This window comes from Thermoanaerobaculia bacterium, from assembly GCA_035593605.1.
In the GTDB taxonomy this organism is placed as follows: domain Bacteria; phylum Acidobacteriota; class Thermoanaerobaculia; order UBA2201; family DAOSWS01; genus DAOSWS01.
In genome coordinates this window covers 1-57,671 of sequence record DAOSWS010000021.1, presented here as the reverse complement: position 1 = coordinate 57,671, position 57,671 = coordinate 1, and the positions used below count along the sequence as shown (strand labels likewise).

The 57,671-nt window shown below is 54.6% G+C and carries 39 protein-coding genes and 1 pseudogene (1 of these 40 running past the window's edge); 24 read left to right on the top strand and 16 right to left on the bottom strand.

Annotated features, from left to right (window positions below; genetic code table 11):
• The 4 genes from PLD04_11055 to PLD04_11040 all read left to right on the top strand — a co-directional run.
• Positions 1–61, top strand: the 3' portion of a protein-coding gene (locus tag PLD04_11055; protein HXK68874.1) for an RDD family protein. 467 nt of this gene lie to the left of the window's left edge; the window shows 61 of its 528 coding nt (coding positions 468–528); the start codon falls outside the window, past its left edge; it ends in the stop codon at positions 59–61.
• A 41-nt stretch (positions 62–102) separates the two neighbouring features.
• Complete coding sequence (locus PLD04_11050) at positions 103–1,929, top strand: SUMF1/EgtB/PvdO family nonheme iron enzyme (GenBank protein HXK68873.1); 1,827 nt, start codon at positions 103–105, stop codon at positions 1,927–1,929.
• Between the two features lie 11 nt (positions 1,930–1,940).
• Complete coding sequence (locus tag PLD04_11045) at positions 1,941–2,537, top strand: DUF4282 domain-containing protein (protein ID HXK68872.1); 597 nt, start codon at positions 1,941–1,943, stop codon at positions 2,535–2,537.
• Positions 2,538–2,683: 146 nt separating this feature from the next.
• The gene (locus PLD04_11040; protein HXK68871.1) at positions 2,684–3,355 is read left to right on the top strand and encodes a YIP1 family protein; all 672 of its coding nucleotides are present in this window, start codon (positions 2,684–2,686) and stop codon (positions 3,353–3,355) included.
• A 328-nt stretch (positions 3,356–3,683) separates the two neighbouring features.
• Here the strand turns inward: PLD04_11040 and PLD04_11035 are convergent, their stop codons facing one another.
• Both PLD04_11035 and PLD04_11030 read right to left on the bottom strand, forming a co-directional pair.
• On the bottom strand, positions 3,684–4,844 hold the full coding sequence (locus PLD04_11035) for an RDD family protein (GenBank protein ID HXK68870.1): 1,161 nt from the start codon (positions 4,842–4,844) through the stop codon (positions 3,684–3,686).
• Between the two features lie 75 nt (positions 4,845–4,919).
• Positions 4,920–5,816 (bottom strand): RDD family protein, encoded by an 897-nt coding sequence (locus PLD04_11030; GenBank protein ID HXK68869.1) that lies wholly within the window; start codon positions 5,814–5,816, stop codon positions 4,920–4,922.
• A gap of 133 nt (positions 5,817–5,949) precedes the next feature.
• On the opposite strand from PLD04_11030, the gene PLD04_11025 reads away from it, so the two are divergent.
• The 11 genes from PLD04_11025 (at position 5,950) to PLD04_10975 (ending at position 21,902) form a co-directional block, all read left to right on the top strand.
• Positions 5,950–7,083, top strand: a complete 1,134-nt coding sequence (locus tag PLD04_11025; protein ID HXK68868.1) for a saccharopine dehydrogenase C-terminal domain-containing protein — start codon at positions 5,950–5,952, stop codon at positions 7,081–7,083.
• A 36-nt stretch (positions 7,084–7,119) separates the two neighbouring features.
• Complete coding sequence (locus tag PLD04_11020) at positions 7,120–9,249, top strand: MFS transporter (protein ID HXK68867.1); 2,130 nt, start codon at positions 7,120–7,122, stop codon at positions 9,247–9,249.
• 97 nt (positions 9,250–9,346) lie between these two features.
• Positions 9,347–9,877: a hypothetical protein gene (locus PLD04_11015; GenBank protein ID HXK68866.1), complete on the top strand. Its 531-nt coding sequence runs from the start codon at positions 9,347–9,349 to the stop codon at positions 9,875–9,877.
• Positions 9,878–9,959: 82 nt separating this feature from the next.
• A complete protein-coding gene (locus PLD04_11010) occupies positions 9,960–10,763 on the top strand; it encodes a sulfite exporter TauE/SafE family protein (protein HXK68865.1) in 804 nt (267 codons plus the stop codon).
• A 237-nt stretch (positions 10,764–11,000) separates the two neighbouring features.
• The gene (locus PLD04_11005) at positions 11,001–12,971 is read left to right on the top strand and encodes an aconitate hydratase (GenBank protein ID HXK68864.1); all 1,971 of its coding nucleotides are present in this window, start codon (positions 11,001–11,003) and stop codon (positions 12,969–12,971) included.
• A complete protein-coding gene (locus PLD04_11000) occupies positions 12,968–14,350 on the top strand; it encodes a class II fumarate hydratase (protein HXK68863.1) in 1,383 nt (460 codons plus the stop codon). The genes PLD04_11005 and PLD04_11000 overlap by 4 nt, the downstream gene beginning before the upstream one ends.
• 143 nt (positions 14,351–14,493) lie before the next feature.
• The gene (locus PLD04_10995; GenBank protein HXK68862.1) at positions 14,494–16,473 is read left to right on the top strand and encodes a TonB-dependent receptor; all 1,980 of its coding nucleotides are present in this window, start codon (positions 14,494–14,496) and stop codon (positions 16,471–16,473) included.
• On the top strand, positions 16,470–17,075 hold the full coding sequence (locus PLD04_10990) for a YfiR family protein (GenBank protein ID HXK68861.1): 606 nt from the start codon (positions 16,470–16,472) through the stop codon (positions 17,073–17,075). Before PLD04_10995 ends, PLD04_10990 begins: the two co-directional genes overlap by 4 nt.
• Entirely contained in the window at positions 17,072–18,946 is a 1,875-nt protein-coding gene (locus PLD04_10985) for an ATP-binding protein (GenBank protein ID HXK68860.1), read from the top strand. Before PLD04_10990 ends, PLD04_10985 begins: the two co-directional genes overlap by 4 nt.
• On the top strand, positions 18,947–19,306 hold the full coding sequence (locus tag PLD04_10980) for a response regulator (GenBank protein HXK68859.1): 360 nt from the start codon (positions 18,947–18,949) through the stop codon (positions 19,304–19,306).
• Positions 19,299–21,902 (top strand): EAL domain-containing protein, encoded by a 2,604-nt coding sequence (locus PLD04_10975; protein HXK68858.1) that lies wholly within the window; start codon positions 19,299–19,301, stop codon positions 21,900–21,902. The genes PLD04_10980 and PLD04_10975 overlap by 8 nt, the downstream gene beginning before the upstream one ends.
• A 46-nt stretch (positions 21,903–21,948) precedes the next feature.
• On the opposite strand, the gene PLD04_10970 is transcribed toward PLD04_10975, so the two are convergent.
• The 4 genes from PLD04_10970 to PLD04_10955 all read right to left on the bottom strand — a co-directional run bounded on the left by PLD04_10970 (position 21,949) and on the right by PLD04_10955 (position 32,124).
• Positions 21,949–23,580 carry a hypothetical protein gene (locus tag PLD04_10970; GenBank protein ID HXK68857.1) on the bottom strand — a complete coding sequence of 544 codons (1,632 nt, stop codon included), beginning with the start codon at positions 23,578–23,580 and terminating at the stop codon, positions 21,949–21,951.
• Positions 23,581–23,614: 34 nt separating this feature from the next.
• Complete coding sequence (locus PLD04_10965; GenBank protein HXK68856.1) at positions 23,615–24,403, bottom strand: ABC transporter ATP-binding protein; 789 nt, start codon at positions 24,401–24,403, stop codon at positions 23,615–23,617.
• 59 nt (positions 24,404–24,462) lie between these two features.
• Positions 24,463–27,996 carry a protein kinase gene (locus PLD04_10960; protein HXK68855.1) on the bottom strand — a complete coding sequence of 1,178 codons (3,534 nt, stop codon included), beginning with the start codon at positions 27,994–27,996 and terminating at the stop codon, positions 24,463–24,465.
• A 180-nt stretch (positions 27,997–28,176) separates the two neighbouring features.
• Entirely contained in the window at positions 28,177–32,124 is a 3,948-nt protein-coding gene (locus PLD04_10955; protein HXK68854.1) for a hypothetical protein, read from the bottom strand.
• 239 nt (positions 32,125–32,363) lie between these two features.
• On the opposite strand from PLD04_10955, the gene PLD04_10950 reads away from it, so the two are divergent.
• Positions 32,364–34,814 (top strand): DUF3160 domain-containing protein, encoded by a 2,451-nt coding sequence (locus PLD04_10950; protein HXK68853.1) that lies wholly within the window; start codon positions 32,364–32,366, stop codon positions 34,812–34,814.
• Positions 34,815–34,845: 31 nt separating this feature from the next.
• Here PLD04_10950 and PLD04_10945 read toward each other — a convergent pair whose 3' ends face one another.
• The 6 genes from PLD04_10945 to PLD04_10920 form a co-directional block, all read right to left on the bottom strand.
• Positions 34,846–35,532, bottom strand: coding sequence for a transposase (locus PLD04_10945; GenBank protein HXK68852.1), 687 nt, complete (start codon positions 35,530–35,532; stop codon positions 34,846–34,848).
• Positions 35,533–35,638: 106 nt separating this feature from the next.
• Positions 35,639–36,565 (bottom strand): DUF4097 family beta strand repeat-containing protein, encoded by a 927-nt coding sequence (locus PLD04_10940; GenBank protein ID HXK68851.1) that lies wholly within the window; start codon positions 36,563–36,565, stop codon positions 35,639–35,641.
• A 668-nt stretch (positions 36,566–37,233) separates the two neighbouring features.
• A complete protein-coding gene (locus PLD04_10935; protein HXK68850.1) occupies positions 37,234–38,610 on the bottom strand; it encodes a serine hydrolase domain-containing protein in 1,377 nt (458 codons plus the stop codon).
• A 177-nt stretch (positions 38,611–38,787) separates the two neighbouring features.
• A complete protein-coding gene (locus PLD04_10930) occupies positions 38,788–39,036 on the bottom strand; it encodes a hypothetical protein (GenBank protein ID HXK68849.1) in 249 nt (82 codons plus the stop codon).
• Between the two features lie 92 nt (positions 39,037–39,128).
• Positions 39,129–39,851, bottom strand: coding sequence for a PH domain-containing protein (locus PLD04_10925; GenBank protein HXK68848.1), 723 nt, complete (start codon positions 39,849–39,851; stop codon positions 39,129–39,131).
• Positions 39,844–40,380 (bottom strand): PH domain-containing protein, encoded by a 537-nt coding sequence (locus PLD04_10920; GenBank protein ID HXK68847.1) that lies wholly within the window; start codon positions 40,378–40,380, stop codon positions 39,844–39,846. The genes PLD04_10925 and PLD04_10920 overlap by 8 nt, the downstream gene beginning before the upstream one ends.
• Positions 40,381–40,501: 121 nt before the next feature.
• Between PLD04_10920 and PLD04_10915 the strand changes: the two genes are divergently transcribed.
• From PLD04_10915 to PLD04_10900, 4 genes are all read left to right on the top strand, one after another.
• Positions 40,502–40,984 carry a pyridoxamine 5'-phosphate oxidase family protein gene (locus tag PLD04_10915; GenBank protein HXK68846.1) on the top strand — a complete coding sequence of 161 codons (483 nt, stop codon included), beginning with the start codon at positions 40,502–40,504 and terminating at the stop codon, positions 40,982–40,984.
• Between the two features lie 92 nt (positions 40,985–41,076).
• On the top strand, positions 41,077–42,279 hold the full coding sequence (gene tyrS, locus PLD04_10910) for a tyrosine--tRNA ligase (protein HXK68845.1): 1,203 nt from the start codon (positions 41,077–41,079) through the stop codon (positions 42,277–42,279).
• 3 nt (positions 42,280–42,282) lie between these two features.
• Complete coding sequence (uvrA, locus tag PLD04_10905) at positions 42,283–45,102, top strand: excinuclease ABC subunit UvrA (GenBank protein ID HXK68844.1); 2,820 nt, start codon at positions 42,283–42,285, stop codon at positions 45,100–45,102.
• A 141-nt stretch (positions 45,103–45,243) separates the two neighbouring features.
• Positions 45,244–46,602, top strand: coding sequence for a tryptophanase (locus tag PLD04_10900; protein HXK68843.1), 1,359 nt, complete (start codon positions 45,244–45,246; stop codon positions 46,600–46,602).
• A gap of 9 nt (positions 46,603–46,611) precedes the next feature.
• Here PLD04_10900 and PLD04_10895 read toward each other — a convergent pair whose 3' ends face one another.
• Positions 46,612–47,256, bottom strand: coding sequence for a hemolysin III family protein (locus tag PLD04_10895; GenBank protein ID HXK68842.1), 645 nt, complete (start codon positions 47,254–47,256; stop codon positions 46,612–46,614).
• 86 nt (positions 47,257–47,342) lie between these two features.
• Between PLD04_10895 and PLD04_10890 the strand changes: the two genes are divergently transcribed.
• The gene (locus PLD04_10890; GenBank protein ID HXK68841.1) at positions 47,343–48,059 is read left to right on the top strand and encodes a flavodoxin family protein; all 717 of its coding nucleotides are present in this window, start codon (positions 47,343–47,345) and stop codon (positions 48,057–48,059) included.
• On the opposite strand, the gene PLD04_10885 is transcribed toward PLD04_10890, so the two are convergent.
• Together PLD04_10885 and PLD04_10880 are read right to left on the bottom strand one after the other, a co-directional pair.
• Positions 48,045–51,077, bottom strand: coding sequence for an adenylate/guanylate cyclase domain-containing protein (locus tag PLD04_10885; GenBank protein HXK68840.1), 3,033 nt, complete (start codon positions 51,075–51,077; stop codon positions 48,045–48,047). The genes PLD04_10890 and PLD04_10885 overlap by 15 nt on opposite strands.
• Positions 51,078–51,150: 73 nt before the next feature.
• Positions 51,151–51,993, bottom strand: coding sequence for a hypothetical protein (locus tag PLD04_10880; GenBank protein HXK68839.1), 843 nt, complete (start codon positions 51,991–51,993; stop codon positions 51,151–51,153).
• Between the two features lie 100 nt (positions 51,994–52,093).
• On the opposite strand from PLD04_10880, the gene PLD04_10875 reads away from it, so the two are divergent.
• Together PLD04_10875 and PLD04_10870 are read left to right on the top strand one after the other, a co-directional pair.
• Positions 52,094–53,959 (top strand): amino acid permease, encoded by a 1,866-nt coding sequence (locus tag PLD04_10875; protein HXK68838.1) that lies wholly within the window; start codon positions 52,094–52,096, stop codon positions 53,957–53,959.
• Positions 53,960–54,153: 194 nt separating this feature from the next.
• Positions 54,154–56,034, top strand: a complete 1,881-nt coding sequence (locus PLD04_10870; GenBank protein HXK68837.1) for a hypothetical protein — start codon at positions 54,154–54,156, stop codon at positions 56,032–56,034.
• Positions 56,035–56,233: 199 nt separating this feature from the next.
• Here the strand turns inward: PLD04_10870 and PLD04_10865 are convergent.
• Positions 56,234–56,359 (bottom strand): annotated as a pseudogene (locus tag PLD04_10865) (IS256 family transposase).
• 254 nt (positions 56,360–56,613) lie between these two features.
• Between PLD04_10865 and PLD04_10860 the strand changes: the two are divergent.
• Positions 56,614–57,555, top strand: coding sequence for a hypothetical protein (locus tag PLD04_10860; protein HXK68836.1), 942 nt, complete (start codon positions 56,614–56,616; stop codon positions 57,553–57,555).
• Positions 57,556–57,671 lie beyond the last annotated feature (116 nt).

Genomic DNA, 57,671 nt, shown 5'->3' with positions numbered 1-57,671 from the left:
CTCCGGGTGCCGGGTCGTCCATAACCGCCCCTACCTGGACTGGATGGAAGGAAGTTATTGACGGAACATGGCTTACTCTCTATGATAGGGACAAGAGGATCTATGAACCAGCTTACCGATATTCGCGGAACCGTACTGGCGGAATGGGATTCTGAAACCTATACCGTGGGCACCCGTCCCCCTTCCGGGGGACTCACGCTGAAGGACCCGGCCTGCGCGCCGCACCACTGCACGATTTACACCGAGGACCAGGGCTGCTGGATCCAGGCGGAGGAAGGCAGGGTTCTCCTCAACGATAACGACATCACACGGGAGTGGATGAACGATGGCGACACGATCCTCCTGGGACAGACGACCCTGGTGTTCCGACGGGTCCGGCCGCCACAGGAATCGGAGACCTTCAACACCCAGCTTCCCCACTTCCGGGTGCAGGAGACCGGACAACGAATCCCGATCCTTGCACCGCAGGTAACCATTGGGTCTCAATCGGCCGACTCAAAGATTCCGTCGATCGAAGGGCTTCAGGCCGAACACTTTCTGGCGGGCATTACGGGAGAGGGAATCTGGTTCCGCGATCTCACGGGCCAGGGCATCCTTTACAACGGGACCCAGGTCGCGGAGGGATGGCTTAACCAGGGAGACACCCTGGCCGCGGGGGGAAAGACCTTTCAGTTCGGACCGGCGGCAACCTCTATGCCGCCTGTCCCTCCCCAGACATCCGCTCCTCCACCTCCGCCGCCGACTGTCGCCATGGCACCGCCACCTCCACCGCCACCACCACCTCCACCGCCCACGGGCGGATCTTCCAATACGCTCTGGTATATTTTGGGCGGACTGGGGGCGGTCATCCTGATTGCCGTGGGACTCTGGTTCTTTCTGAAACCGGAGTCAACCTTCACCGAGCCCGAACCGCCCGCCCCCGTTGAAATGATTGAACCGTCGGAAGAACCCACTCCGGAAGGACAATCCTGGGAGGAAACGGGCACGGAGGAAGCCCCTCCGATGGAAGAGGCGGAGGAGCCGGCTCCCGAACCGGAGGAAGAAGCCACCGAGGCTCAACGACCGGAGGAACCTGAACCCGCACCCAGACCGGAGAAACCGGCGCCGAAACCGAAAACCAAGCCTGCGCAGTCTCCTCCAAAATCGGGAAAGGCCAAACCCGCACCGCCATCCGAACCCCCCGTACAGAAACCCGAGCCGCCTCCCGAAGAGACAAAACCGGCTGCGAAGCCAAAGAGCATGGGGGACTGGGCGTCGGAACAGGTCAAACAGAAGATTCTTGCCCGGATGATGAATGTGCCCGGGGGAACCTTTAAGTTCGGGAAGATCGTCAGCCTGAAAAAGCTGGACCGAGACCGTGAAGTGGCTCCCTTCCGGATCGACTCGCAGGAAACCACGGTCAGTGACTACTGGTTCTTTCTCCAGGCAACCGGCCACCCGGAACCGGCCGGATGGGACCCGGCGGCCGTGCAGGAGAATCCCGATCTTCCGGTGACGGGTGTTTCCTTTGAGGATGCGCTGGCCTTTGCCCAGTGGATCGGCCTCGACCTCCCAACGGAGCTCCAGTGGGAGTTCGCGGCCCAGCCGCTGAACAACCGGCAGTACCCCTGGGGCAACAAGAACACGGCCCTTGCCAACGTCCTGGAAGCCGGCGCAGGAAGGCCCCTTCCCGTGAAAACCTACCCGAAGGACCGATCGGCTTACGGTCTCTACGACGTGGTCGGCAACGTCTCGGAATGGACGATTCGAGACTTCGACCACCCCAAGGAATATACAAAAGACGGCAAACTGGAAGGCCAGATCATCCGGGGAGGAAATTTCAGCCGGGACCTTCGAAAGAGCGAATACCGGGTTCGGTACACAATTCCCATTACAGAACAACGTCCTGATGTCGGGTTCAGGCTTGTCGCTAATTCCAAACAGGAATAAAGGAGAAACCTATGTCGGATCAAGCATGGTTTGTGTCAGTCAACGGAGCGGCCATGGAAGGCCAGCACACCGCCGAGGAAGTGACTTCGATCATCAACGGAAACCCCGCTGCTTCCATCCTTGTATGGAAGGAGGGCATGGCGGCATGGGCTCCCCCCTCGGACGTTCCTGAATTTGCGGGAGCCGTTTCCGCTCCCCCGCCGCCCCCTCGACAGGCCCCCACCCCCCCGGGACCGGCCATCCGGCATCCCCGGCCTCAGCAGGGCGGCCACGCCCTGGCCGAACAGGCGGGCGTGTTCAAATCCCTCTTCGATTTCAAGTTTGACAACTTCATCACGCCGAAGATCATTTCGATCATCTACGGAATATGCATGGTCCTCATCGGCCTGGGATTTCTCTTCATGATCTACAACGCCTTCAAGGGCATCATCAACGGGATCCGCTGGGACACCATGAAAGTAACCTTCATGGGCTTCTTCATGCTGATCCTCTCCCCTATCCTGACCCTGATCTACCTCGCCTTCACGAGGATGTTCTTCGAAGTGGTGATCGTCCTCTTCAAGATCAAGGAGAACACCTCCATCATGGCCGACGCCTCGAAAAAATAACCCCCTCAAACGGGGTCAGGTCTTGAATTACAACATTTTTCAGATAGCTGAAAGCTAATCATGTATGCTGTCACCATAATCATCCGCATCTGCTTTGCGTTCTTTCGATCTTTTTGAATTTATCTTTGCGAGGAGGATATTCGGATATGCAAAGCCACTCGCCATTGCCGTGGGAAGAATATAAAGAATCCTGCTCAATCAAGATCCTTGCACAAACAATTGTTGAGATACTGAAAAACCCTTCTGGATCATTGGGTTCACTTAAAAATGACGGCAGGTGGAAAAAACCGACTTATTTTGCGATGGTTGTTGTATTCACAGGATTACTCTTTAGCAGTGCATGGTCCGTCCTTATAATCATGGGAATGAAATTTCCTGAACCCGAACCACCCGGGGTGAGCGTGAGCCCGGTCTCTCTCTTCAGTACATTCTTTGGAGTACTTCTTGTATTAATTCCACTACTTGTCACCATCAGTACGATCATGTATTCGTCTGTTCTGCATGGATTTTTACGCTTGTACGGTGAAGGAAAGGCTGGTTTCAATGTCACTTACAAAGTCATTTGCTATTCATCTGCTTCCTGTATCGCGGGCATCATCCCTCTGCTAGGTTGGATCATACCGGCAATATGGGGATTCGGGTTAGTGATGGTTGGCACATTAAAAGCTCATTCCCTGAAACCCTGGAAGGGTATCGTGGCAACATTCATTGCGTCGGTGATTTTCCTGGCCATACTCATGGTGATATTGTTTGGAATCTTGTACTTATACATCGCCATGAGACCAGATCTTGAACTGTTGCCTTCTCTCAGCAGTTGAAAGGAAAATCCGGATCAGTATTGCAGCATTATGAAGACAGCGGACGGATAATTACGTAAACTGTCACCGGAATTAAATATCGTGGAGTTCATCGCCTGTTACGATTCCGGCAAACAGGAACGAAATAAAGAACAGAATCCCAAGGCAAATTTCATTACTTTTCCGTTTGATTCCCACATAACTATTCTACTTCAGCTAACTCGTCAATTTCATTCCCCTGTTACTTCTTTATGGAGTTGCGACCAGCTTTTCCATTAATATGGAAGATAAAAACAATCCCGGGAAAGTGTTCTTCCCGGGATTGTTGGATTTCGATTGAGTTTCTCGTCTATCGGGTTTTGACGACGAGGGTTCCCGCGATCATGTCATGGAGACCACGTTTGCGGTCGGTGAAGGCGATCATAATAAAGCCGATGTACATAATCATACCGCTGAGGATGTACCCGAGGAGACGAAGGGCGGCTTTCCCCCACCCCATGGGCTCGACGCCGTCTTCCCGTATGATCTTCAGGCCAATGATCTTCTTTCCCGGTGTGGCACCCTTCACGGCCCAGAAGTAGAGAATGTAGAGAATGCTCAGAACCGAAACGAGCAGAAAGACGAGGGAGGTGATCGCCATCGCCAGGCCGGGATTGCGCATGGCCATGGGGCCGATGATGAAGCCGGCGGGGATGTAGATCACCATGATGATTACACCCAAAAGCAGGCTGTCCAGAACATAGGCCAGGAGTCGGATCCAGAAGCCGGCAAATCCGGTGATAGCGGAGGGAGCAGCCATTCGCTGTGGAGCAGGGCGGGAGACGGCTCCCGGTCGAGGGGGAGGTACGGCACCGGGTCTCGGAGGGGGGGGCGGCGCAGCAGCACGGGGCGGCGGAGGCGCCTGAGGACGAGGAGGTGGAGGTGCTGCAGGACGTGCGGGAGGCGGTGGAGGCGCAGCGGGGCGGGGCGGTGGAGGTGCGGCCGGTCGTGGAGGTGGCGGCGCCGCCTGGGCCGGAGGCGGAGTTGGAGGTGAAGGAGGCGCAGGGGACTGAAGCGGAGCGGGAGGCGGCGGAGCGGCAGCGGCTGGCGGAGGAGGAGCCTGAGGTGCCGGAGGCGGAGGAGCAGAAGCTGCACTCTCTTCCGCGGCCTTTGCGGCGGCCTGGGCCTTCAGCTCTTCCACGTAGGACGTCGTATCAATCATGACGGTGGCGTCAGGGTCGGGAGGATCGGAAAAGACCACCATCGTCTTCCCGAATCGAATCTCATCTCCATGCTCCAGGAGATGTTCTTTGACTTTCTTGTTGTTGACGAAGGTTCCATTGGCACTGTCGTTATCGACCAGTAAAAATCCCTTGGGCGTCTTTCGAATGTGGGCATGAAGCCGGGAAATTGATTCATCCCGAAGAACGATCGCATTGCCTTCGGCCCGGCCGACGGAAACCTCGTGCGCACCCAGTTCATAATTTTGAGGACCGCCTGTATCGGGAAGGGAGTACTGAAGGTTTGCCATAGAAACTCCTCTCTCAACGGATTCTTTCTAATCTTTCGCCATTGTAGCAGGGGTGGGTACTACGGTCAATGAGACTCAGCGCGTGCGGATGACCACCGTTCCGGCCACATAGTCATGGAGACCCTGCTTCCGCCGGGTGAAGGCCACCATGATAAAACCGGCATAGAGAATAACATTCGACAGCATGTAGCCCAGCAACCGAAGAAAGGCTTTGCCGTACCCCAGGGGGGTATCGGAGTCGTCCCGCACAATCTTCAGCCCCAGCATTTTCTTCCCCAGGGTCGCGCCGCTCTTTGCCCAGAAGACGACCAGATACCCCACGGAAAGAATCGAACAGAGCGTACCTGTGCCCACGATGATCAGAATCGTGGCTGTCAGGTCTTCCCGGGTTGTAAAAGTGAGGAAAGCAGCCGGGATCATGACCAGGCCGCACAGGATCGAGAGCACGATGGAGTCAATGACGTAGGCCACAAGCCGGATCCAGAACCCCGCATAGTGCCTGGATTCAATGGACCGTAACGGTGGTACGATCTTCCCGGGGTTCACCGAAGCTGTCTTCCGGAGGGAAGGTCGGGCCGGGGTCGTCGGGCGGGAAGCGACCGGGACGGTCTGCTTTGCCTTAATCTTGCTCACGTCATTCATAACCTTGGCGACATTGAAGCGCACTGTTGCACCGGGATCTTCCCTGTCACTGAAGAGGATCACCGTCTTCCCGATCATGATTTCGTCCCCATCCTTCAGAAGCGCTTCCTCTACCCGCTTCCCATTCACCCATGTCCCATTGGCGCTACCGTTGTCGATCACGGCAAACCCACGGGGGGTTAGACGAATTCTGGCATGCAGACGGGATACTCCTTCGTCCTTCAGAACAACTGCATTTCCCTCGACACGGCCGATGGAGATCTCTTCCCGGTCGAGATTGAGATCTTCGAGCCTGTTTTCACCCGGAATGGAAAATCGAATCGTGGCCACGTCACGCCTCCTTGTCGCGCTTCGCGCGTGACGCCTTCATGGTACCAGATCTACCATTTCCTCTCAATCGGCCGCTTCGGGGACCTTCATGTATAATAGAGTGGTTTAACTCCCTCTCTGAACGGAGGTTGACATGAAAATCACCATTCTTGGTGCCGGCACCGTCGGGGCCATTATCGCCAGAGACCTCGCCGGCCAGTCGGACCTGGAGGTAACTGCCTGCGATGCCAACCCCGCCCGTCTGACTCCACTGAAATCCCATCAGATCGAGACTCGAAAGATCGATCTGGCCCGTGCGGATGCCATTGAAGAGTCGGTCAAGGACGCGGACATCGTTGTAGGAGCCCTTCCGGGCTTTCTTGGGTTCAAGATGCTCAAAACCCTCATCGAACTGGGGAAACGAATCGTGGATGTCTCTTTCATGCCGGAGAATCCTCTTTCCCTGAACGACATGGCCCAGAAGCACGGCGTCAGTGTGGTCGTGGACATGGGCGTCGCCCCAGGAATGAGCAACTTTCTCGTGGGACACGCGGTCAGCGAGCTGGAAAGCGTGGAGGAGATCAAGATCTATGTGGGCGGATTACCTGTCGACAGAAAACTTCCTTTCCAGTACAAGGCGCCCTTTTCCCCCATCGATGTCATCGAAGAGTACACCCGTCCGGCCCGCTATGTCGACTACGGTCATATCCACACGGTTCCCGCCCTTTCCGACGTGGAACTCATCGATTTCCCCGGAATCGGCACCCTTGAAGCCTTTTTTACCGATGGTCTGCGTACTCTACTGTACACGGTCAAAGTACCCCACATGGTGGAAAAGACAATGCGGTACCCGGGCCATGCAGCCCTGATTTCAACCCTGAAATCGATCGGATTTTTCAACGACGGTCTTGTCGATGCGGGAGAGGTGAAGGCCCGTCCCATCGATCTCACCTCGACGCTCCTGCTGGACTGCTGGCGTATCGAGCCCGAGGATCGGGAATTCACCGCCATGCGGGTCATCATTCGAGGCAGCCAGGGCGGACAGAAACGTCAGTATTCCTACGAACTCGTGGATTTCAAGGATGAAGCCACGGGCAATACTTCCATGGCCCGTACTACAGGATTCCCCTGTGCTGTGGCTACACGTCTAATGGCGGATGATCTGATCACGACTTCGGGAATTATCGTGCCCGAAATTCTGGGTCAAAACCCGGACATCTTTACGAAGGTCATGGAAGCCTTGAAAGATCGGGGCATCAGGATCACGGAAACGATTACGGACCTCTAATTCTGCTGTACTAAAAAGGAGGATGCTGTGGAGAAAATGTCTGAAGGGAAGAAAAAATTTCCCTTTATTTTCTGGCTGGTCATCGTATTTGAATTTTTTGAACGAGGCTCCTACTACGGGGTGATGAGCATATTGTCGGTCTACCTGACTGACAAGCTGGGATTTGCCAAGGAAAGTGTGGGCATCATCAAGGGGACGATCCAGCCCCTGCTCTATTTTCTGCCCATCCTGGCGGGCGCCATTGCCGATCGCTTCGGTTACCGCAGGACGCTCATGGTTGCTTTTGCCCTGCTGGGAACCGGGTACTTCCTGACCTCCACGGCAACTACATACACGTGGGTTTTCATCTTCCTGGTCATCATGGGCCTGGGTGCCGGAACCTTCAAGCCGATCATTTCCTCTTCCATTGCACGTACCACTGACAAATCCAACAGTGCCCTCGGATTCGGCATCTACTACTGGTCCATCAACCTGGGAGCCTTTCTCTTCCCCCTGATTCTGGTCCCCTTTCTCAAGGCCAACTTCAGCTGGAGCACCGTTCTGATCGCTGCCGCCATCGGAACCGGTGCGATGCTTATTCCCACGCTCTTCATGTATCGGGAACCACCCAAACCGGAAGCGAAAAAAACCGCGAACCTGATTCAGACCCTCGCCGATGCCTTTGAGATTATCTACTCCCCCCTGATTCTGATCTACCGGGCCTGCGGTACGAAAAAGGGCCTCAGGATGATCGCTTCGATCCTCTTCCTCGCCTTCCTCGGGTACGGCATTTTCTCTTATGTTCGGCCCCGCGAAACCTCTCTTGCCGCTCCGGGAATGACCTTCCCGGAGGGGGATGTCATTTTGGACCTGCATATCGACCGCAACCAGTCGATTCCCGACGATTACGAAGTGTCCCTCACAGAAGGAGCAGGCTCGAGGACTGTCCTTACCACCGTGCTCTATCATCCCGACAGGCTGGACGCCTACCAGAACGATCTGCTCGCGGAGCTGAAGAAAGAGGGCCTGCCGGAATCCCTCACGACGGACGACCTTGCCGACATGGTCACGCGGGCTCAGAAATCACCCTTCCTCCAGTTGACGGAGGCCTCCGATTCCACACCCTTTGCCGTTACCCCAGATCCGGAAACCAACTCCATCATCATTTCCGTAAAAGATCCAGAGGCTTATTCCACCTATAAAGACTCTCTTCTGGACACCCTGCGGAGGGACAGCCGGCTTCTTACCCTTCCCGATGGGACCCTGGACACTCTTTTTACACGGGGGCAGAAACGCCCCTTCCTCCTTCTCTTTGTCGGGATCCTGCTCCTCTTCGCTCTCATCATCCTCGGGCTCGAACCCAGGTACAAAGCCTCGATGCGGGGAAAGCGTCCTATCTTCATCCTGCTAATTCTTTTTGCCGCGATGGGAATGCTGTGGGGACTTCCGGCACTTTCCCTCTTCGCCCGGATTGTCTGCACCGTTATTTTCACGACTGTGCTGTCCATCTTTCTCATGGACTTTCAGGACATCACCCGGTACCGGGACCACTGGCACTTTCTCCTTCTGGTCTTTCTCTATTCAGGGTTCTGGATTCTCTACTTCCAGATGTTCGATTCGGTCCTCTGGTACGTCCAGGCCTATGTGAACGCCGAATCGCTGAATAACGCTGTCAACGCACTCATTAACAATATGCTCGGGATTCACTACACCTGGCGGTTTGACGTGGAACACGTCACCGTCATGAACGCCGGGACGATCATCCTCCTTCAGCTGATCATCTCCAACATCGTAAAAAATAAAAAGGCTCTCCCCACAATGATCTTCGGGATCCTCCTCGGAACGATCGGCATGGCAATTCTGGCCGTTTCCACCGGAATCTGGGTCTTTTTGGCCGGCATCACGATCTTTTCCATTGGAGAAATGACCGCCCATCCGAAGTTCATCTCCTACGTCGGGCAGACCGCCCCAAAAGACCGCGTGGCGACGTACATGGGCTATATCTTCCTGTATGGCGTGATCGGGTCTTCCATCGGGGCCGTCGTGGGAGCCAACCTCTATGTGAAATTCGTGGACAACATGAACCAGCCCAGGGTCTTATGGATCATCTTTTCCATGATCGGAGTTGCGACCATCGTGGCCCTTCTTCTTTACAACAAGTTCCTGGCCGTCCATGAGGAGGACTAGTCACCGGATACGAAGGATGAATCGGGTCCCGGAATATCAGATGAATCGGAGGGGTTGACGAAATCCATTCCGGGCCCCATGGATAGGGGGAGATTTCATGAAACGTGATGAGACGATGAGACCCTGCATGGCCCGCTCCATCGCCCAGGTGATTGGAGCTATCGGAGGGGCCTTCTGGCCCGTCTGGTACCTGCTCATGGCGATTGCCGGAGTAAGTGGAACCCGGTACGCTCCGCTCTGGAAGTCCTTTGCCCTCTGCCTTCCTCTTATCGTTGTCGGAATCTGGGCCGGAGGCGCAGCCGGGGATCGCCTTGCATGCGCCCTGCTTCGAAAATCCCGTCATCCATTTGTCACCTTTCTCCTGAGTTCCATTCTGGGAGCCCTGTTCGGTGCCGGAACACTGGTGATCGTCTGGGAGTTGTTCTTCATCAGTTCCTACACGGCGGGGATCGTTGATTTCGGCCAGTCACCCCTGGGAGAAATCGTGATCGCCACCCTGGCCATGGCGGGTGCGGTGGGGGGAACTATCGGCCTTGCCTTCGGGATCGTGTTCGGAGCCTTTCTGCATCTCTTCGTCCGTCCCGGAAAACACACTATTCCGAAGCCCCTTACAACGGAAGAACCCTAGCCATTTTGCTCTCTCTCCTCACACGGCTGCCCCCCCAAAAAATAGGGACTGTCCCTATTTATCGGGGTGGTCGGTCCGGTTTTTGATTGATTTGGGACAGATCCTTCTTCTTGCACTGATCTTTTTTGTCATCTCCTTGCTCTTCTCCATGGTCGGACTGGGCGGGGGCATCCTCTATGTTCCCATCCTTCTCTTCGCGGGTTACACCCTCAACCAGGCCCCGGGAATCAGCCTTATGCTGATCATGGGTACCTCCCTGGCCGCTCTCGTAACCTTCTGGCGAAGCCACAGGGTGGACTGGAAGCTGGCTCTCGTCATTGACCCGCCGACTGACATCATGGCCTTTCTGGGAGGTTACTTCAACACTCTGGTTTCCGAATCTCTGCTGCGCGGGCTACTCGCCGTTGTCCTCATGGTGGCGGGCACCTTCATGCTTCGTGCATCACGCTCTCTTCGTGTCCGCAACCTGCCTGCGGACCAGTGGTGGATCTGGGTACGCCGGTTCCGAGGGTTCGAGTACCGTGTCAACCTGCCCCTGGTACTTACCGCCACCGCCTTGATCGGGGTCCTGTCCGGCATGCTGGGGATCTCCGGCGGAATCATCAAGCTCCCGATCATGGTGCTGTTGTGCGGAGTCCCCATGGACATCGCGGTCGCCACATCCACCGTGATGGTGGCCGTGACGGCCCTGTCCGGCCTGGCCGGTCACGCGATCCAGGGTCAGGTGGACTGGCACACGGGTTTGATCCTGACCCTGGCGGCCCTGGCCGGGGGATTCCTTGGCGGAAGGGTGTCCACATCGATGGATCGGATTCGGCTGCAGAAGCTATTCGGACTGATCGTCTGGATTATCGCCCTCCGAATCGCCTTTCACTGGATTTTCTGACCGGACGAGCGGATCGATTCCTTCTCTTACTTCCCGGTTTCCATGGAAGGATTTGTTCCGCCATCCTGTTATCGTATTGATATCCACGCGGCACGCTGCTCCTATTTCAGCAGGATCAAACCATGGATCAAAGGTCCATTTTCATAGCGTGGAACTTATCATTGAACCATCCATTTGAGACTCGGATCCGCTTGAAGAGAAGGGCAGCTGATGTTCGATCAGAAAGCGAGGTGGATTGTGAAGAAGAACCTGACCCAAAAATTAATTGAGAGTCATCGAGTAGAAGGGGAAATTGTCCCCGGACAGGAAATCGGGATCAAAATCGATCAGACGTTGACCCAGGATGCCACGGGTACCATGGTGATGCTGGAACTGGAAGCCATGGGGCTGAACCGGGTAGTCACTGATCTATCCGCGCAATACGTGGACCACAACCTGCTGCAGACTGATTTTAAAAATGCAGATGACCATCTCTTTCTCCAGAGTGCCTGTGAGCGATATGGGATCTGGTTCAGCCGGCCGGGAAACGGGGTCAGCCATCCTGTTCACATGGAGCGGTTCGGGAAGCCCGGAGCAACCCTTCTGGGTTCCGACAGCCATACGTGTGCCGCCGGTTCTCTGGGAATGCTGGCGATCGGATCGGGCGGACTGGAAGTCGCCCTGGCCATGGCTGGAGAACCCTTCTATGTACCCATGCCCTATGTGTGCGGGGTCAGCCTGACCGGAAATCTTCCACCCTGGGTCAGTGCCAAGGATATCATCCTGGAGATGCTTCGCCGAAGAGGAGTAGATGGCGGGCTTGGCCGGATCTTTGAATACTATGGCCCCGGATTGGACCACCTCACCGCCATGGATCGTCACGTAATCGCCAACATGGGGGCCGAGCTGGGCGCCACAACTTCCGTCTTCCCTTCCGATCTTCAAACCCTGCGTTTCCTCCGGAGTCAGCACCGGGAAGAAGATTACCAGGAAATGTGCGCCGACGAAGGAGCCACCTACGATGATCACGAGGAAGTAGATCTCTCTGCCCTGGAACCGTTGATTGCCCTTCCGGGAAGTCCGGGAAATGTCGTTCCGGTCAAAGAGGTAGCCGGACGGGAGATCTATCAGGCGTATATCGGATCATCCGCAAACCCGGGACTCCGTGATTTTGCAATACCGGCAATGATGGTTGAGGGACAAAGGGTACACACCAGTGTCTCCTTTGACATCAACCCCACCTCGCGGCAGATTCTTGAAAACCTCATGGACCTGGGACACCTTCAACGCCTGGTTCACGCCGGAGCCCGCATTCACCAGGCTGGATGTAACGGATGCATCGGAATGGGACAGGCGCCAGCCACGGACCGCATAAGTCTCCGAACTGTTCCCCGGAATTTTCCAGGTCGATCGGGAACCAGAGAGGATCAGGTGTATCTGTGCAGTCCGGAAACCGCTGCCGCGTCTGCATTGACCGGAAAGATCACCGATCCACGAACCCTGTCCATGGAGTACCCGAAGTTTGAAGAGCCGGAAAGGATACGGTTGAATACGGAGGCTCTGATGCCTCCGGGCAATCCGGACTCCAGGCCAAATCTTATACAGGGCCCCAATATTGTTCCTATCCCTCTCTTTCCCGCCCTTCCTGACACTCTGGATATTCCAGTCCTGCTGAAAGTTGGCGGGGATATTTCCACCGATGAAATTATGCCGGCTGGAGCCCGTGTTCTCCCCTTCCGCAGTAACATTCCTGAAATCAGCCGGTTTGTCTTTGAGGGTGTTGACTCTACCTTTTATGAACGAGCCATGGATCACCAGGAAACCGGCTTCTGCCTGGTTGCCGGAACCAACTATGGTCAGGGTTCCAGTCGTGAACATGCCTCGCTCGCCCCCCGATTTCTCGGTCTTCGTGTTGTCCTGGCTCGAAGCTTCGCCCGAATCCACAGGAAAAACCTGATCAACTTCGGAATCCTTCCCCTCACATTCATCGAGAATTCTGATTACGACCGATTGGATCGAGGACACCGCTTCCGGCTAACAGATCTTCATCGCCACGTAAGGGAAGGTGACCGGATCGAGGGAAAAATCGAGGGAAAAATGTCTCCATTGCGACTTCGCATCGATCTCAGCCCCCGGGAACGGAAGACCGTTATGGCGGGCGGTCTGATCAATCTCACGCGAGGGGCAAAAACGCATCCTCCCTCCAACCCTGGAAAGGAGGAATCATGACATCCTTTCGCATCGAAAGGGACACCATGGGAGAGGTCAAAGTTCCAGAGGAACGGTACTGGGGCGCTCAGACCGGGAGAGCGATGGAGAACTTTCCCATCGGAACCGGCACATTTCCTTCGTCTTTGATTCACGCCCTCGGCATGATCAAAGTAGCAGCCGCCCGGGCCAACGGTGACCTTGGGATTCTTCAGGAATCCAGCGTATCCCTCATCGCAGCCGCAGCGTCGGAAGTGGCGGAAGGGAAACTGGACGACCATTTTCCCGTACCGGTATGGCAATCGGGAAGCGGAACCCAGTTAAACATGAATGCAAATGAAGTGATTGCAAACCGGGCATGCGAACTGGCCGGACGTCCTCTCGGCTCAAAGGACTTCATTCATCCCAATGATGATGTCAACCGTTCCCAGTCCAGTAACGACGTGATCCCGACCGCCATTCATCTTGCGGTAAGCCTTCAGATCCGGGACCGTCTGATCCCCGCCCTGGTCTCCCTGGAGGATGAGCTCGAAGCCCGGTCCGTCGAATATGCCAATGACATTACCATTGGACGGACGCACCTTATGGACGCTGTCCCCTTAAGCCTTGGACAGGAGATCTCCGGCTGGAGCGCCCTGCTACAGGATGCCCGCCAACGTCTCACGCGGGAACTACCGGAATTGCATGCGCTTACGCTGGGTGGGACGGCGGTAGGAACTGGATTGAACGCACCCGGAGAATTCGCAGACCTGGCTGTGAGGTACCTGCGTGAACTGACCGATCTCGAATTAAACCTGGTGTCGAACCGCTTTGCCGCCCAGGGTTCTCATGATGCGCTTGTCGCTGCATCGGCCTCCCTAAGAGGAGTTTCCGTCGCCTTGCGAAAAATTGCCTGGGACATCAGTCTTCTCGGTTCCGGTCCGCGGTGTGGCCTCGGTGAACTATTTCTCCCCGCCAATGAACCGGGCAGTTCCATCATGCCCGGGAAAGTAAACCCCTCACAGTCAGAAGCCATGATCATGGTCTGTACGCAGGTCATGGGATACGATACCGCTGTGGCCATAGCTGGAGCATCGGGGACTCTTCAGATCAACACGTTTAAGCCGCTTATTGCCCTCAATCTCCTTACCTCCATCGATCTCCTATCCGATGCCGCGGCCAGCTTTCGGGAGCGTTGCGTCAAGGGATTGCGCCCGAACCGGCCCCGTCTGAAATCCTATTTACAAGCATCTCTGATGCTGGTTACCGCCCTGGTGCCGGTCATCGGATACGACAGGGCCGCGGAAATCGCGAAACGGGCCCATGAAGAAGGGCTGACTCTCCGGGAAGCCGCTATCGCTTCGGGTGAGATATCAGAGGAAGAATTCGACCGACGGGTCCGACCGGAGACCATGATCTGAAACTTCCAAGACATGTAGAGCTGCTTTTTTCCTTTTAAGACCCAATTGCGCCGCCGTTCATCGGGTGCTATGATGGTTCCAGGCGTGATAATGGCTACCGATCTAATGTCTTTCCCATTCCTGGGAGCTATGCAATGAGGAGGATGCATCTCGTGTTGATCCCCTGCCTTCTCATTCTTGGAACGTCCATCACCCTGACAGCGCAATCATCGGGAACCATGGATCAGCTGTTGGAGTTGGACCTCACTGACCTGATGAAGCTGGAAGTCGTCACCGCTCTCAAAGAGCCCGAAACGTTAAACCGGGTTCCCGCCACGGTCCGCGTGATCACGGCGGAGGATATTCGAAGCAATGGCTATTTCAACCTTGAAGATGTTCTGGCCGATCTGCCCGGGTTCCAGTTTCGAAACATCGTCGGATTTAACAGCTATAGCTTCCTGAGGGGAATTCCAAGCCAGAACAACAAGATTCTCGTCCTTGTCGACGGTATCCAGATCAACGAACTCAATTCCGGAGGCTTCTACGGGGGTGCTCAGTACAATCTCGCGAATGTGGAACGCATCGAAGTCGTCTATGGTCCGGCCTCCGCTCTCTATGGGACCAATGCCATCTCCGGGATCATCAATATCATTACCTTCGGCCCACGTAACGCACCCCCTGCCCGCGTTTCGGCGACGGTCGGAAATTTTGACACACAAGCCGCGGACGTTCGAATCAGCCAGTACGATGCAGGACAGGATGTCGGATTCACTTTATCGGGCATGATCAGGACGACGGAGAAAGCAGACCTGAAAGGTAAAGAGGGAGATGACAACTGGACCGGAGACATGGAAAACTTCGAAGATGACCTCTCCTTTGATGGCAAGTTCCGATACAAAGATTTCATAGCAGGTTTTGTCCTTCAGGATAAGGATGCATCCCGGGCTACGGTGCAACAGACCATGGGCACAGGCCTGAGCGATCATGACGTCGACTGGCATATTCGGTTCCTGAATCTCTGGGCGGCATATTCCGCCGAATTTCAAAAGAATCTGAGATTACAATCGAAAGCGTATTACCGGAATGCCACGGTCCTGAATGATACGGTTCCCATTACGGAGCTGGCAGAGGAAGATTTCCCGGGTCGTCAGTACCGTTATTACCGCCCCGGCAATCTTCTGGGAAATGAAACCCAGATCTCCTGGACGCCCAGAACAGGCTATCGACTGACCCTGGGCATGGTTCTGGAACGGGAACATCTCGCCGATCAATTTTCCATTACCACAAGCGATTCTGCGGAAGAGGAGCCTCCCGTCCCACCCGATCCGGACATGATGACCAACACCCTGGTCAGCGTCTTTGCCCAGGGAAGAATCGCCCTTTCGGATTCTGCGGAACTATTCCTTGGACTGAGACACGATGACAGCAGCTATTATGGAACCGTTGACACACCCCGTGTCGGGCTGGTCATCAACCGGAAAAAATTAACCACAAAGATTCTGATGATGGATGCGTTTCGAGCTCCCAGACCCTGGGATTACACCGACGGCATGGGAAATTCAGATCTCCAGCCGGAGAAGATGCGTTCATACGAAATTTCGAATGCGTGGTCCTTTTCCGACCATGTTCGGCTGGAGGGATCCCTTTACCACAACAACCTTGACAACCTCCTTGTCCGGGAAATCGTAAACGAGGGCTCCCGCTGGATCAACGCGGGTGAAGTTAATACGAACGGTTTTGAGATCTCCCTCGATTACCGGAAAGGGCCCTGGAAAGGTTATCTCAACGCGACCTACACCGATTCCGAGGATGAAATGGATGAGCAGGTTCCCGAGATTGCACCCTGGGGAGCGAATTTAGGTTTTCACTACGCATTTTCCGCCTCACTCTCTGCAGGGATCCGAGGCAACTACCTGGGAACCCGGGATAATCCCAGGATCATTCCTGCTACGGGAGATATGACCATTGAGGATGCGTGGGTCTTCCATGGCTTCATGACAATGAAGCTACGGGGAGGATTTGATCTCCAGCTTGTCATCAATAACCTTTTTGATACGGAGTACTACCATCCTTCCAACCTGCCACCCACCCGTTTTCGACAGCCCCAGAGAACGTTTCGGATCACGGGAGGATTTTTCTTTTGAGAACGTTCCGAACGGTTCAGGGGACTCCGGGCTGCCGTATTTTCCATGCCCTGTCTCTGATCCTTCTTTACCTGGGAGTCATGGTTGCCAGTCCTGCATTCCTTCCGGCAGAGTCCGACCCGAGCCAGGGAAGCGAATATGATGTCAAGGCTGTCTTTCTCTATAATTTCACCCGCTACCTTCAGTGGCCGGAAGACTCAAACATAGATCAGTTTGATATTACCGTCCTGGGTGAAAGCCCGATCCTTGCCTCCCTGGAGGAAATTGCCGGGAAAAAAACCGTGGATACTCTGCCCATCGATGTACACACCTGCAGGAACGTCAGGGATATCGGACATCCCCGCATTCTCTTTATCTCCCGATCCGCTTCCCGGTGGTTTCCCGATGTCCTTCGAGAGACCTCGGGTACGGACATCCTGGTCGTCGGAGAGAAAGAGGGACTGGCAAAGCAGGGTGCCGCCATCAACTTTATTCTCAAAGGCGGCCATATCAAATTCGAAATCAACGAAGATGCCCTGGAGGAAGCCCAAATCCAGGTCAGCTCTCAGCTGTTGAAGCTGGCCATTCGAGTTTCCCCGCGTCACCCGGAAAACGGATCATGAGGTTCAAAGATCTTTCCATCCGAAGCAAGCTCGTTCTCCTGCAGCTTCTTGTTGTCTTTGTCGTCCTGGTCCTCTATAGCGTCTTTCATATTTTCCTGGACGTTCAGGTTCACCGGGAAGCTATCAGTTCCAGGCTTTCTTCCATGGCAGATATTATTGGATACAACTGTATCTCCGCACTGGATTTCCTGGATGCGGAAGATGCGTCTCGTACGCTACGTTCACTGGAGGCGGAAGCGAACATCACCCACGCGTGGATTCTGGATGGTACAGAAAACATCTTTGCATCCTATCGCAGGAAGGGACAAAAAGAGGATCGGCCTGTAATTCCAGCGGACGGACACGAAGAAATGAAAGGAAAGTATTTATACCTTTCCAGAGGGATTCTGCAACAGGGCGATATGATGGGGTCGGTCGTCCTTCGGTATGACATGACCCCCTATCGAAATCTGATTCTGTATAAGGGTCTGGCGGCGACAGCAGCCCTCACAGGCGGACTTGTCGTGGCGTTCTTCCTGGCTCTTCTTACCCAGAGGGCTCTGACCGGTCCCATGGATCATCTGGTCGATACGATTGAGAAGGTGTCCCGGACCCGGGACCTTTCCATCCGTGCCGCGGAAGGCCGACGGGATGAAATCGGGGTGCTGTACACGGGATTCAACACCATGCTTTCCGAAATCCAGACCCGGGAGGTCGAACGGGATTCCGCCATCGCCGCGTTACGGGAGAGTGAAGACAAGTACCGCACACTGGTCGAAGGCGCGAAAGACGGGATCGTGATCATCCAATACGGAAGGTTTGTCTACGCCAATCCGGCCCTGGTCGAGATGTCCGGGTATCCGATTGAAAGGCTCATCGGCTCCGAGTTCATCAAACATATCGCACCCGAAGAAGTTCCACGGCTCCAGGTTTTTTACAAAAAGAGGATGAGCGGCGTGGAAGCCGACGCCCGGTACGAAACCATCTTCCTGGATCAGGATGGGCAGTATATTCATGCGGAGGTGAACGCGGCTCTCATCACCTATCAGGGGGAGCCTGCGGATCTCGTCATCATCAGGAACATCAACGAGAGAAAGAAGGCCGAAGCGGAAATCAGAAAATTGAATGAAACCCTCGAGCTCCGGGTTAAGGAGCGCACGCGGGAACTGGCGGAAGCCAATGAAAAGCTCATAGAACTCGATCGAATGAAGAGCATGTTTCTGGCCAGCATGAGCCATGAGCTTCGCACGCCGCTGAATTCCATCCTGGGATTCACGGGCCTTCTCCTGATGGGGATGTCAGGCGAATTAAACAAAGAACAGACCAAACAGCTCTCCATGGTACAGACCAGTGCCGAACACCTTCTGAACCTGATCAACGATATTCTGGACATTTCCAAGATCGAATCCGGAAAGGTGGATCTGACGATTGAAACATTCGCCTTATCCGACCTGGTAGAGGATGTTCTGAAATCGGTGAGACCAATTGCAGAGCCCAAAGGCCTTGAGCTTATTTCCGACATCCCCGAGGACCTTACGGTAGAGAGCGACCGTAGGAGAATAAAACAGATTCTCGTCAACCTGATCGGGAATGCCATCAAATTCAGCGAAAAGGGTTCGATCACCGTGAATGCGGGCCGGGACAAAAACAACGTTCTCCTATCCATTTCGGATCAGGGTATTGGGATCCGGAAGGAAGACCTGGACAAATTGTTCATTCCCTTTCAGCAGATTGACATGTCCTCCACAAAGGCGTACGAGGGGACGGGACTAGGATTATACCTGTGTAGAAAGATTCTAACCCTTCTTCATGGTGAAATCTCGGCACAAAGCGAGTACGGCTCGGGCAGCACCTTCTCCTTTTCCATTCCCCTGACCTGGGAGGAGCTATAGATGAAGACCGTACTCATCATCGAGGACAATGACAATAATCTCTACATGATGCGATTTATCGTCACCAGGCTCGGCCACCGGGTCATGGAAGCCCGGGACGGCGCATCCGGAGTGGAAGCGGCAAAGAGGGAGAAGCCTGACCTGATCCTGATGGACATTCAGCTGCCCGTCATGGATGGGTACGCCGCAACCAGGGAAATTCGTTCTTTTGAGGAATTACATGATGTCCCCATTATCGCCGTAACATCCTATGCCATGGTCGGGGATCGGGAAAAGGCCCTGGAAGCCGGATGCACCGGCTACATCGAGAAACCGATTCAACCTGAATCCTTCATCGAGGAGTTGAAACGCTATGTCTGATCATACTTCCCTGTCGAACATGAATGTTCTTGTCGTTGATGACCACGAGGACAACCGCTACCTTCTCAAAAGCCTTCTTGAAGGACTGGGACACAAGGTCCTCGTCGCGATGAACGGGCGTGAGGCCCTGGAACTGCTGAGAAAGGAACCGGCTGACCTTGTCATCTCCGACATCCTGATGCCCGTCATGGACGGATATCAGCTCTGCCGCGAGATTCGTGGAGATGAATCCCTGAAAAATATCCCCTTTATCTTCTACACGGCCACATACGTGGATCAGAAGGATGAGGATTTTGCCCTGAAACTGGGTGCCGATCGGTTCTTCAGAAAGCCCATGAATCCCAAAGTATTCATGGAGCAGGTCCAGACTTTGATGGATGAAGTGGCTGCCAACCAGAAAACCGACCGCAGAGTTCCGGACGCGAATGAAAAAGAAATCCTGAAACTCTATAACGAACGCCTCGTTCACAAACTTGAAAAGAAGATGCTGGATCTGGAACGGGAAATGAAGGAACGGGAAAAGATGCAGGAGGCATTACGGGTCAGTGAAGAAAAGTATCGAACCCTGGTGGATCAAGCCTCCGATGCCATCTATATCCTGAATTCTGACGCGACGATTCTGGATGTCAACCCTGCGGCATGCACCATTCTCCAATATACCAGGGAGGAGTTAATCGGAATGGATTTTCTCACACTGATTCCTCCCGAAGATCTGGAGCGGCAGCCCCTGCTTCTGCCGAAGATCCTGAAGGGAAATCCAGTTCTCTTTGAACGAATGCTCTTCCGCAAAGACGGAGGGATCGTGCCCCTGGAAATCAGTGCGATAGGCCTGAAGAATGGACGAATCCAGAGCATCGCCAGAGATATTTCGGAACGAAAGCGTGCGGAGGAGGCCCTGCGGGAGAGCGAGGAACGATACGCGCTGGCCGCCAAGGGCGCCAATGACGGTTTGTGGGATTGGAACCTGGTTTCCGAAGAGATCTACTTTTCCCCTCGCTGGAAGTCCATGCTCGGGTACAGCGAGGATGAAATTCAGAACCTTCCCGACGAGTGGTTCGATCGTGTCCATCCCGACGACATTGAGAATTTGAGAGCCCAGCTCGCAGCCCATATGGACGGATCGATCCCCCATTTCGAGGTGGAGCATCGAATCAAGCATAAGGACGGAGCCTTTCGTTGGGTCCTGGCCCGTGGGCTGGCAGTCATCAACGGTCAGGGCAAACCCAACCGGATGACCGGATCCCAGACGGACATCACCGACCGGAAAAGAGCGGAAGAGCAGCTTCTCTACGATGCCTTCCACGACAGAATTACCCGATTACCCAATCGGGCGCTCTTTGCCGATCGACTGGGACAGGTATTTGATCGGGCCAGAAGAACGGGATCTTACAGCTTTGCCGTCCTGCATCTCGATTTGGATCGCTTTCAAATGATCAATGAAAGCATGGGGCATGACACCGGGGATCTTGCCTTGAAATCGACAGCGGATCGAATCCAGACCTGTATTCGCCCGGGGGATACCCTGGCCCGTTTTGGAGGGGATGAATTTATTCTGCTCCTTGACATGGTCAGTGATATCACGGACGTGAACCGTATAGTGGAAACGATCCGCATGACTCTGGACAAACCGGTGACCCTTCAGGACCAGGAAATCGTTACCACTGCAAGTATCGGCATTGTCCTGGGCAACGAGTCCTATGACAGGCCCGAAGAATATTTGCGGGACGCACATCTCGCCATGCATAAGGCCAAAGCTCGTGGCAGGGCAAATGTAGAGGTGTTTGACTCCGAACTGTATGCAAGGGCCATGGATCGTTTACAGCTGGAACTGGCTCTTCGACGTGCGGTGGAACGGGGGGAGATTCAGGTCTATTACCAGCCGGTCATCGATCTGAAAACAGGAAAATTGATCAGCCTGGAGGCTCTGGCCCGCTGGAACCATCCCGAGAGGGGTATCCTCGCGCCCGCAGAATTTCTCCATGTCGCGGAAGAGGCCGGCTTTCTGGTCGTCATAGATCGTCTCGTCCTCGTTTCCGCATGTGAACAGTTACGGAAATGGCTTGACAAATATCCACGATTCGACACATTGAGCATCAGCGTGAATTTTTGCAGCCGCCAGTTTTCCGAGGCCGACCTGGTTCCCTTTCTCAAAGGCATTCTGGCCCAGCATAACCTGCAGCCTCAGCATTTAAGCATCGAAATTACCGAGAGCACCCTGATGGAGAACCTGGAACAGACCCGATCGGTCCTGTCCGAGATTCAAAAACTGGGCGTAAAATTGTTCATAGATGATTTCGGAACGGGCTATTCTTCACTGAGCTACCTGCATGAGTTTCCTATTGACCTGCTGAAAATTGATCGGTCGTTTATCGGGCAGATTTCCGATTCCGGAACTCCCGTTCCCATTGTTCAGACCATCATCTCTCTGGCTCATACCATGGGCCTGCAGGTGGTGGCTGAGGGGGTGGAACACGAGTGTCAGTGCTCGACTCTTCGATCGTTACAGTGCAACTGCGCGCAGGGGTATTTTTTTTCCAGACCCATCAGCGCAGAAGATACCGGCAGAATATTGCAGTCGGGAAAGACCTGGATGTAATTTTTCGGGAAAAAATCTTTGTTCCGTCTGCACATTGCAGGGTCCGTTACCGAAGAACCTGAATCAGGTCTTCACGGCGGGAGACGAGGAGACGACCGCTGGCCCTGAGAAGAATCCCGTATAGAATTGAAAGCAGAACGAGGAGACCACCGACGGTCACTGGCACCAGCCCCTTGTATCCCATGGATGCCGGGAGAATTACGGCGGGCGACACAAGTCCCATCGCGACGACCAGGGAGAGGATGTTTACAAGGGCCGAGGTCGAAGAGGTGGCGGACATTTTCCACGAGGAAATGTCGTTTTTCTTCGGAAAGAGAATCGAAAGTATATTCCCCACGCATGTAAAGATCAGTGTGATCGCGGCGAAGGTCAGGAGACTTGTTGTCGTGATAAAGAGACCGGGAAAACCACTCACCAGGGTAAGGGTGAGCGTCAGCATCAGGAAGAGGAGAACACTGTAGCTCCAGGTGCCAAGATTCTTTCCAAGGAGGATGGACCGGGGTGAAACGGGCACGAAAAAGTAAGTTTTAATCCCGCTGTGTTCCCAGGCAAAGGTATTGTTGATGAAATTGGTGGCCAGCATGGCCGTGTAGGCTGACAGACCGAGAAAACCCAGCTGGTGCGGGCTCAATCCCCACAAACCCTCACCCGATTTGGATAAAAAGGCCTTCAGGACAAAGATGGTAATGACAGGGATGAGAAGCAGGTTCAATTTCCCCGGCGAACTCCGAAGAAGGTACCGAAAATCCTTCATCCAGATCGCGGCAACCTGGGGCTTAACCCACCGGGCGAGAACCTGCTCCACTCTATCGAAAAGCCCAGTTTTTTGAACCTTTGGGCACTCTTCGCGGGACCGGCCCTCCCCTGATGAACCCGGCTGGAGAACCACGCGGCCAAAGAGACGATAAGCCACAAAGATCCCCAGAAGATCCCCCAGGAGCAGAAAGAAGGCTGGCTCTGCAGCGGAAGAATAGATTCCGGAAAAGAGATCTTTCAAAACACGGCTGGCGGCGACGGATGGAATCCAGGGAACGATAAAAGCGGAGATACTCTTTAATTCGGAGAGGAAGGGAATGGGATGATGCTGACCCGCCGAATCGAAAAAGATCTGGGGAAGAAAGCAGAGGGTCAGAAAGAGAAAGGCGACAAAGACGACGAAGATCTCCCGGATCCGGCGATGACGGAGTACCCCCTGAAGGAACAGCGAGAAGGCCATGGCCCAGGAAAAGGTAAAGACTGTAAAAAGAACCAGAATAAGGGCAGCTGAAAGAGAGGCCCGCACCTGGAGAAGAAATCCGGTCAGATAGACCGCCATAAGTATGGGCAGGTAAAAGAGGTGCTGTATCTCACCCACGGAAGAGAACAGGAGAAGTCCGAAGAGCTTTTTATGGGAAACAGGGAAAACCAGAAATTTCCTCGGATCGAGATCAACTTCCCCGGACGAGAGAAGGATCGGGAGAAAGAGGGCAATCCCGAGGGACGACCCCAAAACGATATTGAAAATGATGTACAGCATGTCCGCGTCTCCCCCTCTTGCCGCTCCATAGGTAAGCAGGCCCGCGAGGAGAGCGAGAAGTAGAACAATGAAGGCCATGAAGCCCGTAAGGATCAGGCCCATGATGGTATTCATCGCCCCCGCGGCCGTCCGGCTGCGGTTCAGGGTCAGCCGTAACTTCATCCAGAGGATCGTATGGATCAGGCCCACGGTTTCCTTACTCCAGCCATGAGAGGGTTCGTTCGGGCCGGTCTCCGGTCCCGATGATCGTAAGGAAAATCTCTTCCAGGGTCCGGGTCCCTTTGACGGAGGGATCGCCTTCCAGCTCTACACCCTGACGAAGGGTCTCCATCGATCCCTGGGCCACCAGTTTTCCCCTGTGAATAATGGCCACGTCGGTACAGAGACGCTCCACGATCTCCAGGATATGGGAGGTCAGGAAGATGGTCACGCCCCGTCCGATGAGGATTCCGAGGATCTGTTTGATCATCCGGGATGCGATGGCATCGATTCCTTCAAAGGGTTCATCCAGGAAGAGGAGCTCGGGCTCATGAATCAGGGCAGCTGAAAGCGCCAGCTTTTTCTTCATTCCATGGCTATAGTCCACGATGAGCTTTGACTGGTCCCCGGCCAGCTCCATCAGATCCAGCAGCTCCTCGCCGCGGGATTGAATCTGTTTTGAATCCATGCCGTACATCCTGCCCACAAAGGTCAGGTACTCCCTCCCGGTCAGTCGATCGAAGAGGGCCAGTTCTTCCGGAACCACCCCGATCCGCCGCTTCACTTCCACGGGATCTTTCACGATGTCGTATCCCAGCAGGGTGGCGGAGCCGGAGGTCACCTTCAGCAACCCCGTCAGCATATGGATGGTCGTGGATTTTCCGGCACCATTCGGTCCGAGAAAGCCAAAAAAGGTTCCCCGTTCTACCGTCATGGAAAGACCGTCCACGGCACGAAGGGTACCAAAGGTGCGGGTTAGCTCCAGGATCTCAATCGCATGGGTCATGTACGGCCCCTTCTATTTGTCTGATTGTTCTACTATACGGGGTTCAGAGACGCAGGTTCTCACGAGGGGTTCGAATCCACCGCAACTGATTCCTGCCGCACTGGGCTGCACAGATCCTCGGACATGCCCGGTTCTTTCAACATGGGATTCAATTTCACAGCTCGTTCCCACTCTGTATGAGATTCATCGAGAAGCTCCTTCGATCCGCTTCCCGTCCCCCTGGCCTTCAGGCAGAGAATAATTCCCAGAGCCTGGTGGCCCTCGGCCAGATCCTCGTTCAGATTGATGCTCTTCCTGGCATGGCTTTCCGCTTCCTGCAGGGCCGTTTGCGCATCCGCACCGTGCTGAAGGAGCCAGACTGCCATCATCCACCCCCGCTTTGCTTCAAGGGCCTGGATTTCTGCGTCCCGGGGGTTGAGATTGTCCGCTGAGATCAGGGAGTTCCGGGCGCGATTCAGGGCATCCGCCGGGGAACGTCCATGGGTCTGAAACCAGAGCGCCTCCGCCAGCCAGATGTTCGCATCCAGGGCAAGAAATTCAGCACTGGAGGGATTGAGCTCCCGTGCCCGGTCCAGGTGGGTTCGGGCTTCCCGAAGGAGCACAAGGGGGTCCTCATCCCTTCGGGCCCTGAATCGGGCTTCCACCAGGTACGTTTCCGATAGATTTTTCATGGCATTGTGATAGTTGGGGCGATTGTCAATCGCGGCATGAAGAAGATCCCGTGCCTCCTTCAACAGGGATTGCGGATCGCCTCCCCGGCTTACGACCCATTCGGCTTTTCGGACAAGAGTATTGCCCAGGTTGGAATAGGCAAAGACGTAATCCGGGTTTATCTCAATTGTCTTACGATAGTGAATTTCAGCCTTCTCGAGGGCCGGAAGAGGGTCCTTTCCGTGGGCAAAGGCGTACTTTCCACTGGCCCAGTGTACATTTCCCAGGTTGTTATGGAGATAGGCATTTGTGGCATCCATGTCAAGGGCCTTCTGGTAGAATTCCACCGCCTGATCGAGAGACTCGGAAGGTAATCGACCTTGATCCATGAGATAGAGCCCCATTAACTCGTACGCTCTGCCAAGATTGTTATAAATTTTTGTATAGGAAAGGTCGTTTTCGTTTCGGAGCGCCTGTCGATAGGAAGCGATGGCCCGTTTCAAATCCGGAACCGGGTCCTCCCCTCTCTCCATGGCATTCTGCGCGATGGCCTTGTACACCACACCCACGTTGTTATGGGCATCCGCGGAGTCCGGGTCCAGAGCCAGAGCCTTGCGGAAATTCTCGAGGGCGGCATGAAAGCTCTTTTCCGGATCCTTTCCCTGCCACATTTCGAACAGGGCGAGGTTCCAGTACACGGATCCCTTCCTGGCGTATGCCCTTGCATCCTTGATGTTCACCGCAATAGCTTCTTCCGCCGATTCAAGAGCCCGGTTGATGGCCTCTGTTGGATCTTTATCTTCCCGTTTCAGACAGATGGAAAGGAGTTCGTAAATTTCAGACCGAGACAAATAGGCTTCCACGTTTTCCGGATTGGCGCGAATGGATCGATCACTCGCTTCCAGCGCCTGGTCGATCATGGTCAGAGGGATATCTTCCCGGCGCTCAATCACCTCCACAAGCCCAAAGATGCGGTCCACTTCGGCTTTGAGGACATCTGTATCACTTTCAGCCATGGCCATGGCAATCCGCAGGGCTTCACCCGCCTCTTCATAGTACTGTTGAGCCCTGACATCATCCCCGCGCCTGAGCCGCTCCTCTCCCAGAGCCATCAGGATATTTCCTTCCAGCGTTCTGGCTTCGTACATCCAGGGAAACTGTATAAACACCTGACGCGTCAACGACAGGGCTTTCATATACTGACCTTCATAGTAGGCAATCAGAGCTTCCACATATTCCGGAGCATCCACCTGAATTCCCCGGCTTTCCCGGAGGAGGGCCAGGGCGGGCATCCTGTATTCTTCGATCAGCTTCCTGCGGCGAACTTCCCGCCGTTCTTCATCCGGCTCTTTCCGGACCGCAAGGAGCTCTTTCTGGTAAAGCTCACCCATGACCGAACCCAGGGCATAGGCCACCTCAGGTTTTCGATAACCGGAATTCCAGGCTTTCTCCAGGTATGCCCGGGCATCCTCAAACTGCCGAAGCGCCAGCAGGGCTCTGCCAATGGCGTAGTTACCTGGACCCCGGGCGAGCCGGCCCCGGCGGTCCACCCGTTTTATTAAGGATTCCACATAGGCAGACGCCCTGGCTTCTTCGGGACGGACGTCGTGGAGAGGAGCGGTATAGGCGTGACGGAGAAGCTGTTCGATATAGCCGACGGAGCCTTCATATTCATGGCGAAGAGATTCCTGGACCCCGTCCCGCCAGCTCGAGTAGAGAAAAAGAGTCGAAAATCCCGTGACAATCACGACCAGAAGGGCCAGGAGTGCCGTCATCGTTCGATGCTTCCTGGCCTTTTTGATCAGGCGCAGGGACCAGGTTGAGGGACGCGCCTCCACGGGCTCCCCATCCAGGAACCGCCGCAGATCTTCTTCCATGACTCGCGCACTCTTGTAGCGGTTGGCGGGAAGCTTCTCCATGCATTTCAGAACGATCGACTCGAGATCACGGGGAAGGGTGGGATTGACTTTTCGCAAAAGAGGAGGATCCTCCTCCACGACCTTGCGGAGGACCTCAATGGCCGTGCCGTCAAATGGGGGAAACCCGGTCAACAGAAAGAACAGTGTCGCTCCAAGGCTGAAGACATCGGTCCGTGCGTCCAGATCCTGGCTGTCCCCCAGGGCCTGTTCGGGAGACATGTAGTGGGGAGTTCCAAGTATCGCTCCCGTGACCGTGACGCCGGGAGCGGCAACTTCCCTCGCCAGGCCGAAATCCATAATGACGGCTCTCCACCCTCCCCGTTCTTGCCGCTCCACCATGATATTTCTGGGATTCAGATCGCGGTGGATCAATCCCTGCTCATGGGCGGAAGCCATGGCTCCCGCCACATCCCGCATGATTCTGACCTTATCCTCGATTGTGAGGGTATCCCGCACCGACTGCAGGGTTATGCCATCGATATACTCCATGGCAATGAAGGGCTTCCCGTCCTGCTTTCCCACATCATAGACCCTGCAGATATTGGGATGGTCCAACCGGGCCTGGGTCTTGGCTTCGGTACTGAGACGAGTGACGAAGTCAGGGTCATCCTCACGGAGCAGCTTCACGGCCACGTAGCGGTTCAGCTCAAGATCGACGGCCTTGTACACCCGTCCCATGCCTCCCTCACCCAGCAGGTTGAGAAGCTTGTACCGGCGCTTGTAAATCGATCCGGATTTGCGCACCCGGGTGGAAATTTCCATGGGAACATCCGAAGATGGCAGGTCCACATGGAGCGGTTCAAGCACGGCACGGGTAAGCTCCTGAACCAGGGTCGAAATGATTTCCGGAGTCAGAAGACCCTTTTTCAGGAGAAGGTAAAGACGGGACCCTTCTGACTTCTTATAGTCCACCATAGTTCTGGCATCGGAAAGCTCCTGGTCCACCTTTTCCAGGTCCGACGCACTGAGAATTCCCTTTGCGAGGGCCAGATCCAGGATTTCGTTTTCCTTCGGGGCCGTCATAAATTTATGGGAACCAATCCGGACTGAGAAATCTCATCAGGGTCTCCGGATAGAAGAAAGATCGGCTGCTTTCCCCCGACTGCACCATAAATGCAGTCTATCCAGAGGTCAGGGGGATGTCAAGAAGACAAACCTCTGATGGATCGATTCCGCGAAAATCTCGTTCCCGGGATTTCCCGTTCAGTTCGACTCGTTGTTGCAGGAGTCCACCGTCACGATTTTGTAGCAGGCATTCGATGAATTCAGGGCATCCGTCGTTGAGCTGGTTCCCGGAGTCGAAAGGGTCATCCACTGCACAGGGAAGGGCGCACTGCAATCGCTCTGGGCATATACGCGGTAGTGATCGAGATCCCCGCACCCGGGATCATTCCAGTCAAGCTGAACAAGCGGGTCCGTCCTGGTCAGCGTCAGTGACTCCCCGACGATGGGACAGGGCGTTAAATCCCTGGCGTCGGCTTCCTGCGCTCCCGGTGACGTGGTCGTTGAAATCCCGCAACCGTTTACATACCGCACTGTATAGGTATAGGTCTGGTCCTGCAGTCCAGAACTGTCCGTGTAGCTGGTGGTTCCCAGAGAGATTCCGGTCTGTATCGGAGTTCCATCCCGCAACACGTCATAGGTGCGCGTTCCCTCTCCACCATCTCCCCATGTGCTGGAGGGGGGATTGGCGCTCCAGGTGACCTGTACTCCGTTTTTCAGGCAGGGGCTTACATCTGCCGCCGTGTTATTGTCCGGGGCCGCCGGAGCAAAGGGTTTGTCGCTGGAGCTGGTTCCCGAAGTGGAACTCGAAAGGGAACATCCATTGTTGTAACGGACGGAGTAGGTATACACCGTTCCATTCGTGCCCGTTGTATCCACAAATTCAGTTGTACCGTAGGTGATCCCTGACCCGGCAGCCAGAGCGCTTCCATTTCGAAGAACATCGTAGGTCCGGGTTCCATGGCTGGAATCCCCCCAGTCGCCCGGATCCTGGGGCCAGGTCACGGTAATACCGGCGTCATCACAGTAGTCGGAGTCCACCGAATTGCTGTTCACGGAGACCGTGGGGACCACCCCCGCCCCATCGGAGGCGGAATCATTCCCCGAATCGGCGTCCAATCCGCATCCGTTCTTGTAGCGCACCTGATAGTAGTACGGCTGGTCATGGGAGGCTCCCGTATCGACGTAGGACGTGGCGGGATAAGGGATGTTATCCCAGATCGGGTTGAAATTGACCCCGTCGATGCTTCGGCGGACCCGGTAATATCGGTCTCCTGTTCCTCCATCGCCCCAGGAATCAGGATCCTGGGGCCAGGTGATCGTAAGACCCGAGTAGGTGCACGGATCGGCATCGGAAACCGTGGTGCTCTGGGAGACCACGGGATCCTGCTGGACAAAGTCCTGAACCACGTCCGTGTCCGGAGTTTCCGCGTTCTTGCCGCATCCGTTGATGTACCGAACCCTGTACCGGTAAGAGATTCCGGTTATCGTGGTGGAATCGACATAGCTGGTTGTCCCGTAATCGATCTGAGAGCCCAGGGCCTGCCATGATGAAAATATGCTGTCCCAGCGCCAGACCCGGTATTTTCGTCCGGTCTCCCCATTATCGTTCCAGCCGCCGCCAGGATCCCGGGGCCAGGTAACGGTGATCCCAGAGCTGGCCGTGCATCCATCGGCATCCTCCGCGTTACACGTCACGGTGACCGTGGGGGCTGTGCTGGTCTCATCGGATACCGGGCTGCTGGCCAGGCCCTGGGTTGAACGGTTGCAGGAATTGGCCACGACCATGCTGTAGGTGTAACCCACGCCAGGGGAAGCCGAATCATCCGTACACGAAATAGTTCCGTAGGGGATCGTTCCGCTACAGCCCCCGGAACCAAGCGGGGATCCATCCCGCAGGATCATATAGGATCGACCCGCAGAATACCCATAATCGGCCCATTCCGGGCTGTCGGGATCCCAGGATACAAGGATCCCCGTATTGTCGCAGGGATCGGCATCCTCAACCGTGAAGATAAGGTAGTTCAGGTCCGGATCATCCCAGCAGGAGATGTACATGGACCCGTTCCCGAGAGCGTTGGTCAAGTTCGAACCACCCCAGACGATCATCCCGCTGTCCGCCCATACGGCTGTGTGCTCGGTCCGCGCAGAGGGCGCACCTACACCTGAGGTAGTGGTCGTGTACCAGAGGTCGTTGACGTAATCATACCGGCCGCCCGTGTTGTAGACACTGGAACTTCGGTCCCCTCCCCAGACAATCATCTCGTGGCCGGTCCAAACGGCGGTGGGGTGTTCCCTGCCGTCGGGGGCATTGGTAGTCGTCATAAGCGTCCAGACGTCACTCTGGGCATCGTAGATCCCCCCCTCCCTGTTCCACAGATCCGCACCCCAGGTGTACCCGCCCCAGACCATCATGAGATCGTGGGTCGGATCCGGAAGACGCACACCGATCGCCGCATGGTTATGCCTTCCCTTGGGAGCATTGCTCGTCGTGATCGGTTTCCAGAAATCGCTGGGATCGGTTGAATAGGAATCCAGACGCAGAATTCCGCCCGAGTTCAATCGGTCGTCTCCACCCCAGATCACCATGGTCCAGACCATGTAATACCGCCACCCATAAAGGTTGACGGAAGTATGTTTCGCGCGGGGACTCGGACAATCTGGATCTATGGTGTCGGTGGCATCCCACCATGTTCCTGTACCGCCGTTGTACGTCAGGTTTCCCCCCGTGTTCATATCATCGGTATCGGTTCCACCCCAGATGGCCGCGCTTGACAGGTATCCAATCGGGTCCATCGTATGGTAATACCTGCCTTCAGGCACGTAGCATGGAAAACCGGTAGTGTCACATGTCGAGACCCATGAGTTGCTGTTCGGGTCATAGACTCCGCCGGAATTAAAGGAGGCTCCTCCGTATCCGCCCCAGACGTACATCACCTGTTCCGACGAATCCCAAACGCCGGTATGCAGGCGGCGGGCAACCGGGGCGTTCGTAGTCGTGGTTGCCGTCCAGGAGTCGGTGGCAGGGTTGTACTTCCCCCCATTCCGGTAATAGGAGCTTCCGTTCCATCCTCCCCAGACGATCATGTCCGATCCGGTCCACACGGCAACATGCTGAGTCCGTGCGACCGGGGCACCGCTCGAGGTGACGGGAACCCAGGAATCTCCACCTGCACGAAGCACCCGGTTGGTCAATGAAATATCCGGTACAGCGTAGAAATATTCAGGCTCTTTGATTTCGAGGGCAAATCTGCTTTCGTTTTGATCCCACCACCCGGTGAACTCCTCTTTTTCCCAGACAACCCGGGTAATGGCAATCTTCCTGTCCGTGGATTCCCGGATCAGGATGCCGTAGTAGCTGAATTCATTTTCCTGAAGAGAACTCACCATCCCGGCGGTGATCGGACGGGGGGCCTGTCTCCCGGCTCCCTCCATTCCCATCTGGTCCAGGAGTTCGTGCTGAAGTCTGTCCCATCCGTCCTGGTCGAGGTAGATGGGGCCTTCGATGGGTACGGGTTCTTTCCCGGCAGCCTCATCTGGTGTGGTAACAAGGACCCATTCTTGCGGGGCTGGATAACCGGTGAGCCGGTGCAGGTCCGCCAGAGTGTGGACGCCGGCCCACTCGCGCTCCGCCCGTGAATGAATTGCACCCTGGAACCGTTCATCCCCGGAGAAGAGGCTCCGGATCGTATTTTCCACGAGGATGGGGCGGGCCAGGCATTCCGCGATGCGGTGAGGGTCGTTGTCCAGTGCCGCAAAGATCTCCGCCAGACGATGCGGCATAAGGGAATTCCTGGCCATGCGATTCATTTCGTTTTGCAGATCCTCTCCTGAAAAGGTCTTCCCCCACAGAACCTCCAGAGCGTTGCACTGACGCAGCATTGTCGACACCCTGGAGTAGAGGACCGTGTTTGTGAAGATCTGTTCATACACGGGTTTCGGTGCATCCTCACGAAGAGAGGGAACCCGGTGGGAGAATTTGATCCGCTGAAGGGTGTCAAAGGCTTGAACCCTCTGCTCGTAGGTGAGCGGGTACCTGTTGCCCTCGATAAGGTCTGTTGATTTTGGGTTCGTCAGGTTGGATGCGTGACCCATCTCCAGGGAAAGAAGTGCGGTAAGGAAAATAAACCAAAACGATTTCGATTTCATGCCCCCCCCATTTGAATAAAGTATGGCAAGCCTGCCGATGTACTCTGTGGAATCAACGGGAAATTCCCGGGCGCTCTCCTTTAGAGAATAAAGGTACAAACCCGATCTGTCAAATGAATCGATCCCATCTCTTACCTTTTCGAATCGTCCACCGAGATAATTTCCTTGCAGAATTCTTAACACCGGCGTATGGTAGAAGTACGGAAGCAGGTCAAGTTGGGGAAAAAAGAAGGTGTGTTATGAGGAAAAACGTTCAAAGTCTATTTACTTCGAAATTACGCGCCCCTCTTTCGGGGGTTCTGATCGTCTTCCTAGCCCTGTCCGCCGGAGTCATGGCATCCGGGGGCCCCCTCGTCACGATCACCGATAAAGTACAGACGGAATTTGGCACGTACGTGCCTGTCTTCGTCCGGAGCGTGCCTTCCGTGGTGCCCTACACCGTGGAAGCCGGACTGACCAATGTCATCAACCGGGAAGATTACAACCTGACCGCGGAACAGATCGAGCTCATTGTTCAGAATGGATTTGTGGCAACCCCCGAATCTTCGTACGACTCGGGTACCGGGTACAACGAAATTTACGATGTCTACGTCGAAGCCAATTCGAAGGGACTGCCCATTTTTGTTACAACAGACGCAGTTCTTCATATTTACCACCGATTCTTCGATGACATCCTGCAGAACATCGAGGAGGACCAGTTCCTGCCCTCGCTTATCGCACTGGATACCAGCCTCTTTTCCCGGGCACGACAGATGGATCTGGATGAGAACGATCCTTCGACCTTTCTTCTTGGTGCCTATTTTGCCGTGGCCCTCTCCCTGGCTGATCCCTCCTTTGAAGTCCCTTCGGACTACAGCGCCATCGTGGCGCAGGAGCTTGCCCTGATCGAGGCTCACGAGGGGTACGCGGCCTCTCCCCTATTCGGCGCCTACCCGGAGGACTACAGCCAGTACAAACCGAGAGGTCACTACACGAAGTCTGAAGCTCTGGAACGCTATTTCAAAACGATGATGTGGCACGGCCGGATGACCTTCATCCTTCGGGATGGCTATGGAACGGTTCAGCCCACCCTCACGGGAGCCGCCCTTCTTCTCACCCAGGCCCTGTCTACGGGTAACCACGGTGAGGAATGGGGTGGTATCTACTTCCCGACCACCTTCTTCGCCGGCCGGGCCGACGACCTTCTGTACACCGACTATCTGACCGTTGCCACCCGGATATACGGATCGGACTTTCTCACCCAGGCTCCCGACCTGATCCTTGATCCGGCCTCTCTCCAGACCTTCATCACGGAAGCGGAAGCCTCCCTCCCCGATCCGGAAATTCCCACCCTGACCGGAAAGGGGCTTCGGTTCATGGGCCAGAGGTTTATTCCGGATTCCCTGATGTTCACCCGTCTCGTGTACCCGTATGTCCTGGATCGCTACATGCCCCGCAGTCTCGATGTCATGGCCGTCCTTGGATCGGACCTGAGCCTTGAAATCCTGGAAGCGGAAGGAGAAACCGTTTATCCTGGTTACATGGAGGAGATGAAGGACCTTAAGGAGCGGTTCTCTTCCTACCCGGAAGCCCAGTGGGCCGACAACCTCTACTGGAACTGGCTCTACACCCTGATGCCCCTCCTCTACCCGAAGGGGGAAGGCTATCCCTTCTTCATGCAGAACGGGGCATGGGAGAAAAAGGATCTCAACGCAGCCCTCGGCTCCTGGACGGAGCTCCGCCACGACACGATCCTCTATGCAAAGCAGAGCACATCGGGAACAGGGATGCCCCCCGAATACTTTCCAACGCCGGGCTATGTCGAACCCAACGCCGATCTGTACGCCCGACTGGCGGCTCTCACCCGATACACGATGGATGGCCTGACAGGATTTTCTCTCCTGGACACCGACACGGAACAACGCCTGCGGGGTTTTGAAGCCATCCTCCTGGAGCTGAAAACCATTGCCGAAAAGGAACTCGCCAATCGGCCTCCAAACCATAAGGAACAGGCATGGCTTTCAACCTTCGGAGACACGATCCGGAACCTGGTCACAACGTCCGATTATCCGGATGACTCCTCCCCTGTCGTGGGTGATGACCCCATGGCGATCATCGCCGACGTCCACACTGATCCCAACAGTTCCACCTGCCTGGAGGAGGCCGTGGGGTTTCCGTACCGCCTTCTCGTGGCTGTTCCCGTGAGCGGCCAGGTCCTGCTCACCGTGGGTGCCTCCTTTTCCTACTACGAATTCTCCTGGCCGATCTCCGACCGGCTCACCGACGAAGCCTGGAGGGATATGCTGAAAGAGGATCCCCCCCCCGATCCGCCGGCATGGACCAACGCTTTCCGGGACAGTTCGACCCTTTCAAATCCCAACCCGACTCACGTATGGTCCGGAGCTTCATTCGTTGATGTCGATGTGACGGTTGAGGTCAATCAAGCCGAAGAGCTTCTCGTTCTGACCCTCACGATTCCCTATGAACAGATCGAGTCGATCGGGGGCACGATCAACGGAGCAGACCTGAACCTGGCAGACGCGAGCTCGCATGGCGAGGGAACGGTCATGACCTTTCATCTTCCTGAGGGATTTTATGACCTGGAAGACGGAGCCTTCACACTCTCCATTTCAACGATTTACGGGGCCCATTTCACCTGGCTGACCGACCTGAAGAGCGATTTCCACTCCCGCCCCTTCTCCAGCCCGTAACCCTCTTTAATTCCGGGGACAGTTTACTTAATTATTTTTTCTTAGCTTGTTTGTATTTCCAGGGCCCCCGAGGGCCTGGCTTTTTCGGGAGCAGCGTGCGTTCCAGGAGGGTTTCACATAACGAGATGAACATTTTGTCACCAAGCGGTCTGCCTGTATTTTGATGGCGCTTCATTATTGATATATCCGATTCTTCCACATTCGACGCCAGAAAATAAGTCCATTGATTAATCAGGCTGGGAAGCAGATCATCTTTTGAGATAAGATCACCTATCTGAATGCCCAAATGGTGTCTGGCACTGCTCCATTCCCAATCTTCAGGCCTTGCTACAATATTTGCACTCACAGGATTACGCTCTATATAGCGAGCCGCTGCAAGCAGATGGTGTTGATCCATTGGATAAGAGGCATATCTCGATTGCCATAAATGACCACGCCATTCGTATCGAAAGTTAATCATTCTCGTATAGCGCCGATGTACTTCCCGGATTGCACCGGTTAATCCTTCCTTATCATGAGGAACCGCAATAAGGTGAACATGGTTAGGCATAAGACAATAGGCCCAAATTGATACATTATGAATTTCCGTGTAGGTTTTTAATAGAGACAAATACTTTTCATAGTCCTGATTTTGAAAGAACACCTGCTGGTTACGATTCCCTCGTTGCGTGACATGATGAGGAATGTTGGGAACAACAACCCTTGCAATCCTTGCCATATCTCTACGGTAGAGAAGTTCAATTCAATTGTCAAGAATAATTACATATACTGTCCCCCTAATTATTAGCAGTTCTTACTGGAGGAGGGAAAATTAGACGGTCTGTTTACTTTTCCCGGATCGTGACGGAGCCGCTGGATGTATCGACTTCGATGGGGATCGATCCCGGTCCCCCGGAAAATTCCGCGTGGCCCCTGTCCTTAAAAAGCTTGAAGGGAAAGTCCGATTCGATATTTCCGGAGCCGACATCGATAGAGCCCGAAAGCTGCGTGCCGGCGGGAAGGGTCAGGGTAACATTCCCGGAAGAGGCATCTGCAGTAATCCTGCTTCCCGGCGTGATGGACGTCCAGGAAGCCTCGATCGTTCCCGATGAGGTGTCGATCCTCGCCGATCCGGTGAGTCCGTCCGCATCGATGTTGCCGGAGGAAGCATCCACCGAAAGATTCGCCACCGGTCCGTCAAGGGTCACGCTGCCCGAAGAGAGGTCGATGGAAACTTTGTCGACAGCGTGAGAAAAACGGGCATTGACATTCCCGGAAGACGCATCGATGTCGAGCGACTTCATCGCCCCGTCCAGGCTTATATTTCCTGAGGATAGGTCAATATCGAGGTCGTGGTTCTTCAGATCGCCGTTGAAGGTGAAATTCCCTGAAGATGAATCGACACTCAGGCTCATGGAGGGCGGCATGTCAAGAACGACGTGCCCGCGGGCCTTGATCTTTTTCCAGGAAAACGATCCCTTGGACCGTTTTTGCGATTTGATAACGATCTTGTTGTCTTTTACCTCAAAGGTGGGCTCATACTCCTTGAGCATGGCCTCGGCCTTTTCCTTGTCTCCGGATATTTCCAGATCCACAACCGCCGACACACTCTCTCCCGGCCGAACGGTCACGTCGACGTTGTGAAAGGACACGTCGACTACCACGGTACCATCCGGGATTGCTTTCAGGGTCTTTTCGTGATGGGAAGTCACCGTTCCGGCGACCAGCATCGCGGATAGAAAAAGAATAGCGAAAAAGGAAACCTTTTTCATGAATCACCTCCTGACAGGGTAGCTTCTTGGATCATCTGCACTGGATAACGGAAAATTTTCCATTTCGTTCCATCAGAGTCACCATGGATAATCTTCAACTCCCTCCGAATTTTGACTTTTTCCTCCTGGGCGATGATCGTTTGGCCAATTATCATTCTCTTTATAGATCATTTGGAACGTACAGGTGGCTTTATGCTGTCTTCTTTCAGTCGCTGTCTTATCCTGCCCACTATACCTTTAACCAAATAGAATGTGATGCTCCAGAATATGAATGAAATAAGAAAGTAATGAATAGATACATGAATATCAGTGTGAATATTTGAATGGGTTACGTGACCAGGGTATAAGATCCCTAAATATTCCATGATCGTTACAGGTACATAATCTATTATGTTGATAATCTTTAAAACGAAAAGATAATTATTTACAAATCTTTCTGAAACATCTTTTCCTGTAAATAAATAATGAAACCAGTAATGGAATATCCTCAAACTGCTCAGCATAACAAAACTGACGATCAAAATTATGTGTTTTATTATTCTATTTCTTTTTGAAGGTAACACTTATTTAAACCACCTTAACCGAAATACAATCTTGACCCTTTCCTTTCTTCCCATTTTCTAATCGTAGCATAGAATGAGGGAGGCTATGCCCAGGTTGAACTGCCATTATGCATCGTTCTTGCCTGATGATTCGACCTTGACCTTCGGGCAGGGGAGCAAGTGCTCGCTCTGCTGGTAGATCATCCGCTCCACAACCCCCGCCTCGTTCCTGGGGAAGTGTAAGAGGGCGTTGCCCTTCCGGAGATAGAAGGTGACTTCACTCTGAGGGATGAGCTTCTCCTTTGGCTGGTCGGGACCTGAGAAATAGAGGGCTCCCTCTTCCATTAGCACGGTGTAGGCTTGCTCCATGACGGCATAGGTTCCTTCAAGTTCGGCCAGCTTCTCCTTCTCGACACCGACCCCCTCCGGGATCAGGACGGGCTTTACGGGCAGCCCAAGGGCTATGGCGGCTAAGTCCCGGTTGACCTGCCGGGCGAAGGTGGAGACGTAGTTGAAGAGGGTGATCACGACAACATCATCGTCGATGAATCGCTGGATCATCGTCAGAAAGCCGTTGATGCCACCGCGGTGCTCGATCAGCCTGTGGCCGAACTCCTCCCGGACAAACCACCCGTACCCGTAATTCCCCTGCCCCGGCGTGTACATCTTCTCCAGAGCCTCCGGAGAAAGGAGCTTCCCGGCCATAAGGCCTCGATCCCAGCGGTACATATCTTCCACCGTGGAATAAAGAGCACCGGCTCCGCTGGTGTATTCCATGTAGAGATAGGGGGCCTGAATGATCTCCTCCCCCATGTTGTAGTGGCCCGTGGCCCGATGAGGGATCACCTTCGTGTGGGAGTCGACGCCGCTGGAGGTCATTCCCAGCGGCTTGAAGATGTTGGCCTTTAGAAAATCCCCAAAGGACTGACCGCTCGCGATCTCGATGACCCGGGCCAGGAGGACGTACCCGGAATTACTGTATTCAAATCGTTCCCCCGGCTCGAACCGCAGGGGTTCGTTTTTGAAGCGGTCGATCACCTGGTCGAGGGTATGGTCCATTGCCCAGACCCGGTAGTGGTCGTGAAGGGCACTGTAGTTTATGACGCCCGCCGTGTGGTTCAGGAGATGGTGCAGGGTGATCCGATCCCCCCCGGGATAGTCGGGAATATACTTGGACAGGGGATCATCCACCTTGAGGAGGCCCCGGTCCTGGAGAATCATGACGGCCGCGGCCGTGAAGGTTTTCGTCACCGAGGCCAGGCGATAGACCGTCTCCGCTGTGCAGGGTACGTTGTGCTCCCGGTTGGCCAGGCCGTACCCTTTGGAAAGCTCGATCTTTCCCTTTCGGGCGATCAGGATCGATCCGCTGATAAGATCTTCATCCAGAAGGGGTTTGAGGTACCGGTCCACATCCCGTTCCAGCGGAGTCGGTTCTGAGAATAAGGGCTGAACTGCCAGGAATGTCAGCAGGGAAAGAACAAGGCAGAGGGTTTTTCTCTTCATGGCTTCCTCCCGTTTTGAATCCGCTTTCCCCTTCACCCCCCTCCTCCATCCTTAATCCGGGGAGAGCTGTCTGCCTAATTGAACGTACGGGAGTTTAAAAAGTTTGGGATATTGAAGGGATACACAATACAGGAAGGAAGATCGTAAGATCCGGACTTCCTGTGCGACCGTTCGAGTTCAGCGGTCGATGCGGCGGGTCATTCCCCGGACGCGGCCTTCCGGCTTGTCGTCCTGTGCGCCCATCTCGCCCAGATCCCAGCCATGAAAGATGACATCGGCAAAAGTGTTCAGAAACTCCAGGAGCTCCCGGCCCGATTGTGTGGGAACCTTTCCCCGGCCGTCGCATCGCACGCATTTTTCAACGCCTGCCTGGGTCGCCACTTCCCCGATTCCATCGCAGGTGGAGCAAATTGTCATCAGTTCCATCTCTCCTCCTTCGTCCTTCTCGTGCAGCAGAACAACTCCCCTTCCCACCACACTTTCCTAGTGTATCATTTTCGACTCGTCAACCGGGAAAGCTACCCTGCGTCGGCTCCCGCAAGTGCCGCTCGAATCTCCCGGATTTCATGGTGGATCCCCTTCAGAAGTTCAGCGTCTATTTCGCGGCCCGATCGTTCTTCTCCCGTGGGATCGTCCGGATCCCCCAGACCCGCGCCGCGGTGTTTCTTCAGCAACTCCAGAATGTGATCTCTTACTTTGTAGGGCTCTTTCAATCCTCGAAGCACAGCCCGGTGCGTGTGCATGCCCTCCTCTTCTTTCGATTTCCCTCCACCCCCGGCCGTATCGATTTCCACACTGGAGAACCCGAACCATCGCTGGATTGGTCCCTGCCTGATGTGGACATTCTGCGCGTTGGCAAAGGTCAGGCAGATCTCCCGCACCACCCAGACTCCCTGGCGGATGAGGAGGCTCCGATCGGTCAGGACGTACCAGCGCATCTGGTAATCGAGGCAGGTCACGACATAGAGAACGGCCGCCTTGTAGGCGCCGACCACCATCAGGGGAATCGTCAGCAGGGCCCAGAGCGGACCCAGAAAGAGAAAAATGGCGCACAGTACAAAAATCGCGACACCCCAGATCACCGCATAAATTCTCCAGAAGAAGAGCTTGTACTGGAGATATTCGGGACAGGCACGGAGAATTTCAAGGTACTCGCCCTGTCTATGCCCCGGAAGCGGTGCGGGTGCCTTTTCCGTGACCTTGAGGAGTGGAAAGACCATCGATTTGACAAACTCAACCATGGTTTCCGCCCTCGATGTCCTGTCGAAGCCCCCGGAGTTCCTCCAGGATCCCTGTAAGAAGCTGATTAACATTTCCCGTTTCTTCCTTCTCTCCCCTGCGCTTCCCATCCACGGCGTGGCCTCTCATCCGGGCATAGAGGAAATTCCGGATCTCGTCGAATTCCCTTACACCCACAATCGACTCTTCCGCACTGGAACTCCCGGAAGCCGTCTGGATCTTCACGGTACCCAGGCCCAGCCACCGCTCGAAGATGTTCCGGGAAACGTGGATGTCCTGGATCCTGCTGTACGTCAGATAGGACTCTTTTCTCCAGAGAATACCGTACGAAACGGCTACACCCTCCTGATCGAACCGGTATCGAAGCGTGATGTAGTGAAAATAGAGGGGGACAAAGACAAAGGGAAAGGCGACATTGGACAGGAGGCTGTAGATCAGGTAGAGATTCAGGAGTTTGTCGTCGGGACGGGTCAGTTGATAGATTCGCTCAGGATCTACGGGTGCCAGATGGGCATCATCATCGTGGTGCATAGGGAACCTCCTCCTTGTACCTTCATATTCCGCCTTCTTCTGCCAGTATAGGGTGTGTATGGATCCGGGTCAACCGGCTTTAGGTATAATGGATTTTCCTGCGTGTACTATGGAGGTGCCCATGCGGCGGAACGACAAGGCCCTGACATCCCGAACGGCCATGGAAAAGATCCTATCCGAAACCGAATTTATCACGATGGCGATGTGCAACGGGGAGGAACCCTACCTCGTCACGATGAACCACGGGTTTGATCCCGCCCGAAACTGCCTTTTCCTCCATTGTGCTGGTGAGGGGAAAAAACTGGAGATCCTCAAGAAAAACAACCGGGTCTGGGCCCAGGCCATGAAAGACCTGGGGTATATCCAGGGAGCCTGCGACCATCGGTACATCTCCGTTCATATCGATGGTCGGGCCCATATCGTCCAGGATGAATCGGAAAAGCGATACGCCCTCGACATCATGATCCGCCAGCTGGAAAACTATCCCGAACCGGTCCGGGAAAAGCAGGTGACCCCCGACGCGGTCCGGCGTGTCACGATCCTCCGGATCGACATCGAGGCAATGACCGCCAAGGCCTCCAAAGAGGTTCACGCTTCCCTCTGACACCTGCCTTTTTCAACAGAATTCTGTGGATGAAGGGTGGACAAGGTTGGAGGAACCCGATACAATAGCCGGTTATGGTCGCGAATTATGATATGAGTCCAAAGGATCAGGTGGCGTACCTCAAGAAGGGCGCCGAACACCTGATTGAAGAAGCCGAACTGCTGAAAAAGATCGAACGCGGTAAGCCTCTCACGATCAAAGTGGGGTTTGATCCTTCCGCTCCGGACATCCATCTGGGGCACACCGTCGTGATGCGCAAGATGCGGCACTTTCAGGAACTCGGACACAGGGTTATTTTCCTGATTGGAGACTTCACCGGTCTTATCGGGGACCCATCGGGAAAGAAAACGACCCGGCCCCAGCTCTCCAGGGAAGAGGTCCTGGAGAATGCCGAAACCTATAAAAAGCAGGCTTTCAAGATCCTGGATCCCGAAAAGACCGTCATCGATTTCAACAGCCGCTGGCTGGGCGAGCTCGGGTCGGAGGGATGGATCCGGCTTGCAGGGAAAGTCACCCTTGCCCGGATCATGGAGAGGGACGACTTCACGAAACGATGGCAGGCCAACGAACCGATCTTCCTGCACGAACTCCTCTACCCACTGGCGCAGGGATACGACTCCGTCGCGCTGAAGGCCGACGTGGAGCTGGGAGGAACCGATCAGCTCTTTAACCTTCTCGTGGGCCGCAATCTCATGCGCGAATACACCCTGGAGCCCCAGGTGGTCCTGACCCTTCCTCTCCTGGAGGGTCTGGACGGCGTGGAGAAGATGTCCAAATCCTTGAACAACTACGTGGCTGTGGAGGATCCGTCCGGGGAGATGTTCGGCAAGCTGATGTCGGTTTCCGACACGATGATGTGGAAGTACTACACCCTGCTCACCGACTTTTCTCCCGCAGAGATCGAGGGCTTCAAGAAGGACGTGGAAGAGGGCCGGCGGCACCCGAAGGACGCCAAGGTAGCCCTGGCCAAATCCATCGTCGCCGATTTTCATTCCAGAGAGGCCGCTGACGAAGCTCATGCCGAATTCGAGCGGATCTTCCGGGAAGGCCAGGTTCCCACAGACATGCCGGAGCACACCCTGCCCGCGTCGGAACCCCGCATGGTGGTTCATCTTCTGAAAGATCTCGACCTTTGCCCTTCCAATGCCGAGAGTCGGCGAATGATCGCTCAGGGCGCCGTCTCCATTAACGGGGAGAAGGTCTCCGACGAAGGCCTGACCCTGGAGCCGAAACCGGGCGACATCCTGACCCTGAAGGTGGGGAAACGTCGCTGGGCGCGGGTGACCTTCAACTGATCCATGGTTCCAGTCTCCTCCATCACGATCCGGGGAGCCAGAGAGCACAACCTTAAGAACATCACCGTCTCTCTGCCCCGCAATCAGTTCATCGTCATCACCGGTGTGTCCGGCTCGGGAAAGTCCACCCTCGCCTTCGACACGCTGTTTGCCGAAGGTCAGCGGCGTTACGTGGAATCCCTGTCAGCCTACGCCCGCCAGTTCCTGGAGCAGATGGACAAGCCCGATGTCGATTCCATCGAGGGACTCTCCCCCGCCATCGCCATTGAACAGAAGACCGCCTCGAAGAATCCCCGTTCCACTGTCGGAACGGTCACGGAAATTCACGACTACCTTCGTCTTCTCTTCGCCTCCATCGGACACCCGCACTGCCCCGACTGCAACAAACCCATTAATCCCCAGACGGCGGAAAGCATCGTGGACCACCTGATGGGACTTTCCGAGGGGGCCAGGGTCGTTCTGCTGGCCCCCCTGGTTCAGGGAAAAAAGGGGGAACACAGGGCGGTCTTCAAGCAGATGATCCGGGAGGGTTTCATCCGGGCCCGCGTCGACGGAGCCATGGTGGAAGCGGAAAATCCTCCCGAGCTGGACAAGAAGAGAAAGCACACGATTGAAGTGGTCATTGACCGTATCGTCATCAAGTCCGATGTTCGAACCCGCCTCACTGATTCTGTGGAGACGGCGCTCCGTGTCGGAAAGGGTGTCCTCCTGGCCCAGCTGGAGGACCGGGAGGAGGTTCTGTCGGAGCACCACGCCTGCCCGGAATGCGGATTCTCCTTTGGAGAAATTTCTCCCCGTTCCTTCTCCTTCAATTCACCTTACGGCGCATGCCCCACCTGCAACGGCCTCGGCGTGCTGAGGGAAATCGACGTTTCAGTCCTGATTCCGGATGGATCTTTTTCGATCCGTGACGGCGCGGTGACACTCTGGGATCCCGATTCCAACCACTGGAGACAGCACCAGGTGGAGCAGGTCATGGCTCACTATAAGATACCGATCAAGACACCGTGGAAGGACATTCCCGAAACTGTTCGTAACGTGATCCTTCACGGCGGGGACGAAGAGATGGCCTTTCTCTACCAGGGAGACCGGGGCCGATACGAGTACACCGGAACCTACGAAGGCATCATCCCGATGCTGAAACGGCGCTACATGGAGACCGAGTCCTTCGCGGTCCGTCAGGATATCGAACAGTTCATGACCCTCCTCCCCTGCCACGACTGCCAGGGAACCCGCCTGAAACGGGAGGCGCTGGCCGTGCGGATCGGAGGCCGGTCGATCGCCGAAATCTCCGGGGAATCGGTGGAAAGGGCTCTGGATTTCTTCACGGATCTCTCCCTCTCACAAAAGGAGAGGACGATCGCGGAGAAGATTCTGAAGGAGGTCCGGGAAAGGCTCTCCTTCCTCGTGAACGTCGGCCTGGGCTACCTGACGCTGGACCGGGGCTCGGCGAGCCTTTCCGGGGGAGAGAGCCAGAGAATCCGGCTGGCCACCCAGATCGGCAGCCGCCTGACCGGAGTAATCTACGTCCTGGATGAACCGTCCATCGGTCTCCACCAGCGGGATAATGCCCGCCTCCTGGACACCCTGAAGAATCTGCGGGATATCGGGAACACCGTGGTTGTCGTTGAGCATGACGAAGAGACGATCGAGAGTGCCGACTATATTGTGGACCTCGGACCCGGGGCAGGCATACACGGAGGTGAGGTGGTGGCAACGGGAGGTCCGGAGGAAATCCGGGCCTGTCCCGATTCTCTGACGGGGCAGTACCTTTCCGGTACAAAATCCATTCCTATTCCAAAGAAGCGCCGGCCGGGAAACGGGAAAGAGATTGTCCTGCGGGGGGCCCGGGAACATAACCTTAAAAACATCGACGTCACCTTTCCCCTGGGAACGTTCACTGTCGTTACCGGGGTCTCGGGTTCGGGAAAATCGACGATGGTCCAGGACATTCTCTTCCGGGCCATCATGCGGAACATGTACCGCTCCCCCATGCAGCCCGGGGAGCATGACTCCCTTGAAGGCCTGGCGGCGATCGAGCGGGTGATCGACATCGATCAGTCTCCGATCGGCCGAACGCCGAGGAGCAACCCGGCCACCTACACCGGGTGCCTCACCCCCATCCGGGAGATGCTGGCGAAGGTCCCGGAGGCCCGGATGAGGGGATACCAGGCCCGCCGCTTCTCCTTTAACGTCAAGGGTGGACGCTGTGAGACCTGCCAGGGTGGAGGAACGATCAAGATCGAAATGCACTTCCTCCCCGACGTCTACGTCACCTGCGACGCCTGCCATGGCAGGCGATTTAACCGGGAGACGCTGGAAATCCGGTACAAGGGCCTGAACATTGCGGAGATCCTTGACCTCACGGTCGACCAGGCCTACGAGATCTTTGAGCCGATCCCAACGGCCAAACGGATCCTGAAAACCCTCAAGGCCGTCGGCCTGGGGTATATCCGCCTCGGACAGCCGGCTACGACCCTTTCGGGCGGAGAAGCCCAGCGCATCAAGCTCTCCCGGGAACTTGCCAAGCGTCCCAAGGGACACACGCTCTACCTGCTGGACGAACCCACCGTCGGCCTCCATGCCGATGACGTCCGCAAGCTCCTCCAGGTCCTCCACACCCTTGTGGATCGAGGGTCCACTGTGCTCGTGATCGAGCATAATCTCGATGTCATCAAGACAGCGGATCACATCATCGATCTGGGGCCCGGGGGCGGGGACCGTGGAGGAAAGATCGTTGCCCGGGGAACACCGGAGGAAGTCATGGCCTCAAAACACTCTCATACGGGACACTACCTCAAGAAAATTCTGATTCCTTCCTGATTCCCCCGATTTTCGCACCGGCAGGGTGTTCCTGTGCTATGATGCTGAGGAGGGCGCGACCATACGCCATATACACGGCCCGGGATTTCTGGGGAGGCAAAAAACGGGCCCGATCCATATGATGCGATAGAAGGAGGGAGCATGACCTACGGACCCCCGGAACCCTGGCGGATCAAAACGGTGGAGACGATTTCTCTCGTCCCGGAATCGAAGCGGCCGGACATCCTGACGGCGGCGAAATTCAATGTCTTCCTGATCAAATCCGAGGATATCTTCATTGATCTCCTGACCGACAGCGGTACCTCCGCCATGTCTTCCGAGCAGTGGGCGGCCATCATGCGGGGCGACGAGGCGTACGCCTATGCCCGAAGCTTCATGCGTCTCCGGGATACCGTATCTTCCATTACGGGATTCAAGCACTTTCTGCCGACCCATCAGGGCCGGGCCGCGGAGCATCTGCTCTTCGGTACGATCCTGAAACCGGGAATGATCGTTCCCTCCAACAACCACTTCGACACGACCCGGGGCAACATCGAATCGCTGGGTACCGAAGCCATGGACCTGGTCATCGAGGAGGGACGGGACCCGCAAAACCTTCACCCCTTCAAGGGAAACATGGATACGGAAAAACTGGATCATCTCCTTACGGAGAAGGGGGATCTCGTTCCTATCGTCATGCTCACCGTGACGAACAACACGGGCGGCGGACAGCCCGTCTCCCTGGAAAATATCCGGGCGGTCTCCGCGGTCTGCCGGAAGCATCACAAGCCCCTTTTCTTCGATGCCTGCCGATACGCGGAGAATGCATGGTTCATCAAAAAACGGGAGCCCGGGCAGGAAAACCGGTCGATACGGGAGATCACGCGCGAGATGTTTTCCCTGGTCGATGGCTGTACGATGAGCGCCAAAAAGGACGGCCTTGTCAACATCGGCGGTTTTCTGGCGGGAAATGACGACTCGCTATTCGAAGCCCTGCAGAACCAGCTGATCCTGAAGGAAGGCTTCATCACCTATGGCGGCATGGCCGGCCGCGATCTCGAAGCCCTGGCCGTTGGACTGGATGAAGCGCTGGACGAAGCCTATCTTCAGTACCGGATCGGACAGGTGCGGGATTTCGGCGAAATGATCAAGGCTGTCGGGGTGCCCATTCTGGAACCCACCGGGGGCCACGCGGTCTATGTGGATGCAAGGTCAATGCTGCCCCACATTCCCCAGAGTCAGCTTCCCGCCCAGGCCCTCACCGTGATGCTCTACCTGCGGGGTGCCATCCGGGGCGTGGAGATCGGGAGCGTGATGTTCGGAGAACACGCCGCCATGGAGCTGGTCCGCCTGGCCGTTCCGCGACGGGTCTACACCTACAACCACCTGGCCTTCGTTGCCGAGGCCCTGGAAAGAATCAACAGGGAAAAGGACCGGATTCCGGGATTTGAGATTACCTACCAGCAGAAGCACCTGCGCCATTTTACGGCCCATTTCAAGCCGCTATCTCCCCTCCCGTAACAAGGGGAATCAGGCTCCGCCCGGAACGATATAGAGAAACATCCCGCAGACGTGGGCGGTCGAACCGGCCACGACAAAGAGGTGCCACACCGCGTGGTGGTAGGGCATGCGCTTGAAGGCATAGAAAACAATTCCAACGGTGTAGGCCAGACCGCCCGCGAGGAGCCAGAAGAAAAACCCCGGGGGAACCATGTCCATCATCGGCCGGAATGCTAGAACCACCATCCACCCCATGAGGACGTAGAGGACAACGCGAACCCATCCGTGCCGTCCTCCCAGGCTGAGCTCCACGATGACCCCGATCAGGGCTATTCCCCAGGCCAGGCCGAAAAGGGTCCAGCCCCATGCGCCGCGCAGGACGGTCAGGGTAACCGGGGTATAGGTTCCGGCGATCAGGATAAAGATCATGGAGTGGTCCAGCAGTCGAAAAACCCGCTTTGCCCTGCCGACGGGAATTGCGTGGTAAAGGGTTGAGGTCAGGTAGAGAAGGGTGAGGGCAGCCCCGAAGATGGAAAGACCGGTGATCGACCAGGCATTTCCCCGGAGGCTCGCGAATACGACAAGCAGGACCAGGCCCGTCACGGCACCCAGCACACCCAGTCCATGGGTCAGGGCGTTGGCAATCTCTTCGTTTTTTGTCTGGAGTCGTCTCATATTTTATCCATTGAATTTTTCTATTCCGGACCACCATGTTACCACGGTCGGCACCCCATCCTGCTATACTGATTTCGGGAGGCATAATGAAGATATCCATTGTCAATGGAAGTCCCCGGGGAGAGCTGGGAAATACCCACATCATGGTGCAGGAGTTTACCCGGGGAGCCCGGCGGGCCGGCGCGGAAGTGGAATGGATCTTTCTGACGGGACGGGAAATTGCGGAATGCCGGGGGTGTTTCACCTGCTGGACGAAGACCCCGGAACACTGCATCATCCGCGACGAAATGGACGATCTCATCCCCCGGGTCATGGACGCCGATCTGCTGATCTTTGCCACACCGCTCTATGTAGACAACGTGACCGGCCTGATGAAGACCTTCATGGACCGGATGATTCCTTCCATGGATCCCCATTTCGAAAAGGACGAGCACGGAGAATACCGCCATGTTAAGCGCTGGGAACGCTACCCCCGCCTGGGAGTCATCTCTAACTGCGGGTACCCGGAGCAGAGCCATTTCCAGGTCCTGGAGCTCCTCTTCCGAAGGATCGCACGGAACCTGCACAGTGAAGTTGTGATGGAAATATACCGCGGGGGCGGGGAACTGCTGGGAGCTCGAAGCCTTCTACTCCGACCCTTCCTGGCCCGCTACAAGAAGCATCTGCGCACGGCAGGAGAAGAAGTGGCCAGGACCGGCCGCCTGTCGAAGGAACTGCGGGAACGTCTTGAAAAGCCCCTGATTCCCTACGATCACTACGCCTCGGGGGCCAACAAGCACTGGGACAGCTCAATCCGCTCCTGAAGCCGGTTCCTTTTTCTCCCGCCGGCCTGTCACCCAGTACGTCTTCATCTTTCCCTTTCCCTTCACCTCGATCGTTCCCCTTTCCTCGCAGATGAAGTCCTCCCGGATCAGTTCCCAGGTCGTCTCGGAGATCTGAACCTTCTCGGGCACGCCGTGGGATTCCATCCGGCTCGCGGTGTTGACCGTATCGCCCCATAGATCATAGGCAAATTTTTTCGTACCGATCACGCCCGCCACGACGGGTCCGGAGTGGATGCCGATCCGGACCTTCATGGGAAAGGCCTTGTCCAGGGCCATCGAGGAAAGGGCTCCCTGCATGTCGAGGGCCATCGAAATCACGGCGTGGGCATGATCCTTGCGGGGAACCGGGAGACCGCCCACGACCATGTAGGCGTCCCCGATCGTCTTGATCTTCTCCAGGCCATGGCGCTCCGCCAGCTGATCAAAGGCGGAGAAGATCTCGTTCAGGATCCCCAGGAGAAGAACGGGGGAAATGGACTGCGACAGGGTGGTAAAACCGACAATGTCCGCAAAGAGAACGGTCACCCGGGTAAAGCTGTCCGCAATCACGTTCTGCCCCTGCTTGAGTCGCAGGGCAATGGGTTCGGGGAGGACGTTTAAGAGGAGTTTTTCAGAGGTATGTTTCTCCTCTTCGAGAAGGCTGTAGGCCCGGTCGAGCTTTTCCTTTTCCTCAATGAGATCTCGCGTCCGGGCTTCCACGATCGATTCCAGTTCCCGTTCCCGGGCCCGGATCTTTCGGATTCTCAATCGGTAGGCTCCCATGCCGGAGGCGACAATGCAGACCATGACCAGGGAGAGAAACCACCATGCCCGCCACCAGGGAGGGAGGACCGTAAGTGTAACCGTAGACGGCTCACTCCGGTCTCCCCGGGCTTCAGCGATGAGATGGAAGGTGTACCGGCCGGGGTCCAGGTTGGTATATCGAACGGACTTTACGCGGCCGAGCGGCTTGAAGCTCTGCTCGAAGGGATAGAGATACCCCGACAGCTCAATGCTCTCCGGGTCCCGAAAGGAGAGAACGGAAAGCGTAATTTCCACATCCCTTGCGTCTCCGAAGGAAAGGTCCAGCGCAGCATCGGATGCCAGGAGGGAACGGCTGATCGTGCCGGCGTGGACCGCTCCGATCAGGACCGCAGGCCGGGTGGGGAAAGACGATGCGAGCATGGGTGCATAGCGGCTGATCCCGTTGGAGGCGGAGGCGTACCAGACCTCCCCGTTCAAACCTGCGGTGACGCCGTTGGAGGACGCGACATCGGTACCCAGAATTCCGTTTCGATCGGTAAACTGGCGGAGATTCTTGGAGGACATCGGATCGTAAAGGATCAAACCTTCCAGGGAGCCGACCCAGAGGAGGCCCTCATCGGTCATATCCAGGCTTGGTACGGCCGCCCTGCGGAGCAGGTTGTCCGAAGGGGGCAACAGGAGCCGGGAGGTCGTAAGATCAAGTCCCACGATCCCCCGCGTGGTTCCGAACCACCGGGTTCCCTCGCCTGCGGTCATGTCATAAACGGTATTGCTGGGAAATCCTTTCTCCTCATCCCAGAATGCCAGAACCTCCCCTTCCAGGGTCAGGTGCCAGGCGCCTTTCCCCAGCGTGCAGAGCCAGACACCCCCCGACGCGTCGAGGTGACAGGAGTAGACGGATATTCCCCGGAGGGGTTCGGGGAGGGGGACCGCTGTGAATCCCGATCCATTAAAGCGAAAGATCCCGCTTCGGCCGCAGACAAAGATTTCGTTTCCCAGCACATCGAGATCGTAAAGCCTTCCCAGAGGGGATCCGGAGGCGTCCCGGTATTCGGTAAGATTGTTTCCGTTCAGGCGGAGAATTCGATCGGTGGACACGGCAAAAATCTCCGATCCCCGCAAAGCAAAGTCCCAGTAGTCGATGTGGGAGTCCAGACGCGGATGGGGCTTTTTCACCCGACCATCCTCCCCGATCACCGCCATTCCGGATCTTGATCCGATCCATGTCTCGTTCTGAATTCGTCGAACACAGTAAACAAAGACATCCCGAAACCCCAGGATGTCGGAGCGATAGTTCACCATGGCCGGGGAGGCCACGATATCGAGCCCCTTGTTGGTTCCAAGCCAGAGAACCCCTTCCCGATCCTGAAAGATACAGGTCACCGCGGCCGAAGAAATTCCATCCCTGCGGGACATTCCGGACCAGGTATTTCCCCGGCCGACATGGAGGGTCTGGTCTCCCCCTGAAAGGACGACGGCCAGCGCTTCGTCGGGCCAGAAGCCGCGGATGGGCTGTAACGATCGCAATCCCCTGCTTAGAAACTCTGCCGGCTGGTCGGGTTGACCCAATACGTCTCCTTCCAGGGTATAGAGGCCCTCCGCCGTCGCGATCGCGAAGTGGTTCTTCACCTGCGCAACCTGCCATATCCCTGTACCGGACAGGTACGTCAGAAGCACTTCCGGTCTCTCCTCCGAAAAGCGAACGAGATAGAGGCCCCGGTCGGTGGAAAGCCAGAGCGTGTCGGGGGAAAGGGGCAGAATATGCCGGATTGTATTTGAAGGAAGCCCGTCTTCCGACGTCACGTGCGTGGTCTTCGTGTAATCCCGCACATCACAGCGAAAGAGACCGGAACCGTCGGAGGGGAAATAGATATAGTCCCCGACGGAGGTGATCGCAGGCACGTACCCTGTCGTATCCTGCACCCGGATAAAGGATCTTCCCGATTCGTCCTGGCAGGCCACACCGGAGTTGGTCTGAACCCAGATTCGCCCCTTCCGGTCCTCGGTAATGCCGACGCAGTAATTGGTGTGAAGTCCGTCGTCATCCCGAAAGATTTTCAAATCCATGAAGGCATCGAGGCGGGCAAGTCCCGAGGTCGTCCCCACCCAGATAAATCCCTTGGAGTCCTGAAAGAGGCATGTGATCTGGTTAAAGGGAAGGCCGTCCCGCATGGAGATATTCCGGACGAAGTACTCCTGGGCCACGAGACCCGCTGTCATCAGGATGGTCACCAGCCAGGCGGCAAACTTCATGGAGCCATTATACCCAGAAAAAAACGGCCCGCACCAGAACGGTACGGGCCGAAAGAACGCATCAATTCATCGATCAGTTGATCCCGAAGAGGAAATAGGGATCGCTGGTGGGCTGTCCGTCTCCGATTCTCACGTTGTCGACGATGGAGACGTAGGGGTAGATCGTTCCCCAGTCCCCGGTGAGAACCTCGATCTTGACATACCCGGGAGCATACCCGCTCAGATCGATGTTGGCGGGGTGGTTGATCTGGAACTGCCGGACTTCCTGTTCGATCAGCGTTATGGTTTCCGATCGAAGAAGTGCCCAGCCATCCACCTCACTGCCCAGGTCATTGTAGAGGCTGACCCGAACCTGTGCCGTTCCCCATCCCGTGTTGACCAGACCCACGTTGATTCTGGCCTCGTTGGGATCCAGCGGCACGGGAAAGAGCTGTGATTCCCCGGAACCCATTCCCACGCTGTAGGGCAGGAAGGGCAGGCCCTGGCCGAATCCGGGCTGGAGATCCCCTCTCGCAGCCGACCCGGTGTTGTAGAGACGACCGTTTACGATGACCGGATAGGTGGCATTGAAGTTCAGAATATAGAGCTCACCACTTCCGTAGGGAACATCGCCGATCCAGTCCAGGACACGCGGAATCCGCATGGTTTGACCGGGTGCCAGGTTGACATGGCGATATTTACTGCGCATGACATTATTGGCCCCGTGAACCCAGACCCAGAGTTCGACATCGTTGACAGCACGGGCGGGTGTGCCCGCATCGGTGATGATGACATCGGTCTGCCAGTACGACCCGCCCCCACCTGCAGATTCCGTCGTAACGGGCAAAATCCCCGCCTGGAGCGGTTTCATGCACTGGGCAACGAGCAGTGGGGAGACCATCATCACGAGGATAAAGATACCTTTTACCACTCTCATTCTATCCCTCCTGATTTCAAGTTGGATTCAATCTACCATGGGCCGATTCAGGGTGTCAACGTAAGATCATCGAGCCGGTGGGTTATAATTCCTTCGGAGAATGGAACCACTGAAACGGAAGAAGCCCATGACTTTCCTGGATCTCTTTGTTGTGGCCACGGGGACCACGATTTCAGCCGGTTTCTTTCTCCTTCCCGGACTTGCGGCTCAGAACGCGGGCCCCGCCGTGATTGCCGCCTATTTCCTGGCCGGCCTCCTGGTGATTCCCGCCCTGCTCAGCAAGGCAGAGCTCTCTACCGCCCTCCCCCGTGCCGGCGGCACCTACCATTTTCTGGATCGAAGTCTGGGCCCCATCGCAGGCACCATCGGAGGCTTTGGCGCGTGGTTTGCCCTTATGCTGAAAAGCGGATTCGCCCTGATCGGCTTCGCTGCCTATTTCCTCCTCCTCATACACAACCTGGGATATCACCTCCCCATGAAGCTGATCGTGGTCATTCTCTGCGTCGTTCTGATGATCCTCAATATTTTCGGAAGCCGAACGTCCTTTCGTATCCAGATTCTTGTTGTCGCCGGCGTCCTCGGCGTCATGGTTTTCTTTATCGGGAAGGGAGTACCTTCAATTCATCCGAGCGCCTTTATCCCTGTTCTCCCCCATGGATGGCCTGTTTTCTTCTCCACGATCGGTCTGGTCTTTATTTCCTACTCCGGACTCACCCGGATTGCCAGCATGGCGGTGGATACCCAGGATCCCGAGCGCAGAATTCCCCAGGCCATGTTCGCGGCTCTGGGGACCGTCCTGCTCCTTTATACCCTGGGGGTCACCGTCATGGTTGGTGTCCTCCGTCCTGAACAGCTGATCGGAACCCTCACACCCGCCTCCGATGCGGCCCGAGTCTTTTCCGGACAGATCGGGTACTACGTTGTTGCGGCCGCGGCACTCCTGGCCTGCCTCGCCTGCGCCAACGCCACGCTCTTTTCCGCATCCCGGTATCCCTTTGCCATGTCCCGGGATCGGATTCTTCCCCACAGCCTCCACCGGATCGGCCGTTTCCACACTCCGTCCCACGCGATCCTGGTGACCGGGCTGATTATCATTGTTTTCGTAACAATCTTCGATGTCGTGGAGGTCGCAAAGCTGGCTGGGGCCTTTCAGCTCATGCTCTATGCCGCCGTCAATTTCGCCGTTATCGTCATGAGAGAAAGCGGGATCGAAGATTACTCTCCGGATTTCCGCTGTCCCTTATACCCCTGGGTGCAGATCGCGGGAATCTTCTCAACCATTGCCATCATCCTCCTCATGGGGACTCTGGAGATTCTGGTTTCCATGGGAATCATCGCCGCCGGAAGCCTGTGGTATCTCCTCTATGCCGTTCACCGGGTGCACCGCGTCGGGGCATGGACCCGGATCCTGGACAGGATGAGCGAGAGGGAGGAAACCCACCTCCACCTGATCCGGGAATTGCGGGAAATTCAAAAAGAACGCGGGCTCAAAGAGGGAGATCCCTTTGAAGCCATGGTCATCGAGGCCCCGGTGATCGAAGTCGCCCCCGGGGAAACCTTTGTGGAATTCTTCCGGAAGGTGGGGTTCCACTTTGAGGAAACCCTGGGTTTGGATTCCCAGACGATCTGCGAGGAGTTCCTTCTCCGGAACAAGATCGGGGAGACGCCCGCCGAACGGGGCGTCGCCATACCCCACATGCGCCTGGAAGCCCTGAACGATTTTCACCTTGTCCTCGGCCGCTCCAGGGAGGGGTTGACCCTGCCCGAAACTGAGGAACCGATTCACGTAATCTATGTCCTCCTGGGCGCCCAGGAACATGCCTCGGTCCATATCCGGATCCTGGCCGAGCTTGCTTCCCGCTCCGACCGCGACGGATTCGTAGAGGACTGGCTTAAGGCGAAGGGACCTGAAGACGTAAAAACCCTCCTCCTGGAATTTCCGAAGAAGGAGAAAACTTCCCGATAACAGGATCCGTTACCCGATCCACCATCCTGCACCTTCCCTTCGCACCTAATTTTTTCCGGAATTCAAACTCTGATTATATTGTGCATAACTACGACTTGTTAATAAATCTTGAATGGCTAGGAATATTTAGAAAAAATGGATCTGCGAATTTGACACTTAATTGGCTCATGAATTATGATTAGTTATAAGGAATCATGAAAAAAATATTTATCTTTGTATTCATGCTTTCTATTTTCCATATCCATACCAAATTGGGACATGCATGTGTCGAACAGGCTGGAGCTTGGGGATACGGTTTATCTGAAGCAGTTTCTGCTTTTGGAAATTATGTTTATGCAGGAAGCGGTAGAATGCTATTGGTCCTTGATATAACGGATACTACGAACATCGTAAAAGTCGGAGAAATACTTCTTCCAGATTTTGTAAGGGAAATCGAAATAACCTATCCGTATCTTTTCATTGCAAACGGGGAAGCAGGACTTCGAATCGTTGATGTTAGTAATCCTTCAGTGCCATTCGAGATAGGATTCTTAAACGATAATAGCCTCATAACTGATATAGAGGTTTATGGTGACTATGTTATCCTTGGTGATCTTTATAAAGGTATTAGTATAATAGATGTCAGCGTACCTTCAATTCCCACAGAAATTGGTAATTTTAGCGAAGTTGGGGTCCTCTCAGGATTGGATGTATCAGAAGATACTGTTTACATTGTAGATTCCGGCTATGGTTTACTACGTGTCATTGATATCAGTGAACCTTCCTCTCCTGAGGAAAAAGAATCCTGTTCTTGTGTGTCGTGGAACGGGCCACTTGCAATAACCGGAAATCATGCATATTTAACAGCTTTTTTGGGGATTTCGATTATTGACATAACAAATCGTTACTCACCGACTGAAGTTGGATATATCCATGTTTATGGACGAATCATTGATATTGCCGTATCTGAAGAAAATTTATTCGTAGCTACAGACGAAGATTTATTATGGATATTCGATATCCGTGAACCAACCTCACCAATTGAGATTTCACATTATTATTCACCATCTAATTATTTTCGTTGCAACAAGGTAACAATCCATGAGAATTATGGTTTGGTTGCTGGATACGATATGATCGGTATTTTAGATTTTCAAGATCTTACATCTGTCAATGAATTAGGTAGATATCTAGTTCCAATTGGAGTTTATCAAGTTACAATTTCCGGAGATATTGCCTTCATATGGGATCCCTCCCATGGTCTTCATGGGATTGATATACGGAATCCAGAGGAGACCTTTGAAAGTTGCAGTTTTAATATGCAGCGCGGAGCGGCTAAAATGGCGGTCCAAGGAGACCTAGCATTCATTGTGTATAGAGATTTTGAGTTGATGTATATCCTTGACATCTCCGTTCCAACTAATCCTATAGTAAAAAGTTCTTACCATCTGCCAGGTTATTTACTCGAAGTTAAAGTTTTGAGAAATATAGCATATGTTATGAGTAATACCGAGATCCATATTGTAGATTTTCAAGACGCTTCAAATCCAGTCAAAGTCGGATCTTATATTCCGACAAGCTCCGCAAACCTTACAGCAATGGCCATCTCAGAGGATTACGCTTATGTCCTGGCTGACGAAATCTTTGTGGTCAACATTAGCGATCCTACTCAACCCGTAGAGATCAATCAATTTGATGCGCTACCGAATTATGGTCATTGTATTGCTGCTTCAGGAAATTATCTATACATAGCAGACTATGGCGAAGGAGGATTTCATATTTTGGATACAAGTGATCCTGGAGATATCTGGGAAAGTGATTATTTGGAAATACCAGGATTGGAATGCACAAATATTGCAGTAGAAAACAATTTTGTGTACATCACTGCTTATCCACACGAGCTTGTTGTGATTAACATAAATACATCGAATGATCCACATGTAATTCGGCGGGAAAAAACGACTGGAGATTTACACGACATCTTTATTAATGGAAGCTATGCCTATACTGCCAATGGAAATGCAGGTATGGACATCTTTGATCTATCTGGATGTAAAAACAGAAGTCATTCTCGTCCCTTCAATTTTGAAGACTAAAATAGGGAATCCAGTCACTAATTGATTCGTTTGTCCATCTAATTTCATTCCTCTTTTACACGGCCTTTCCGGAGTCGCGGAGGGTGATCAGGGTACTGTCAATAATCTTGCGCACTTTTATGGAGAGTAGTCCATAGCGAGCGGGGATGCGAAGTGGAGCGTAGCGGAACGGAGCCTTCCCCGCACTCTCATCTGTGTGTTATGCGCCTGTTTGAACCATCACCTCCTTTTCGATGTCATACAGATGCTTCATATTCATGTACCGATGGGTACCCCACCGGGTCGAAGCCACATGCCGTAAGCGGGCTGTGGCTAACATTGCAGCGTCCAATAATGTTTGTCCGGTTTTAGCCTTCGTCATGATCTCATGAAATCAAAATACTCCTGGATGAGAGCATCCTGTAACCCGACAGATTTCCCCTCCTTGTAATGGATAAGCAGGGCTCGACGGAAGTTTTTGAAACTGTTACTATGCTGGTACGAAATGATGAAAAAATACCCTGACGTGTTAACCGATTTCGAGGCAGAAAAGTGGACAAATCAATAAGGCACTACAATGATGGTTACCAAGGAGGAGTCATGAAAAAATTATTGACCATCATGTTATTGCTCATAACAACTTCACTCATGGCAGGGTGGAAGTGGGTACAATTGGAGACGAATAACGCACCTGTCATAGAGGGCTTTTGGCATCTTGCTTTTGACCCAAGCATTGGAAAGATAATTCTAGTTTTCCAAAAAGACGATTATTTAACATATGAGACCTGGACATTTGATGGAGAAAACTGGAAGTATGTGTGTACAGATACAAGAAGCCAGTGCTTGTATGAGATCCCAGGTGGACTTGTTTTTGATGAGAACCTGGGTAGAATGACAGACTATAACATATGTCAAATTAGTCAGTGGGAACGCGGTATAAGACTATTTGAACAGAGTAACGATTATTGCTGGAAAAGCAGAAGTTCATTTTCAGGGACAGGAGCTTTTTGTGCAACTTACGATAGTAATAGAGAACGTACAGTTATATTAGGTTCACTACCGGACATGCTATCTGTTATCGAATATGATGGACAGAATTTCTCACAGATACCGTTAAACGATTGGTTCCCACCAAATGGATATCTGGCGTTTGATCATGCAAGGGGAAAAACAATATTTTTTGGACATCGCAATATCTATGATCTCACTGAGACTTTAGAGTGGGATGGCTTGATTTGGGATAAAATAGATGCTCCTTTACCATCAGAACTTAAGGAAAGTGATTATGGCCCCTTGTCTTACTATCCAAAAGCGGAAGGCACTGTAGCAGTTATACCTATAAAAGCGACATTGTTGTATAAAAATCAGGATTGGTGTTTACTATTTGGTGCTGATGAGACTCCTGGTGTAATTTCTTTAGTTTATTTCCCACCATTTGATGGGGTGCTAGGGTTTTCTGTTCGATTTGGGTATCAAATCACTACATCATTGCTAAAATACAGCCGTGGGCACAGAAGACCATTTGATAAATCTGATGAATAAGGCGGATAATTCCGGGACAGTTTACTAAATTAATTATTTTCTAACTACCAGGTTCACCCGATACTACACGGCCTTTCCGGAGTCGCGGAGGGTGATCAGGTCTTCGGGGAAGGGAT

Excerpts from the sequence above, each read along its gene's own strand:
- PLD04_10920 (HXK68847.1), bottom strand. The coding sequence starts at position 40,380 with ATGCACCACGATGATGATGCCCATCTGGCACCCGTAGATCCTGAGCGA.
- PLD04_10860 (HXK68836.1), top strand. The coding sequence starts at position 56,614 with ATGAAAAAATTATTGACCATCATGTTATTGCTCATAACAACTTCACTC.
- uvrA (HXK68844.1), top strand. The coding sequence starts at position 42,283 with ATGGTTCCAGTCTCCTCCATCACGATCCGGGGAGCCAGAGAGCACAAC.
- PLD04_10930 (HXK68849.1), bottom strand. The coding sequence starts at position 39,036 with ATGGAACTGATGACAATTTGCTCCACCTGCGATGGAATCGGGGAAGTG.
- PLD04_11050 (HXK68873.1), top strand. The coding sequence starts at position 103 with ATGAACCAGCTTACCGATATTCGCGGAACCGTACTGGCGGAATGGGAT.
- PLD04_10970 (HXK68857.1), bottom strand. The coding sequence starts at position 23,580 with ATGAAGTTACGGCTGACCCTGAACCGCAGCCGGACGGCCGCGGGGGCG.
- PLD04_10885 (HXK68840.1), bottom strand. The coding sequence starts at position 51,077 with ATGAAGTTTGCCGCCTGGCTGGTGACCATCCTGATGACAGCGGGTCTC.
- PLD04_10890 (HXK68841.1), top strand. The coding sequence starts at position 47,343 with ATGAAGATATCCATTGTCAATGGAAGTCCCCGGGGAGAGCTGGGAAAT.
- PLD04_10925 (HXK68848.1), bottom strand. The coding sequence starts at position 39,851 with ATGGTTGAGTTTGTCAAATCGATGGTCTTTCCACTCCTCAAGGTCACG.
- PLD04_11025 (HXK68868.1), top strand. The coding sequence starts at position 5,950 with ATGAAAATCACCATTCTTGGTGCCGGCACCGTCGGGGCCATTATCGCC.
- PLD04_10880 (HXK68839.1), bottom strand. The coding sequence starts at position 51,993 with ATGAGAGTGGTAAAAGGTATCTTTATCCTCGTGATGATGGTCTCCCCA.
- PLD04_10965 (HXK68856.1), bottom strand. The coding sequence starts at position 24,403 with ATGACCCATGCGATTGAGATCCTGGAGCTAACCCGCACCTTTGGTACC.
- PLD04_10875 (HXK68838.1), top strand. The coding sequence starts at position 52,094 with ATGGAACCACTGAAACGGAAGAAGCCCATGACTTTCCTGGATCTCTTT.
- PLD04_10980 (HXK68859.1), top strand. The coding sequence starts at position 18,947 with ATGAAGACCGTACTCATCATCGAGGACAATGACAATAATCTCTACATG.
- PLD04_10895 (HXK68842.1), bottom strand. The coding sequence starts at position 47,256 with ATGAGACGACTCCAGACAAAAAACGAAGAGATTGCCAACGCCCTGACC.
- PLD04_10950 (HXK68853.1), top strand. The coding sequence starts at position 32,364 with ATGAGGAAAAACGTTCAAAGTCTATTTACTTCGAAATTACGCGCCCCT.
- PLD04_11000 (HXK68863.1), top strand. The coding sequence starts at position 12,968 with ATGACATCCTTTCGCATCGAAAGGGACACCATGGGAGAGGTCAAAGTT.
- PLD04_11015 (HXK68866.1), top strand. The coding sequence starts at position 9,347 with ATGAAACGTGATGAGACGATGAGACCCTGCATGGCCCGCTCCATCGCC.
- PLD04_10940 (HXK68851.1), bottom strand. The coding sequence starts at position 36,565 with ATGAAAAAGGTTTCCTTTTTCGCTATTCTTTTTCTATCCGCGATGCTG.
- PLD04_10935 (HXK68850.1), bottom strand. The coding sequence starts at position 38,610 with ATGAAGAGAAAAACCCTCTGCCTTGTTCTTTCCCTGCTGACATTCCTG.
- PLD04_10960 (HXK68855.1), bottom strand. The coding sequence starts at position 27,996 with ATGACGGCCCCGAAGGAAAACGAAATCCTGGATCTGGCCCTCGCAAAG.
- PLD04_11020 (HXK68867.1), top strand. The coding sequence starts at position 7,120 with ATGTCTGAAGGGAAGAAAAAATTTCCCTTTATTTTCTGGCTGGTCATC.
- PLD04_10915 (HXK68846.1), top strand. The coding sequence starts at position 40,502 with ATGCGGCGGAACGACAAGGCCCTGACATCCCGAACGGCCATGGAAAAG.
- PLD04_11045 (HXK68872.1), top strand. The coding sequence starts at position 1,941 with ATGTCGGATCAAGCATGGTTTGTGTCAGTCAACGGAGCGGCCATGGAA.
- PLD04_10945 (HXK68852.1), bottom strand. The coding sequence starts at position 35,532 with ATGGCAAGGATTGCAAGGGTTGTTGTTCCCAACATTCCTCATCATGTC.
- PLD04_10995 (HXK68862.1), top strand. The coding sequence starts at position 14,494 with ATGCATCTCGTGTTGATCCCCTGCCTTCTCATTCTTGGAACGTCCATC.
- PLD04_10900 (HXK68843.1), top strand. The coding sequence starts at position 45,244 with ATGACCTACGGACCCCCGGAACCCTGGCGGATCAAAACGGTGGAGACG.
- PLD04_10975 (HXK68858.1), top strand. The coding sequence starts at position 19,299 with ATGTCTGATCATACTTCCCTGTCGAACATGAATGTTCTTGTCGTTGAT.
- PLD04_10870 (HXK68837.1), top strand. The coding sequence starts at position 54,154 with ATGAAAAAAATATTTATCTTTGTATTCATGCTTTCTATTTTCCATATC.
- tyrS (HXK68845.1), top strand. The coding sequence starts at position 41,077 with ATGAGTCCAAAGGATCAGGTGGCGTACCTCAAGAAGGGCGCCGAACAC.
- PLD04_10985 (HXK68860.1), top strand. The coding sequence starts at position 17,072 with ATGAGGTTCAAAGATCTTTCCATCCGAAGCAAGCTCGTTCTCCTGCAG.
- PLD04_10955 (HXK68854.1), bottom strand. The coding sequence starts at position 32,124 with ATGAAATCGAAATCGTTTTGGTTTATTTTCCTTACCGCACTTCTTTCC.
- PLD04_11040 (HXK68871.1), top strand. The coding sequence starts at position 2,684 with ATGCAAAGCCACTCGCCATTGCCGTGGGAAGAATATAAAGAATCCTGC.
- PLD04_11035 (HXK68870.1), bottom strand. The coding sequence starts at position 4,844 with ATGGCAAACCTTCAGTACTCCCTTCCCGATACAGGCGGTCCTCAAAAT.